Source organism: Citrobacter europaeus, from assembly GCA_020099315.1.
GTDB classification, from domain to species: domain Bacteria; phylum Pseudomonadota; class Gammaproteobacteria; order Enterobacterales; family Enterobacteriaceae; genus Citrobacter; species Citrobacter europaeus.
Genome location: CP083650.1, coordinates 4,665,702 through 4,723,372, shown reverse-complemented (window position 1 = coordinate 4,723,372; position 57,671 = coordinate 4,665,702). Strand labels below are relative to the sequence as shown.

The window sequence follows — 57,671 nt, the reverse complement described above, 5'->3', positions numbered from 1 at the left end:
TCCGCGACCGTCCTCCCGGGTTCGCTGCATCTGGCGCCGATTGCCATTGCCGATATGGACCAGTCGCAGTTGTCGAATCGGATTGTGAACAGCTTTTATCGCCCGTGGTTTTTACCGCCGGAGATGATTACTGCCGATGAGATGGATGCCGGGCTGGATGCCGGACGCTACACCTTCGCCGTGAACATTCCGCCTGATTTTCAGCGTGATGTTCTGGCCGGACGACAACCGGATATACAGGTGAACGTCGATGCCACTCGGATGAGCCAGGCCTTTACCGGCAACAGCTATATCCAGAATATCATCAGCGGCGAGGTGAACAGCTTTGTGGCACGTTACCGTGATAACAGCGAGCCGCCGGTGGCGCTGGAAATGCGCATGCGCTTTAACCCTAATCTGGAACCTGCTCGATTTGGCGCGGTAATGGCGATTATCAACAACATCACCATGCTGGCGATCGTGCTTACCGGGTCGGCGCTGATTCGCGAGCGCGAGCACGGAACCATTGAGCATCTGCTGGTGATGCCGGTGACGCCGTTTGAGATCATGATGGCAAAAATCTGGTCGATGGGGCTGGTGGTGCTGGTGGTTTCCGGTCTGTCGCTGATGCTGATGGTAAAAGGCGTGCTCGGGGTACCGATTGAAGGCTCAATACCGCTGTTTATGCTGGGCGTGGCGCTGAGCCTGTTCGCCACCACCTCGATCGGCATTTTTATGGGCACGCTGGCACGTTCTATGCCGCAACTGGGGCTGCTGATGATTCTGGTGCTGCTGCCGTTACAGATGCTCTCCGGCGGCTCCACTCCGCGTGAAAGTATGCCGCAGGCGGTGCAGGACATTATGTTGTCGATGCCGACTACCCATTTCGTCAGTCTCGCGCAGGCGATACTTTATCGCGGAGCTGGGTTTAGCATCGTCTGGCCGCAGTTTCTGACGCTGCTGGCGATCGGCAGCGCGTTTTTCCTGATAGCGCTACTACGCTTTCGAAAGACGATTGGTACGATGGCGTAATTGGTTGGCTTCATATCTTGACTGCATTGTGTGCTGTTATAATATGACTTCAAAGGATGAAGTCATAAGGACATGCGATGAAGGAAAAAGTGTTGTCTTTACGCAAAAAGCAAAAGAACACGCTGGATCAGCTTTTTAAAGCACCGACGCCGCAGGGAATCAAGTGGTCGGAAATTGAGTCACTGATCAAGGCGTTAGGTGGCGAAATCAAAGAAGGACGAGGCTCACGGTGTAAATTTCTTTTAAATAAGAGCATTGCGAGTTTTCATAGACCACATCCTTCTCCGGATACAGATAAAGGCGCGGTCGAAAACGTACGTGACTGGTTAACAAGTATAGGGGTAAAACCATGATCAAACCCAAAACGCCAAACTCAATGGAAATCGCCGGTCAACCTGCGGTGATTAATTATGTCCCTGAGCTTAATGCGTTTCGCGGTAAGTTCCTGGGATTGTCAGGCTATTGTGATTTTGTCTCTGACAGCATTCAGGGGCTGCAAAAAGAGGGAGAGATCTCCTTACGAGATTATCTTGATGATTGCTCTGCCGCAGGGATAGAACCTTACGCAAACCCGGAAAAGCTGAAGACATTTACTCTGCGCTATCCAGAGTCTTTCGGAGAACGTTTAAGTTTTGCGGCAGCGGAAGAACAGGTATCAGTCAATACATGGATCATCGAAACGCTCAGCAAAAGTCTCAAACAGGCATAGTTGCTAGCTGGTTTGCTCATCATTGCCGGGGGCGCTTCGCTTGCCCGACCTACAGACGGTAACGGACGTAGGCCGGATAAGGCGCAGCCGCCATCCGGCAACGAAACAGGCAATTACTCTTCTTTCGGCAGGCACTGCAAATGACCGTGGCGCACGCCGCGCTGGGAAATCACGTCATCGGCAAAATGTTGCACCTCGCCCATGTCGCCTTTCAGCACGGCGATTTCCAGGCAGTCGTCATGGTTGATGTGCACGTGCAGCGTGGCGACCGATAAATCGTGGTGGTGGTGTTGAGTAGAAACAATGCGGCTCGCCAGGTCACGTTTCTCATGCTCATAAACATACGAGAGCACCGCGAAGCCCTGAGTGCCATGCTCCTGAGTGGTTTCCTGCGCCAGTGCGCCGCGCAGAATATCGCGGATCGCTTCGGAACGGTTGTTGTAGCCACGGCGCTGGCTCAGGCCGTCGAGCGTTTCCAGTAAATCATCATCGAGGGTAATGGTGATACGTTGCATCCGATTTCAACCTTACGATATGGCGCGGTGGCGCACGGGAATGAGGGCGTTACAGACGCTGCACGGCGTCTGCGGTCAGGGTAAACGGCGTGGGGGTACAGACCGCCAGACTCAGGGCGTCGAGCTGGCACTGGCTGACAGAGAGTGAGGAGGTTAGTGCGGTGCTATCGACGCTGACAATTTGCCAGGCGCTGCCGCCACGCTGTTTCACAATAGCTTCTTTACGCGTCCAGATGCGCCAGAACGCCGCCAACTGTTGCTCCGGGCATTCGGCCTCAACTTCGGCATGTTCTCCGAGACTGAACACCGTGTTTGCCAGCGTCTGCCAGTTATCGCGTGGGCGCACGACTTCAATATCGCAGCCGACTTCCCCTTCGTCGCTGAGCAACAGGGCGATATCATCGCCGCTGTGGCTGAGATTGAACCACAGCAGCGTGTCGGCGGAAAAGGCCGGTTTTCCTTGTTCTCCGTAGACAATGTCCGGTAATGGCGAAAGCGCATGGGAAAGCAGCACGCGACCTGCCAGCCAGCGCGCACGGTGAGCACCTTGCGGGGCCTGATCACTCAGTGCGGCAGGCAACGCGCCAGTGCTTAAAACAGAAACTTTCCCAAGAACAATCCGGTACATATCACGGCTAACCTTTAGTAATAATGGGGTTGTGTACCATTCTTCACATGCCGTTTGCAAGTTTATCCCGGTAATCGGCTTTTGGGCCTGCCGGGCCCCAGCAAAATTGCCAGCTTACTGCCGCCTGTGGTCGTTTCCATCCAGATTTTACACACGCTGGTTAACGGCACGGAGAGCAACATACCAACCGGACCAAGCAGCCATCCCCACACTAACAAAGAGAGAAAGACGATAAGCGTCGATAATCCCAGCCGGTGCCCCATCATGCGGGGTTCGAGGATATTGCCAATCACCATATGCACCACCAGAAACAGCGCGCCGACCAGCACGCATTCGTAAACGCCGTTGAACAGCAGCGCCTGGATCATGGGCGGGACGGCGGAAATGACCGAGCCAATATTGGGCACGTAGTTTAGCAGGAATGCCAGCACGCCCCACATCAGAGCAAACTGAATACCCATCAGCGCCAGCCCCAGCCAGACAATAGCGCCGGTCCATAGGCTGAGCAACGTTTTCAGCGCCAGATAGTGAGATACACCCTTTAACGCCCGATGCAGTCCTGCAATATGGATTTGTGGGTTGTTCAGCGCAAAGCGCAGTTTATAGGGGACATGACGCACTTCAAACAGCATAAAGACCACCGTCATCACCAGCAGGACGACGCTGGCCATGGCGCCGGATAGACTTGTCATCAGCGTGGTTGTGAAGGTCATCAGCTTGTCGGAGTCCATGCGTTGCAGCATGCGTTCTGGGGACATATGCAGATTCAGAAAAGGCACCATCTCTTGCAAATACAGAACTTTGCGCGTCAGCTCCTTATTGTATTTTGGCAGCAGGTCCATGAATTCAGTGATTGACGACGCCAGAACGCCGACCAACGCCGTAAGAACGATCAGCATCACCACCACCACTAACGTAATGGCTACCGGGCGACGCACTCCCCGACGAATAAACCAGGTGACTAACGGATTCAATACAATGGCAAAAAAGAGGGCCAGCAGAAGTTGTACGATGATATCCGCCGCGGCATGGATACCTGCGAGGATCACCACCAGAGCGGCCAGTTTGAGCAAAATGTGCAAACCCGTTTTATCGGGCTGAGCGGTTGTCATGTTTTCTTCCTGTTTGCGTTTTTGCATTAAGTGTAGCGGTTGGCTTGCGTCTGTTATTCCTAAACTGGCTGCTGATTTATAGTCTGCAACATGGTAGAAATGAAACACTGTTGTGAAAATGTGGTGACCCTCCATGCCCGAACCCGTCGCTGAACCGACGCTTAGCGGTTTACGCCTGAATCTGCGTATTGTTTCTGTGGTGATGTTTAATTTCGCCAGCTACCTGACCATCGGCCTGCCGCTCGCGGTATTGCCTGGCTACGTCCATGACGTGATGGGATTTAGCGCTTTCTGGGCAGGTCTGGTCATCAGCCTGCAATATTTCGCTACGCTGCTGAGCCGTCCTCACGCAGGTCGCTATGCCGACCTGCTGGGACCAAAGAAGATTGTGGTATTCGGGCTGTGCGGCTGCTTTTTAAGTGGGCTGGGCTATTTACTGGCGGGCTCAACGAACGGCTGGCCGCTGGCCAGTCTGCTGCTGCTATGCCTGGGGCGCGTGATTCTTGGCATCGGGCAAAGCTTTGCCGGAACCGGCTCTACGCTGTGGGGCGTGGGGGTTGTTGGCTCAATGCACATCGGACGGGTGATTTCGTGGAACGGCATCGTGACTTATGGCGCGATGGCGATAGGCGCTCCGCTGGGCGTTCTGTTTTATGCCTGGGGAGGCTTACGGGGGCTGGCGCTGACCGTGATGGGCGTGGCGTTGCTGGCGATACTGCTGGCGCTCCCTCGTCCGGCGGTGAAAGCCAGTAAAGGCAAACCGTTGCCGTTTCGCGCGGTACTTGGGCGCGTCTGGTTGTACGGTATGGCGCTGGCCCTGGCCTCCGCTGGATTTGGGGTAATCGCTACCTTCATTACCCTGTTTTATGATGCCAAAGGCTGGGATGGCGCCGCATTCGCGCTGACGCTTTTTAGCTGCACGTTTGTGGGCACGCGTTTGTTGTTCCCAAACGGCATCAACCGCTTAGGCGGACTGAATGTGGCAATGATCTGCTTTAGCGTCGAGATTGTTGGGCTGCTGCTGGTCGGGATGGCTTCCATGCCGTGGATGGCGAAAATCGGTGTTCTGTTGGCCGGCGCTGGGTTCTCGCTAGTCTTCCCGGCGCTGGGCGTGGTGGCGGTAAAAGCCGTTCCGCAGCAAAATCAGGGCGCTGCGCTGGCGACCTACACGGTGTTTATGGATTTATCACTGGGGGTTACCGGGCCGCTGGCCGGGCTGGTCATGACGTGGGCGGGCGTGCCGGTTATCTATCTGGCGGCAGCCGGGCTGGTAGCGGTGGCGTTGTTGCTGACCTGGCGGTTAAAAAAACGGCCTCAGGTGGTGTCACCGGAGGCCGCGTCATCGTCTTAACCGTTACTGGATAACCAGCGTGTTAATGATATTTTCTGCGGTCGTCTGCGCTTTTTGCTGATCGTCAGCAGGCAGCGTGATTTGCAGAGTCAGCAGTTGGTTGTCCACTTTACCCAGCACTACGGAAGAGTAAGCGGTCTGGCCTTTGGCCGAGATGATGCTGTCTAACTGCTGCAGCGTGTGGCCTTTCAGCTCAATAGATTTATTGGTGACGACCTGCAGTTGCGGGTCGCGGCTACGCTGCTGATCTTCCAGGCGCTTTGCCAGTACGGCAAGATCTTCGTTGGTATTGTCGCCAACAATCACAATCACCGCTTTCTGGCCGGTTGCGTCAGAATATACGTGCATATTGTTCGCCTGAGTGCCCAGCTTGCCGCTCTGATCGGTCATATCCGCAGGCAGGGAAAAACTGAGTTTGCCGTCCAGCAGGCTGACCGGTTGTCCGGTGGCGCTACTCTCCGCGGCAGCACCCTCTGCTGGCGCTTTTGTATCGCTATTATCACAGGCCGCAAGCCCCATAACCAGCAGGCCAATACCGACATATTTAACCAGATTGCGCATTGACTTCTTCCTTTCGATAAACGGCCATAACGGCTCATTCGTTCATCTTATCACAACTCGGAAAATGAACCTTTAACTCGTCTGCAATGCAGAGATTTCGGATTTATCTGCCAGCCTTTTCAGTAACATATTCAGCAGTACGCCATACATTGGCAGGAAGAAAATAATGCTGATCAGCACTTTGAAGCAGTAATCGACCAGCGCGATTTCCATCCAGTGCTCGGCCATAAAGGCGTCCGGGCTGCGCCAGAAGGCGATAAAGAAGAAGGCCAATGTATCGCTGATGTTGCCAAACAGCGTGGAAGCCGTCGGCGCCAACCACCAGCGCCGGTTCTGACGCAGGCGGTTGAAGACATGCACATCCAGAATTTGTCCCAGCGCGTAAGCCATAAAGCTGGCGGCGGCGATACGGGCGACAAACAGATTAAAGTGCAGCAACGCGCCGAAGCCCTGCCACGATCCCATATAGAACAGGGATGAAACGACATAGGAGATCAGCAGCGCAGGGATCATGACCGCAAAGATGATACGTCGTGCCAACGGCGCGCCAAAAATACGCACGGTCAGGTCGGTCGCGAGGAATATAAACGGAAAGCTAAAAGCGCCCCATGTGGTATGGAAACCAAAAATGGAGATCGGGAGCTGCACCAGATAGTTGCTGGAGGTGATCACCAGCAGATGAAATAGCGATAGCCAAAACAACGCTTTTACGCGCTGAGATTGTGTAAACGGAGTCATATTGTGACCTTTTTGTTGGATGGGGTGAGGGAACCCAATAAAAAACCGTCGCATGATACTGCTTTAAGAGCACATTGCAATGGTTGTTTTTCACGCAATCGTTAACCTGATTGGCTTACGCCACAACAGAGCGTAAAATAACGCCGTTTTTGAATGAACGAGACTACGATGAGCGATCTGTTTACCTCTCCCGACCATACTCTTGATGCCCAGGGGTTGCGCTGCCCGGAACCCGTAATGATGGTACGTAAAACCGTGCGCGGCATGCAGGCGGGTGAAACGCTGCTGATTGTCGCCGACGATCCGGCAACAACCCGTGACATTCCCGGCTTTTGTACCTTTATGGAACATGAGCTGGTGGCCAAAGAGACTGACTCTCTGCCGTACCGCTATCTGGTGCGCAAAGGCCAGTAATCTTGTTATGCCGGATGGCGCTAACGCTTATCCGGCCTACAAAGACGGTGTAACCTCCAGGACGGATAAGGCAACGCCGCACCCGGCGCACACATTATCCTTTACGCAATAACCGCAGCGCGTTAGCGGTCACCAGTACCGTCGCCCCCGTATCGGCCAGCACCGCCAGCCACAGCCCGGTTATCCCGAGCAGCGTGGTAACGAGAAAAATCCCCTTCAGGCCCAGCGCAATCGCAATGTTCTGGCGAATATTGGCGTGGGTGGCGCGCGCCAGCTGAATCATTTGCACCAGACCACGCAGACGGTTGTGGGTCAGGGCGGCATCGGCGGTCTCCAGCGCGACGTCGGTCCCGCTTCCCATCGCAATACCCATTGTGGCCGCTTTCATTGCCGGAGCGTCGTTGATGCCGTCGCCGACCATCGCCAGCGGCGACTGTTGGTTAAGATGGGTAACGGCCTGTACCTTATCTTCCGGCAAAAGACCCGCTTTGAATTCGAGGCCCAGTTCACCGGCAATGGCGGCGGCCGCACGTGGGTTATCACCGGTCAGGATCACCCCTTTCACGCCAATCTGATTAAGCTCGCTGATGGCGCTGCGAGCGTCGTCTCGCAGCGTGTCCTGTAGGGCCAGCACGCCGAGAACGGTATCGTTACGCAGCACCAGCACTACCGTTTGGCCCGCGCTTTCCAGCTCGCTTATCTGTCCGGCAAAGGCATCGGCAGGCTGCTTACCGGCCGCGCAAATCAGCACGCGTTCGCCGTTGACCAGCGCTTCAATTCCAGAGCCAACCAGCGCCCGTTGCTCTTTTGCGACAGGAATAGTCAGCTCGCGCGTTTGTGCTTCCCGAACAATCGCTTGTGCCAGCGGGTGCGTCGCGCCCTGCTCTACAGCCGCTGCCAACGCCAGCAGTTCAGCCTCACCAATACCGCTTGCCGGATGAATCGCCGTGACGCGTGGTTTACCGACGGTCAGGGTGCCGGTTTTATCAAACGCCACCTGCGTGACTTTACCCAACTGTTCCAGCGCGGCCCCGCCTTTGATTAACGCGCCACGACGCGCCGCGGCGGCAAGACCAGAAGTAATGGCTGCGGGTGTTGAAATCACCAGAGCGCAAGGACAGCCAATCAGCAGCAGCGTCAGTCCTTTGTAAATCCACTCCTGCCAGGATGCGGCAAATAGCAGCGGCGGTACGAGGGTGACCAGCAGCGCAACCGCCATAATGGCCGGGGTGTAAATCCGGCTGAAACGGTCAATAAAGCGCTCAATGGGGGCACGGCGTTCTTCCGCTTCTTCAATCAGCTTCAGAATACGATCAATGGCGCTGGCACCCGGCTCGGAGAGTACTTCCAGCGTTACAAGACGGTCCACGCTGGTGGCGCCGGCCGGGACTTTCTCGCCGGTGGCGCGTTCAACGGGGATCGATTCGCCGGTCAGGGCGCTTTCATCAAAGCTGGCAAAACCAGAGACCAGTTTGCCGTCGGCAGGTAAACGTCCACCTGCGGCAACTTCAATAACATCGCCAGGCCGGAGAGTATTGATAGCCACCTCTTCGCGCTCGCCGTTACGCAAGCGTGTGGCGGTTTCCGGTTTGAGCGCCATCAGCGCGCTGACCCCTTTGCGGGCGCGGCTGGCGGCCCATCCTTCCAGGCGTTCGCCAATTAAAAACAGCAACAGCACCATGGCGGCTTCCGCCGTAGCGCCGATAAACAGTGCGCCAATGGCGGCCACGCTCATCAACGTTTCAATGGCAAAGTAGCTGCCGGTTTTCATCAGGCGCAGAGCCTGAAGGGCAATGGGATACAGACCAACCAGCGTGGTGGCGATAAACGCTATCTGACCAAAGGGGTGATTGAACTGCTCCAGCCCCCAACTAATCGCCATCATGATAATCAGCGAAATCAGCGGCAGGTTCTCTTTAAAGCGTGACTCGGGAGCGGCGTCCGACGCGTGCTCATCGCGCAGGGTATAGCCTGCCTTCTGCACCGCGTTTTCAACTTGCTGACGGATATCGGAACCGGCATCGACTACCAGTTTTTCAGTGGCGAACAGAACCTGGACCTGGTTGACGCCGCTGACCTGGCGGACCGCATTCTCTACTTTTCGGGCGCAGGCCGCACAGTCCATGCCCGCCACTTTCCAGGAATAGCGGGTACCTTGTACGGTATCGGATACGGGCGGTGGGGTAGAGCAGCTTCCTTCGCAGCAGCAGTCATCCACCTTTTGTGGCGCAGGCACTGGCTTGAAAGAAGAGAATTGTGGGACCTTTTTGCCACGGATATCGGGTGTCGACATGGCATCCTCCGGTTGATAATCATTTCGTATTAACCGGAGGATACACTCTGGAGTCGACTCCAGAGTCAAGCGTTTTAAAGATACAACGAACGAACAATCAGGAAATGTCCGGCGAAGTAGCAGGCGGCGGCAATTGCGTTATCGGCGCGGAAGCGGCGACGATAATGGCTACCCAGCCAGACAATGTTGCCGATGAACAGGAGCGATGCGCCCATAAATGCCGACAGCGCCGGCGCGGTCGGGCGGAAGAACCACAGCTCTCCGGCCATCCAGACCATCATCAGCGTGATGCCGATAAAGGTGCAGATAGCGACACGCAGCTCTTCCAGACGCGTCCAGATCACGGCAATCAGCAACGCCCCCATTACGACCAGCACCAACGGCAGAGGCCAGAAAAACGACAGCGTCATTTGGCTGGCGAAGTAGATGGTATACAGCAGATGCGACAGGAAGAATGCTCCCACGGCGTACAGCAGGCGTTGGCGCGGTAACAGCGTAAGCGCATCACCCAGCAGTGAGGCAAGCAGGCCAGCCAGTACCAGATAGCTGATAGCGTTAAACATTGGCGCCTGCCAGGCCAGCAGCGCCAGGAGCAGCAATGTCAGGGGCTTAAAGACCCAGCGTTGCCATGCAGGCCCACGATAGGAAGCATCCACGAACAACCATGCGGAAAGACAGACAGCGATAAACGACCAAAGCATCTTAGTTCCTTGAATTCGTTATTTTTTCGTAAGCGGGGTGCTCACGGCTCTACTGTCCAGTGTAGAGGCCGACACAGCCAGATGACAACACCATAACAGGCAATGTATGCTTATTTCCGCATTTTCTGATGGGTTAATAACATGAGCAAACCACCACTTTTTTTCATTATTATCATTATCTTAATCGTTGTCGCCGCGTCGTTTCGTTTTGTCCAGCAGCGGCGTGAAAAAGCCGATAATGATGCGGCGCCGCTGGTGCAAAAGCAGGTGGTGGTGAGTAACAAACGGGAAAAACCGCTTAACGATCGGCGATCCCGTCAGCAGGAAGTGAGCCCGGCAGGAACCAGCATGCGCTATGAAGCCAGCTTTAAGCCACAAAGCGGCGGCCTCGAGCAAACCTTTCGTTTGGACGCCCGCCAGTACCATGCGTTAACGGTTGGGGATAAAGGCACGCTGAGTTACAAAGGTTCGCGTTTTATTGATTTTACGGCTGAACGCTAAGATTTCATCTGACTGATGCCGGATGGCTGCTTACGCCTTATCCGGCCTACAAATTTTGTCGCCCCGGCTCGCAACGCGCCGCTGGGCGAAAAGAGCGCAGTTACTTCTTCAACTGATCTTTAATCTTCTTCTGCCACACCAGCAGTTCAAAAACGCCGAACAGAAAAATACGGATTTTCTCTCCACCGGTCATCTGCGGGCCATCTTTGGGCATGGTGCTTTTTAGCAGCGCCAGTTGCATGCCATGCATTAGCACCATAAATATCAGTGCGACGTTAACGAAGATGTTAAGCGGGCGTGGAAAGGGTTGAAAAATATTCAGTAGTAAAAATGCCCAGACGCACAGCATCAGCAGGCGTCCCAGGTTAATCAGCATCGTATTCTCCTCGTGCTTCACGTTGGTACAGGCGATAGGCGACCTGTCCGGCGACTTTTTCACGGTATAGCGACCAGTTTACCGGAACCGGCGGCAAACCGTTTTCTACTTCGCTTTCAACGTAAATATACGCTTCATTTGCCAGCCAGCCATGAGTTTCCAGAAGAGTTAATGTTTCTTCCAGTAATCCTTTGCGGAACGGCGGGTCAACAAATACCACGTTATGCGGCGTACCCGTCTGGGCCAAAAATGTCAGCGTATTGGTATTGACGACGCGGGCATGGGGGGCTTTCAGCGTGGCGAGATTCTTTTGTAGCTGCTGAGATACCGCGCGATCCATCTCCAGAAGCGTCGCATTTGCCGCATAGCGAGAGAGAGCTTCCAGACCCAGCGCGCCGCTGCCGGCGAAGCAGTCCAGGCAGTGGGCATCGACCATTACCGGGGCCAGCCAGTTAAACAACGTTTCGCGTACACGGTCAGTGGTCGGACGCAGGCCAGGGCTGTCCGGAACCGGGAGTTTACGGCCACGCCATTGCCCGCCAATAATGCGAATCTGGCCGCTACCAGAGTGATTCGGTTTTTTCATTTCTATTATTGCTCAATCCGCCTATAGCATGTCATTCCAGGCGGTGATGTGAGTTAAGTTAAGTGATAGACTATTTCATCATTTTTTTAGCTGCTATGTACATAGCGTTGACGCTGTGCCATGAAGCAACAGCGGGGGAGTGTAGTCGCAAATGGCGAAAGAGAAAAAACGTGGCTTTTTTTCCTGGCTGGGCTTTGGTCAAAAAGAGCAGGCACCGGAAAACGAGACAGAAGTAAAAAACGAAGAACAACAACCGGTTGCTGAAGAAACTACCGTCGTTGACGAACAACCGCACGTCGAGGAAACCCGTAGCGAGGCTGAAACGCAAGCCTTTGCAGCTGAAGTCGTTGAAGTAACTGAACAGGTTGCGGAAATCGAAAAACTGCAGCCGGAAGACGAACCTGTCGCCGAACAAGCGCAACTGGAGATTGAGCCGGTTGCTGAAACTGTAGTGGAAACGCCAGCAGCGGTGGTCATCGAACGCGAAGAATTGCCGCTGCCGGAAGAGGTTAAAACCGAAGATGTTTCTGCCGAAGAGTGGCAGGCCGAAGCGGAAACCGTGGAAATCGTTGAGGCGGCTGAAGAAGAAGCTGAAAACGAACCGCAACTGACCGACGAAGAGCTGGAAGCACAAGCGCTGGCCGCTGAGGCTGCTGAAGAAGCCGTCATAGTGGTGCCGGTAGAAGAACCAGCCGTTGAAGAACCGGTAAAAGAAGAGGCAGTCCAGGAGCAGGAAAAACCAACTAAAGAAGGTTTCTTTGCGCGCCTGAAACGCAGCCTGCTGAAAACAAAAGAAAACCTCGGTTCCGGATTTATCAGTCTGTTCCGTGGTAAAAAGATCGACGATGATCTGTTTGAAGAGCTGGAAGAGCAGTTGCTCATCGCCGACGTGGGCGTAGAAACGACCCGCAAGATCATTGCGAATCTGACGGAAGGCGCCAGTCGCAAGCAGCTTAAAGACGCGGAAGCGCTGTACGGTTTGCTGAAAGACGAGATGGGCGAGATTCTGGCGAAGGTTGACGAACCGCTGAATGTTGATGGCAAAACACCCTTTGTTATCTTAATGGTTGGCGTCAACGGCGTGGGCAAAACCACCACTATCGGTAAGCTGGCGCGTCAGTTTGAGCAACAGGGTAAATCGGTCATGCTGGCGGCGGGCGATACTTTCCGTGCGGCGGCGGTAGAACAGCTGCAGGTCTGGGGTCAGCGTAACAATATCCCGGTGATTGCTCAGCATACCGGTGCGGATTCTGCGTCCGTTATCTTTGATGCCATCCAGGCGGCGAAGGCGCGTAACGTAGACGTGCTGATCGCTGATACCGCAGGGCGTTTGCAGAATAAATCGCACCTGATGGAAGAATTGAAAAAAATCGTTCGCGTCATGAAGAAGCTGGACGAAGATGCGCCGCATGAAGTTATGCTGACTATCGACGCCAGCACCGGGCAGAATGCGATAAGCCAGGCCAAACTGTTCCATGAAGCGGTGGGCTTAACCGGTATCACCCTGACCAAGCTGGACGGTACGGCGAAGGGCGGGGTCATCTTCTCGGTTGCCGATCAGTTTGGCATCCCTATCCGTTATATCGGTGTGGGCGAACGTATCGAGGATTTACGTCCGTTTAAAGCGGACGATTTTATAGAGGCACTTTTTGCCCGAGAGGATTAACAATGATTCGCTTTGAACATGTCAGCAAGGCCTATCTCGGTGGGAGACAAGCGCTGCAGGGAGTGACCTTCCATATGCAGCCTGGCGAGATGGCGTTTCTGACCGGCCACTCCGGCGCGGGGAAAAGTACCCTGCTGAAGCTGATTTGTGGAATTGAACGGCCCAGCGCCGGGAAAATCTACTTCAGCGGGCATGACATCAGCCGTTTGAAAAACCGTGAAGTGCCGTTTCTGCGTCGTCAGATTGGCATGATTTTTCAGGATCACCACCTGTTGATGGACCGAACCGTGTTTGACAACGTGGCAATCCCGCTGATCATCGCGGGCGCCAGCGGGGACGATATTCGTCGTCGCGTGTCAGCGGCGCTGGATAAAGTCGGGCTACTGGACAAAGCGAAAAACTTCCCGATTCAGCTCTCCGGCGGTGAACAACAGCGCGTGGGCATCGCTCGTGCGGTGGTGAACAAACCTGCGGTACTGCTGGCGGACGAACCAACGGGGAACCTGGATGACGCGCTGTCAGAAGGGATCCTTCGCCTGTTCGAAGAGTTTAACCGCGTCGGGGTCACGGTATTAATGGCCACGCACGATATTGGCCTGATCTCCCGTCGCTCCTATCGCCAAATGGTTCTGAGCGATGGACATCTGCATGGAGGCCTGGCGCATGAATAGACGTGACGCTATTAATCAAATCAAGCAGTTCGGTGGCCGACTGGATCGCTTTCGTAAATCGGGCGGTGCGCCGGGTGACGGCGGTCGCAACGCGCCAAAGCGGGCGAAAGCTGCGCCAAAGCCGAACTCGCGTAAAACCAATGTCTTTAACGAGCAGGTACGTTATGCGTTCCAGGGCGCGTTGCAGGACCTGAAAAGCAAGCCGCTGGCGACGTTTCTGACGGTGATGGTTATTGCCATCTCCCTGACGCTGCCAAGCGTGTGCTACATGGTTTATAAGAACGTAGACCATGCGGCAAGCCAGTATTATCCGTCCCCGCAGATCACCGTTTACCTGCAAAAAACGCTGGATGATGATGCGGCGGCGCGGGTGGTGGGTCAGTTGCAGGCCGAGCAGGGCGTTGAGAAAGTGAATTATCTTTCCCGTGACGACGCGCTGGGTGAATTCCGTAACTGGTCTGGTTTTGGCGGCGCGCTGGATATGCTGGAAGAGAACCCGCTGCCGGCCGTGGCGGTGGTTATCCCTAAACTGGACTTCCAGGGGACGGAGTCGCTGAACACGCTGCGTGACCGCATCGCACAAATCAACGGTATTGATGAAGTGCGGATGGATGACAGCTGGTTCGCTCGCCTGGCGGCGCTGACGGGCCTTGTTGGACGCGTTTCCGCGATGATTGGCGTGCTGATGGTGGCGGCGGTCTTCCTCGTCATTGGTAACAGCGTACGTCTGAGTATTTTTGCGCGTCGCGATACCATTAACGTGCAGAAACTGATTGGCGCGACGGATGGATTTATCCTGCGTCCGTTCCTTTATGGTGGTGCACTGCTCGGTTTTTCCGGCGCATTTCTTTCACTGATTTTGTCAGAAATTTTGGTGATGCGTCTGTCGTCAGCGGTAACTGAAGTGGCGCAGGTTTTTGGAACCAAGTTTGATATCAACGGCTTATCATTCGACGAATGCCTGTTATTGCTGCTGGTGTGCTCGATGATTGGCTGGGTGGCAGCCTGGCTTGCCACGGTTCAACATTTACGCCACTTTACCCCCGATTAAAAAATCTCTGGTATAATCTTTCCCTGCACTGAGTAGTTCGCTCTGCAGGGAAAGAGTCCCTGTTGTCTCTTCCCGGCGTATTCATTGTGATGTCACATTTTGTGCGTAATCTATACACATTACGACATGGAACTTGTGGATAAAATCACTGTCTGATAAAAGATTGAATGATATTCTCGTTGCTCATAAGCTCTGGCATGGTTGTTGCTACTGGTTTTTGTTAATTAGTTTTTAGCCAATGCGCCAGATGAAAAGATTGAGAGGATTTGAATGACCAAAGAAATGCAAAATTTAGCTTTAGCCCCTGTTGGTAACCTGGAATCTTACATCCGGGCTGCGAACGCGTGGCCGATGTTGTCGGCTGACGAGGAGCGGGCACTGGCTGAAAAGCTGCATTACCAGGGCGATCTGGAAGCAGCTAAAACGCTGATCCTGTCTCACCTGCGCTTTGTTGTTCATGTTGCTCGTAATTATGCGGGCTATGGCCTGCCGCAGGCGGATCTGATTCAGGAAGGTAATATCGGCCTGATGAAAGCCGTGCGCCGTTTCAACCCGGAAGTGGGTGTGCGCCTGGTTTCTTTCGCCGTGCACTGGATCAAAGCTGAGATCCACGAATACGTCCTGCGTAACTGGCGTATCGTTAAAGTCGCGACCACCAAAGCGCAGCGTAAACTGTTCTTTAACCTGCGTAAAACCAAGCAGCGTCTGGGCTGGTTTAACCAGGATGAAGTCGAAATGGTTGCTCGCGAACTGGGTGTTTCCAGCAAAGACGTGCGCGAAATGGAATCCCGTATGGCGGCGCAGGACATGACGTTTGACATGTCTTCAGACGATGAGTCTGACAGCCAGCCGATGGCTCCGGTGCTGTATCTGCAGGATAAATCTTCTAACTTTGCCGACGGCATTGAAGAAGATAACTGGGAAGATCAGGCCGCGAACAAACTGACCCACGCAATGGAAGGCCTGGACGAGCGTAGCCAGGACATCATTCGTGCCCGTTGGCTGGACGAAGACAACAAATCGACGTTACAGGAGCTGGCCGATCGCTACGGCGTTTCCGCTGAACGTGTTCGTCAGCTTGAAAAGAACGCCATGAAAAAACTGCGTGCGGCGATCGAAGCGTAATCTTCGCGCATTGCCAATGTACCCTCGAATGTGAATTCGGGGGTTTTGTTTTTTGTAGGCCGGATAAGGCGTTTACGCTGCCATCCGGCAACACCTTTGCCCGATGGCGCTTTGCTTATCGGGCCTATGACCTTTCCTCCCCTCCACAGACACGAATTTGTTATCTGGATGTAAATTTAGCTATTCCAAAATAATAAAAATCGGGTATGTTTTAGCAGAGTATGCTGCTAAAGCACGGGTGGCTATCCAATAATCGAAATAAAGTGCTGAACAACAACATCACAACACACGTAATAACCACAATAATGGGGATTGTCAGGATGAATATGAAGGGTAAAGCGTTATTGGCAGGATGTATCGCCCTGTCTTTGAGCAATATGGCGTTTGCTAAGGATATTAAAGTGGCCGTTGTCGGCGCGATGTCCGGTCCGGTAGCGCAGTATGGCGATCAGGAATTTACTGGCGCAGAGCAGGCGATCGCAGATATCAACGCCAAGGGCGGCGTGAAGGGTGACAAACTGGTCATGGTGAAATATGACGATGCCTGTGACCCGAAACAAGCGGTAGCGGTTGCTAACAAAGTGGTCAACGACGGGATTAAATACGTTATTGGTCACCTGTGCTCTTCTTCCACTCAGCCTGCATCAGACATCTATGAAGACGAAGGTATTCTGATGATCACCCCAGCGGCAACGGCGCCAGAACTGACCGCGCGCGGCTATAATCTGGTGTTGCGTACCACCGGTCTCGATTCCGATCAGGGCCCAACTGCGGCGAAATATATCGTCGATAAAGTGAAACCGAAGCGCATTGCCATCGTTCACGACAAACAGCAGTACGGCGAAGGCCTGGCGCGCTCCGTGCAGGACAACCTCAAGAAAGCCAACGCTGATGTGGTGTTCTTCGACGGTATCACCGCCGGCGAAAAAGATTTCTCTACGCTGGTGGCGCGTCTGAAGAAAGAAAATATTGATTTCGTTTACTACGGTGGTTACCACCCGGAAATGGGGCAGATTCTGCGTCAGGCGCGCGCTGCTGGCCTGAAAACCCAGTTTATGGGACCGGAAGGGGTAGCGAACGTATCGCTGTCTAACATCGCGGGCGAGTCTGCGGAAGGTTTACTGGTGACGAAACCGAAGAACTACGATCAGGTTCCGGCGAACAAACCCATCGTAGATGCTATTAAAGCCAAGAAACAGGATCCGAGCGGCGCATTCGTCTGGACCACCTACGCCGCGCTGCAATCCTTGCAGGCCGGCCTGAACCAGTCTGACGATCCGGCTGAAATTGCCAAATACCTGAAAGCAAACTCAGTGGAAACCGTAATGGGGCCGCTGTCATGGGATGCGAAGGGCGATCTGAAAGGCTTCGAGTTCGGCGTGTTTGACTGGCACGCAAACGGGACGGCGACAGACGCCAAGTAATTGAGTGCCGGGTGGCGGCTTCGCCTTACCCGGCCTACATACTTACCAGGTCTACAACGAGCACTTCGTAGGCCGGATAAGCGTCAGCGCCATCCGGCTTTCTTTTAGCGCTTCTCCCAGCCATTCTCCTGGGCTGTAAACCCTAACGCCTGCATAAACGTGGCCATCACGCTGCGGTCTTCAACGCCGACGTCGGCCATCCACCATGAACTCACGTCAGGGTTTTCCTGGATCACTTCTTCGATCAAATACTGCCCGACGCCGCGACGGCGGGTGATATCGCGCACGCGCAATGAATCCAGCGCGCCTTGTGTGCCGCTCAGGGTTACGCGAACTGCGCCTAACAGACGCTCGTTAAAGCGCGCGGCGTAAATCCGGTGCGTTTCATCTACGCTTAACGATGAGGCGGAATATTCCGGCCAGATTTTACCCAGATCAATCTGGTCCTGGTCGCTAAAGTTATCTAAACGAACGATGGTCAGCTTCATTAACAGCATGTCCAAATCACAAAAGATGGAATCAGTGTACCGAAATAATTCGCCCGGATGCTTTCTCTTTTTTACGTGATTCACCAGGTTAATAGTTTTGTAACAACGGTAATGACAGATTGAAACAGTAGAGATTGAAAAACAGGCAGGATAATCCCCTGGAATGCAGCATTTTATTCCGCTCTTTGTGCCATTATTTTATGCTGACAAACGCGCTTTTTTTTGTTTATCTATAGTGAAAAGCAGAATATTATCTTTTCTTAATCGACTGAAAAATAGAGCTTTTAGCCGTAATTTGCTTAAAAAACTGTGCTAAGCCATTAATGAGACTGGTAAAAATAGCACAGCGCAAAAAAAGCACAGTCTGCTTTTTAACCACATAAATACAAAATATTAATTACGTCACGAATGGGGATTCAGAAATGAAACGGAATGCGAAAACAATCATCGCAGGGGTGATAGCACTGGCAATGTCGCATGCGGTCATGGCGGAAGATATCAAGGTCGCTGTTGTTGGCGCGATGTCAGGTCCGGTCGCGCAGTGGGGTGATATGGAATTTAATGGCGCACGTCAGGCCATAAAAGATATCAATGCCAAAGGTGGAGTCAAAGGCGACAAACTGGTCGCTGTGGAATATGACGACGCTTGCGATCCAAAACAAGCCGTTGCGGTAGCGAACAAAATCGTCAATGACGGCATTCAGTACGTTATTGGTCATCTGTGCTCATCTTCTACGCAGCCTGCATCAGATATCTATGAAGATGAAGGCATTCTGATGATTTCTCCTGGCGCAACCAATCCAGAACTGACCCAGCGCGGTTATGCACACATTATGCGTACAGCGGGCCTGGACTCCTCTCAGGGGCCGACCGCCGCGAAATACATCCTGGAGAAAGTGAAGCCGCAGCGCATCGCCATCATTCACGATAAACAGCAATACGGTGAAGGCCTGGCGCGTTCAGTTCAGGACAGCCTGAAAGCGGGCAAAGGCAACATCGTCTTCTTCGATGGGATCACCGCCGGGGAAAAAGATTTTTCTGCGCTGATCGCCCGCCTGAAAAAAGAAAATATCGACTTTGTTTATTACGGCGGCTACTACCCGGAAATGGGGCAAATGCTGCGCCAGGCGCGTTCTGTCGGGCTGAAAACCCAGTTTATGGGACCAGAGGGCGTCGGCAATGCGTCGCTGTCTAACATCGCCGGTGATGCCGCTGAAGGCATGCTGGTGACCATGCCAAAACGCTATGACCAGGATCCGGCGAATAAAGCTATCGTCGATGCGCTCAAAGCTGACAAGAAAGATCCAACCGGTCCGTACGTGTGGATCACTTATGCAGCAGTCCAGTCATTGGCAACTGCAATGGATCGCAGCAGTAGCAAAGAGCCGTTGGACCTGGTGAAAGATCTGAAAGCACACGGGGCTGATACCGTGATTGGGCCGCTGAAATGGGACGAAAAAGGCGATTTGAAGGGATTTGAGTTTGGTGTCTTCCAGTGGCACGCGGACGGATCATCGACCGTCGCGAAGTAATCGCTGAAGACGAGTTATCCCACCGCCCGTACAAAACGGGCGGGTTAAGAAAGGTTACCTTATGTCCGAGCAGTTCCTCTATTTCTTGCAGCAGATGTTTAACGGCGTCACGCTGGGAAGCACCTACGCGCTGATCGCTATCGGTTACACGATGGTGTACGGCATTATCGGCATGATCAACTTCGCCCACGGCGAGGTGTATATGATCGGCAGCTATGTTTCCTTTATGATCATCGCTGCGCTAATGATGATGGGTATTGATTCCAGTTGGCTACTGGTCGCGGCGGGTTTCGTCGGCGCGATTGTGATTGCCAGCGCCTACGGTTGGAGTATTGAACGCGTGGCGTATCGGCCCGTGCGCAGCTCCAAGCGCCTGATTGCGCTGATTTCCGCCATCGGGATGTCTATCTTCCTGCAAAACTACGTCAGCCTCACCGAAGGTTCGCGTGATGTGGCGCTGCCCAGCCTGTTCAACGGCCAGTGGACTATCGGCAGTAGCGAAAACTTCTCTGCGTCTATCACCACCATGCAGTTGGTTATCTGGATTGTAACCTTCCTGGCGATGCTGGCGCTGACGATTTTCATCCGCTATTCGCGTATGGGTCGCGCCTGTCGTGCCTGCGCGGAAGATCTGAAGATGGCCAGCCTGCTCGGTATTAACACCGATCGCGTGATTGCGCTGACCTTTGTGATTGGCGCGGCAATGGCGGCGGTAGCGGGCGTACTGCTCGGTCAGTTCTACGGGGTAATTAACCCGTACATCGGCTTTATGGCCGGGATGAAGGCCTTTACCGCGGCGGTACTGGGCGGTATTGGCAGTATTCCTGGCGCGATGATCGGCGGCCTGATTCTGGGCGTCGCCGAAGCGCTCTCCTCTGCTTATCTGAGTACCGAATACAAAGACGTGGTGTCGTTCGCGCTGCTGATTCTGGTGCTGCTGGTGATGCCGACCGGTATTCTGGGTCGCCCGGAGGTAGAGAAAGTATGAAACCGATGCATTTTGCAATGGCGCTGCTTTCCGCCGCTATGTTCTTCATTCTGGCGGGCGTCTTTATGGGCGTTCAACTGGAACTTGACGGCACCAAACTGGTGGTGGATACCGCTGCGGATATCCGCTGGCAGTGGGTATTTATCGGCACTGGCGTGGTCTTTCTCTTTCAACTGTTGCGTCCTGCTTTCCAGAAGGGGCTGAAGAGCGTCTCCGGACCGAAGTTTATTCTGCCGGCGATTGATGGCTCCACCGTTAAACAGAAGCTGTTCCTGGTGGCGCTGCTGGTGATTGCCGTGGCGTGGCCGTTTATGGTGTCGCGCGGAACGGTGGATATCGCCACGCTGACGATGATTTATATCATCCTCGGCCTCGGCTTAAACGTGGTAGTGGGGCTTTCCGGCCTGCTGGTGCTGGGCTACGGCGGCTTCTATGCCATCGGCGCTTACACCTTCGCACTGCTGAACCATTATTACGGACTCGGCTTCTGGACCTGTCTGCCGCTGGCAGGGCTGGTTTCCGCTGCTGCGGGCTTCCTGCTCGGCTTCCCGGTACTGCGCCTGCGCGGTGATTATCTGGCTATTGTGACGTTAGGCTTCGGCGAAATCGTCCGTATCCTGCTGCTCAACAACACCGAAGTGACCGGTGGCCCAAATGGTATCAGCCAGATCCCGAAACCCACCTTTTTCGGTCTGGAGTTCAGCCGTACCGCCCGTGAAGGCGGCTGGGATACTTTCAGCAACTTCTTTAATGTGAAGTACGATCCGTCTGACCGCGTCATTTTCCTCTATCTGGTGGCGCTGCTGCTGGTGGTCTTCTCGCTGTTTGTCATCAACCGTCTACTGCGTATGCCGTTGGGCCGTGCGTGGGAAGCGCTGCGTGAAGATGAAATTGCCTGTCGCTCGCTGGGCTTAAACCCTACGCGCATCAAGCTGACCGCCTTTACCATCAGCGCTGCGTTCGCGGGTTTTGCCGGTACGCTGTTTGCTGCGCGCCAGGGTTTTGTCAGCCCGGAATCGTTCACCTTTGCCGAGTCGGCCTTTGTGCTGGCGATTGTGGTACTGGGCGGAATGGGCTCACAGTTTGCGGTGATCCTCGCGGCTATCCTGCTGGTGGTGTCACGTGAGCTAATGCGTGATTTCAACGAATACAGCATGTTAATGCTGGGTGGTTTAATGGTACTGATGATGATCTGGCGTCCGCAGGGCTTGTTGCCGATGACCCGTCCGCAGTTGAAGCTGAAAAACGGGGAAGCGAAAGGAGAGCAGGCATGAGTCAGCCATTATTATCCGTTAACGGCCTGATGATGCGCTTCGGCGGTCTGCTGGCGGTAAACAACGTTGAGCTGGAACTGCGTCCGCAGGAAATCGTCTCGTTAATCGGGCCAAACGGCGCGGGGAAAACCACGGTCTTTAACTGTCTGACCGGTTTTTATAAACCGACAGGCGGCACGATTAAGCTGCGCGACCAGCATCTGGAAGGGCTGCCGGGCCAGCAAATTGCGCGTATGGGCGTGGTGCGTACTTTCCAGCACGTGCGTCTGTTTCGCGAAATGACGGTGATTGAAAACCTGCTGGTGGCGCAACATCAGCAGCTGAAAACCGGTGTCTTCTCCGGTCTGTTGAAAACTCCGTCGTTCCGTCGCGCGCAGAGTGAAGCGTTGGATCGCGCCGCCACCTGGCTTGCGCGTATTGGTTTGCTGGAGCATGCCAACCGGCAGGCCAGTAACCTGGCCTACGGCGATCAGCGCCGTCTGGAGATTGCCCGCTGCATGGTGACCCAGCCGGAAATCCTGATGCTCGACGAACCCGCCGCAGGCCTCAATCCGAAAGAGACCAAAGAATTGGACGAGCTGATTGCTGAACTGCGTAACCATCACAACACTACCATTTTGTTGATTGAGCACGATATGAAGCTGGTGATGGGGATTTCCGACCGTATTTACGTGGTGAACCAGGGCACGCCGCTGGCGAACGGGACGCCGGAACAGATTCGTAATAACCCGGATGTTATCCGCGCCTATTTAGGAGAAGCATAATGGGGGCGAGGCATAATATGGATAACGTGATGTTATCGTTCGACAAAGTCAGCGCCCACTACGGCAAGATACAGGCGCTGCACGATGTCAGCTTGTATATCAACCAGGGTGAAATCGTTACCCTGATTGGCGCCAACGGCGCGGGAAAAACCACGCTGCTCGGTACGTTATGCGGCGATCCGCGTGCGACCAGCGGGCGAATTGTCTTTGATGGTAAAGACATTACCGACTGGCAGACGGCGAAAATCATGCGCGAAGCGGTCGCGATTGTTCCGGAAGGGCGTCGCGTGTTTTCCCGCATGACGGTCGAAGAGAACCTGGCGATGGGCGGCTTCTTTGCCGAAAAGGACCAGTTTCAGGAACGCATCAAATGGGTGTATGACCTGTTTCCTCGCCTGCATGAGCGTCGAATTCAGCGTGCGGGAACGATGTCCGGCGGTGAACAACAGATGCTGGCGATAGGTCGTGCGCTGATGAGCCAGCCGAGGCTGCTACTGCTTGATGAACCGTCGCTGGGTCTGGCACCGATTATCATCCAGCAGATTTTTAACACCATCGAGCAGTTGCGCGAGCAGGGGATGACCATCTTCCTCGTTGAACAGAACGCTAACCAGGCACTGAAGCTCGCCGATCGCGGCTACGTGCTGGAAAACGGTCATGTGGTGCTGGAAGACACCGGTGATGCGTTACTGGCTAACGAAGCGGTGCGCAGCGCGTATCTGGGCGGTTAACCATTCTCTGAATAGACAAGGGGCCCGCTGTGGCCCCTTTTTATTGCTCTATGTTATTATTGAGAATAGTTATCAATAATAAAAATGAACATGGAGAAAGGATGATTCGTTCAGGTACCTGCATGATGATTGGTAGTTTGTTTTTGACGCTTTCATTAAATACCCTGGCCTCAGCGCCGCCAGCGTTCGACCCGCGCGACCCATCAATCTGGGAAGAGAAACCGGACAACCCGTTAGCGCAGTCCAACTCGCCCTGCGAAGTCTTCACCAGCTCAGTATGTCCGGGCTGGGAAGATGAGAAATCGGATATCCAGCGCGAACGCGAGCGGCGTGAACAGCAGCGTTTACAGAATGAATATGAACGACGCGGGCGTAAAGATTAATGTTCCTTGCTGGCAGTAACAGATAACATCATCCTGGTCGGGTAAGACATAGCGCTATCCGGCTTTGTTGTGCACCACCCCGCATTTTCCTGTCACTACGCTTTCACCGCCTTGCCATCTGTTTGTCGCCTTACTATCTTTTTTTTGTAATAAAAAAGTTATTTTTCTGTCATTCGAGCATGTCATGTTACCCCCGCGAGCATAAAACGCGTGATATCGCGCATCCGGCACAACAAGAGAGATAACCGATGATATCGTTACGACATACAGCTTTAGGACTGGCACTTAGCCTGGCATTTGCAGGTCAGGCACTGGCGGTCACCACTATCCCGTTCTGGCACTCAATGGAAGGCGAACTGGGTAAAGAAGTTGACTCACTGGCGCAACGTTTTAATGCCGCCAATCCCGACTACAAAATTGTTCCGCAGTACAAAGGCAACTACGAGCAAAGCCTGAGCGCAGGTATTGCCGCCTTCCGTACCGGAAACGCGCCTGCGCTGCTGCAGGTTTATGAAGTGGGTACGGCAACAATGATGGCCTCGAAAGCCATTAAACCGGTCTATGAAGTCTTCAAAGAGGCCGGCATTAACTTCGATGAGTCTCAGTTCGTACCGACCGTTTCCGGTTACTACACCGACTCTAAAAGTGGGCACTTGCTCTCCCAGCCGTTTAACAGCTCCACTCCGGTGCTGTACTACAACAAAGATGCCTTCAAAAAAGCCGGTTTAGACCCGGAGCAGCCGCCGAAAACCTGGCAGGATCTGGCGGAATACACCGCGAAGCTGAAAGCCGCAGGAATGAAGTGCGGTTACGCCAGCGGCTGGCAGGGATGGATTCAGATTGAAAACTTCAGCGCCTGGAACGGTCTGCCGGTAGCAACCAAAAACAACGGTTTTGACGGTACTGACGCGGTGCTGGAGTTCAATAAACCGGAACAGGTGAAACATATCGCCCTGCTGGAAGAGCTGAACAAAAAAGGGGATTTCAGCTACTTTGGGCGTAAAGATGAGTCCACCGAGAAGTTCTATAACGGGGATTGTGCCATTACCACCGCCTCTTCTGGTTCTCTGGCTGACATCCGTCACTACGCTAAATTCAACTATGGCGTCGGAATGATGCCGTACGATGCCGACGTGAAGGGCGCACCGCAGAATGCGATTATCGGTGGGGCCAGCCTGTGGGTTATGCAGGGTAAAGACAAAGCAACTTACGAAGGCGTGGCGCAGTTCCTCAACTTCCTGGCGAAGCCTGAAATTGCTGCCGAATGGCACCAGAAGACCGGCTATCTGCCCATCACCACTGCTGCCTACGACCTGACCCGCGAGCAGGGCTTCTATGATAAGAACCCAGGGGCTGATATCGCCACTCGCCAGATGCTGAACAAGCCGCCGTTGCCGTTCACCAAAGGGCTGCGTCTGGGCAACATGCCGCAGATCCGCACTATCGTGGATGAAGAGCTGGAAAGCGTCTGGACCGGGAAGAAAACCCCGCAGCAGGCGTTGGATACCGCCGTTGAACGTGGCAATCAGTTACTGCGTCGTTTTGAGCAATCGACCAAGTCTTAAGTGTATAAGTGCCTGATGGCGCTGCGCTTATCAGGCCTACAGCGTTTGTAGGCCGGATAAGGTGCCTGCACCGCCATCCGGCACCTTCCAGGAAAAGTCTACATGTCTTCATCCCGTCCGGTATTCCGCTCGCGTTGGCTTCCCTATTTGCTGGTGGCTCCGCAGCTGGTTATCACCGTTATTTTCTTTATCTGGCCCGCCGGTGAAGCGCTGTGGTATTCGTTGCAATCCGTTGATCCGTTTGGTCTTTCCAGCCAGTTTGTCGGACTGGAGAACTTTGTCGCGCTGTTTCATGACCCGTACTACCTTGATTCGTTCTGGACCACCATTAAGTTCAGTACGTTCGTCACGGTAAGCGGTCTGCTGGTGTCGTTGTTTTTTGCGGCGCTGGTGAATTACGTGGTGCGTGGCAGTCGTTTTTACCAGACGCTGATGCTGTTGCCTTATGCCGTCGCGCCCGCCGTCGCCGCCGTATTGTGGATCTTCCTGTTTAACCCAGGACGCGGACTGATTACCCATTTTCTCGGTGAGTTTGGCTATGACTGGAACCATGCGCAAAACAGCGGTCAGGCGATGTTCCTGGTGGTGTTTGCGTCGGTCTGGAAGCAGATTAGTTACAACTTCCTGTTCTTCTTTGCCGCACTGCAGTCTATTCCGCGGTCGCTGATTGAGGCCGCCGCGATTGATGGCGCAGGGCCGGTTCGCCGCTTCTTTAAGCTGGCGTTGCCGCTGATAGCCCCGGTCAGCTTCTTTCTGCTGGTGGTGAATCTGGTTTATGCCTTCTTTGATACTTTCCCGGTGATCGATGCCGCCACGGCGGGTGGCCCGGTACAGGCGACCACTACGTTGATTTATAAGATCTATCGCGAAGGGTTTGTTGGGCTGGATCTCTCCGCTTCGGCCGCGCAATCGGTGGTGCTGATGTTCCTGGTCATTATTTTGACGGTGGTGCAGTTCCGCTATGTGGAAAGTAAGGTGCGTTACCAATGATTGAGAACCGTCGTGGGCTGACAATATTCAGCCATGCCATGTTGATTATGGGGATCATGGTGATCCTGTTTCCGCTGTACGTTGCGTTTGTCGCGGCGACGCTGGACAACAAAGCGGTGTTTGAAACGCCGATGACGCTGGTGCCCGGCACACAGCTACTGGAAAACATGAAATACATCTGGGTCAACGGCGTGGGCGTCAATAGCGCGCCGTTCTGGCTGATGATGCTCAACAGTTTCATTATGGCGTTCAGTATTACGGTAGGCAAAATCACCGTTTCTATGCTCTCCGCATTCGCCATCGTCTGGTTCCGTTTTCCGCTGCGCAACCTGTTCTTCTGGATGATTTTTATCACCCTGATGCTGCCGGTTGAGGTGCGTATTTTCCCGACGGTGGAGGTTATTGCCAACCTGAAAATGCTCGACAGCTATGCGGGTCTGACGCTGCCGTTGATGGCATCGGCTACTGCGACCTTCTTGTTTCGGCAGTTCTTTATGACCCTGTCGGATGAACTGGTTGAGGCGGCGCGTATTGACGGTGCGTCACCGATGCGTTTTTTCCGCGATATCGTACTACCGCTGTCAAAAACCAACCTGGCGGCGCTGTTCGTTATCACCTTTATCTACGGCTGGAACCAGTATCTGTGGCCGTTGTTAATTATTACCGACGTCAATTTGGGCACTGCAGTGGCGGGTATCAAAGGCATGATTGCCACCGGTGAAGGCACCACCCAATGGAATCAGGTAATGGCAGCCATGCTGCTAACGCTTATCCCTCCGGTAATCATCGTGTTAGCCATGCAGCGCGCGTTTGTACGTGGTTTAGTGGACAGTGAGAAATAAAATGGCAGGACTCAAACTACAGGCGGTAACCAAAAGCTGGGACGGCAAAACCCAGGTGATTAAACCGCTGACGCTGGACGTCGCGGACGGGGAATTTATCGTCATGGTCGGGCCATCTGGCTGCGGCAAATCTACGCTACTGCGGATGGTGGCCGGGCTTGAGCGGGTGAGCGGCGGCGATATCTGGATTGATAATAAGCGCGTTACCGAGATGGAGCCGAAGGATCGCGGCATTGCGATGGTCTTTCAGAACTACGCGCTCTACCCGCATATGAGCGTGGAAGAAAACATGGCCTGGGGGCTGAAAATCCGCGGGATGGGTAAGGAGCATATTGCCGAACGGGTGAAAGAGGCGGCGCGTATTCTTGAGCTGGGTGAACTGCTCAAGCGTCGTCCGCGCGAGCTTTCCGGCGGACAGCGCCAGCGCGTGGCGATGGGGCGGGCGATTGTCCGCGACCCGGCGGTATTCCTGTTTGATGAACCGCTTTCCAATCTCGATGCCAAGCTGCGCGTACAGATGCGTCTCGAGTTACAACATCTGCATCGCCGCCTGAAAACCACTTCGCTGTACGTGACGCACGATCAGGTTGAAGCGATGACGCTCGCCCAGCGGGTGATGGTGATGAACAAAGGCATTGCCGAGCAGGTAGGTACGCCGGTTGAGGTGTATGAAAAACCAGCCAGCCGCTTTGTGGCGAGTTTTATCGGCAGCCCGGCGATGAACCTGCTGGACGGGCGCATCAGCGCCGCGGGTACCCATTTTGAGCTTGACGACGGTATGACGTTGCCGATCGGCAGAAGCACCAGAGTGTCTGGTGGGCGTAATATGACGCTGGGTATCCGCCCGGAGCATATTGCGCTAAGCTCGCAGGCCGAAGGCGGCGTGCCGCTGGTTGTCGACACGCTGGAAATGCTGGGAGCGGATAACCTGGCACATGGACGTTGGGGTGAGCAAAAGCTGGTGGTGCGACTGGCGCATCAGCATCGCCCGACGGCAGGCAGCACGCTGTGGCTGCATCTGCCAGAAAATCATCTGCATCTTTTTGATGGCGAAACAGGACAACGCGTATGAGTTACTGGCCTTACCCCCATATTGTCGCCCATCGTGGCGGCGGTAAGCTGGCACCGGAAAACACCCTGGCGGCGATCGACGTGGGGGCGCGATACGGGCATACCATGATCGAGTTTGACGCTAAATTGTCGAAAGACGGTGAGATCTTCTTGCTGCATGACGACAACCTGGAGCGAACCAGTAACGGCTGGGGCGTGGCAGGCGAGCTGAACTGGCAGGATTTATTGCGCGTGGACGCCGGCGGCTGGTTTAGCGGTGAGTTTAAAGGTGAACCGCTGCCGCTGCTCTCGCAAGTGGCCGAGCGCTGCCGTCAGCACGGTATGATGGCGAATATTGAAATTAAACCCACAACCGGCACCGGAACCTTAACCGGCAAAGTCGTGGCGCTGGCCGCGCGGGAACTGTGGGCGGAAATGACGCCACCACTGTTGTCATCCTTTGAAATTGATGCGCTTGAAGCGGCGCAGCAGGCGGCGCCTGAACTGCCGAGAGGTTTGCTGCTGGATGAATGGCGCGAAGACTGGCGTGAGCTGACAACGCGGCTTGGCTGCGTCTCTATTCATCTTAATCACAAGCTGCTGGATGAAGCTCGCGTGGATGCGCTGCGCGACGCGGGGCTACGGATACTGGTGTATACCGTCAACCGACCCCAGCGCGCGGCGGAACTGCTACGCTGGGGAGTGGACTGTATCTGTACCGATGCTATTGATACGATTGGTCCGGATTTCCAGCCCTGTTAAGGTCCAATCGTTTTTAACGGAACATTAGGCTGCGGCGTGCTGGAGGGCTTCAGCATGTCGCCGTTCTTTTTCTCTGACAGCATATGTTGCTTATTCAGCGAGCTGTCCGGGTTACGGGTTCCACTCAACATCCCACCGTTGCTGTTGGAAAGCATCTGCTGCTGACCGGAATTCAGCTCGCCAGGCTGAGACTGAAGGACTCGCTGGGAGTTGGTGTTGATTTGGTTTTCCATATGCTGTTGCTGCATACGCGTCTGCGTTTGCAACTGCTGGTTGAGCATCCCTTTCTGTTGAATCTGCTGCGATTGCATTTGCGTCTGCATACGCTGCTGACTCGGGATCTGATAACCCGGTTGATTCGGGTTATTCATGGTGTTGATAGGCTGTGCAAAGCCTGCAAACGGCAACAGCATGGCTAAAAGTAAGAGTCGTTTCATCGCTTTTCTCCTCTCGGGGATCGTTTAAGTTTACTCCTTTCTCGCCGTTACGATGATTATTTCAGAGTTATGCACCAGGCTTATTGGGGGCCGACCCCCATACATCTGGAGAATAACGATGATAAAACCGACGTTTTTACGCCGGGTAGCCATTGCTGCTCTGCTCTCAGGAAGTTGTTTTAGCGTTGCTGCCGCGCCGGCTGCGCCACCACCGGTATCCTACGGTGTTGAGGAAGATGTGTTCCATCCTGTGCGCGCGCAACAGGGGATGGTGGCCTCCGTGGATGCGCTGGCCACCCAGGTTGGGGTGGACATTCTGAAACAGGGGGGGAATGCCGTCGATGCCGCCGTGGCCGTTGGCTACGCGCTGGCGGTAACGCATCCTCAGGCGGGCAATCTGGGCGGTGGTGGTTTTATGCTGCTGCGTACCAAAGACGGTAACACCACCGCGATCGATTTTCGTGAAATGGCGCCTGCTGGCGCGACCCGTGACATGTTCCTCGATGAGCAGGGCAACGCCGATGCGAAAAAGTCGCTGACGTCGCATCTGGCATCCGGTACGCCGGGTACCGTGGCGGGTTTCTCGCTGGCGCTGGAGAAATACGGCACGATGCCGCTGAACAAAGTGGTGCGCCCGGCAATGAAGCTGGCGGAAGATGGCTTTGTGGTTAACGATGCGCTGGCCGACGATCTGAAAACCTATGGCAGCGAAGTGCTCCCTAATCACGAGAACAGCAAAGCCATTTTCTGGAAAGACGGCGAGCCGCTGAAAAAGGGCGACAAGCTGGTGCAAAAGAATCTGGCGAAAAGCCTCGAGATGATTGCCGAGAACGGTCCGGACGCGTTTTATAAAGGGGCTATTGCCGATCAGATTGCCGGGGAAATGCAGAAGAACGGCGGGCTGATGACCAAAGAGGATTTAGCCAGCTATAAAGCCGTGGAGCGTACGCCGATTAGCGGTGACTATCGCGGGTATCAGGTCTTCTCCATGCCGCCGCCGTCCTCTGGCGGTATTCACATCGTGCAGATCCTCAATATTCTCGAAAACTTCGACATGAAGAAGTACGGGTTTGGCAGCGCCGACGCCATGCAGGTCATGGCTGAAGCGGAGAAATATGCTTACGCCGACCGTTCAGAGTATCTGGGCGACCCGGATTTTGTGAAAGTGCCGTGGCAGGCACTGACCAACAAAGCCTATGCTAAAACGCTTGCGGATCAAATTGATATCAACAAGGCTAAGCCTTCCAGCCAGATCAAACCAGGCAAGCTCGCCCCGTATGAAAGCAACCAGACCACTCACTTCTCGGTGGTGGATAAAGACGGCAATGCCGTGGCGGTGACCTATACCCTGAATACCACCTTCGGGACCGGCATCGTGGCGGGTAACACCGGTATCCTGCTCAATAATGAAATGGATGATTTCTCCGCTAAGCCGGGCGTGCCAAACGTTTATGGACTGGTGGGCGGCGATGCTAACGCGGTTGGGCCGAAAAAGCGCCCGCTGTCGTCGATGTCACCGACTATCGTGGTAAAAGACGGGAAAACCTGGCTGGTTACCGGCAGCCCTGGCGGGAGTCGAATTATCACAACCGTGCTGCAAATGGTAGTCAACAGCATTGATTTCGGGATGAACGTCGCCGAAGCGACCAACGCGCCGCGCTTCCATCATCAGTGGTTACCGGATGAACTGCGCATCGAGAAGGGCTTCAGCCCGGATACAATCAAGTTGCTGGAGCAAAAAGGACAGAAAGTCGCGCTGAAAGAGGCGATGGGCAGCACGCAGAGCATTATGGTTGGACCGGATGGCGCACTGTATGGCGCGTCTGACCCGCGTTCCGTGGATGATTTAACGGCGGGATACTAAGAATAATGGCCTACAGCGTTCTAAGTGGTGTAGGCCTGACTGGTTGGTTATGGCGCATATCCCTGCAGTGACTCAGACCAGCGGAATATTTGGCTGCTTTTATCCTGCAGGTTAACGCGTTCTAAATCATAAAATCCGTGCGTCTTTGCCGAGCGCATTTTGAGAATGTACTTGCTTTCGCTGATGTCGTGCTGCCTTGTGCCGTCTTTATTCCAGTCTCCGGCGATGTCCGTATATTGATAAACAAGGTCGGAATACACGTTGATTATCCTGTTGTCTTTGATCGTATAGAGCTCCAGCACTTCGTAAAATGCGCCGCCGCCGGAATACGCATCAGAGTATCCACCACGCACCCCGAACGCCAGGGTATCGGGGGCGATCCGGTACGGTGCCAGATCCAGTTTTGTATAATAAGCCAGCGGTCTGACGGACTCATCATCGCTCTCTTTTTCGGCGGCTTTATTCCACTCCGAGAGTTGGTTTAACGGTTTTTCCGAACGTGCAATCGGCGTTAGCCGTTGGTTCTGCCAGGAAAAAACGCCGAGATATAATTTATTAGCGCGCCCGTTGCTGTAGTTTTCAGGACAGGTGTTATCCGCGTATTTCTTTGCCTGCCCGGCATCCGCCTGATTGTCAGCGAAACAAGCGACGCCAATATATTTGCCGTCTTTGCCCCAGGCTTTGGCACCCGTGAGGATCAGGTTGTCAGGATCCTCATTCGGCGCAACCCAGGCAATCCACTGGTCCTCGGATAATCCCTGCGGAAGCTCGCCAAATCCTTTCGCGGGTGTTGCTCCCGCCATTTGCTCAGCGAAAATCTGTTTGCCTTCCGGGTGTTGAATGGCGCTGGGTACGGAATCGAGATTTTGTACGGTAGTGGCAAAAGCAGGGGAGAGCGTTGCCAGCAACACCAGGGGAAGGTACTTTTTCACTATTGCGTCCTTTCAATAAGCAGGGCGATACGACTCGCCCTTAAATTTATTTCACGCGTGCCATAAAGTAGGCATCAACATACTCACCGTTGCGCAGGCCGTATTTCTTACCGGTGCCTTCGATTTCAAAGCCGTATTTCTTATACACCGCCACGGCAGGCTCATTATCAACAAATACCGTTAGCTCAATACGCTCGACGCGCAGCCAGTTGTCGCACATGTCGATCATCGTGCGGATCAGCGCGCTGGCAACGCCGCGATTGTGCCACCGGGCATCCACGCAGATACCAAAATCGGCCACGTGGCTGCGGCGTGGGCGCTGCGCAACCTCAATACAGAGATGCCCCACGACGATATCGTCAATGCAGGCAACCAGTTGTTTAACCCCGGCTTGCTCGGTTAGCCGCGCCTGCCACATCTCGAGGGAAGGATGAGGAACCTGTAGCGTGTTGTGGTACACCTCCGGCTGAGCGTGGATCTGACGAATTGCGTCGTAATCTTTTGGTTCAGCGTGGCGTATCACTATTTCACTCATTCCTTATCTCCTGCAGGGTTAATTGTGTATTTACACTCGCTGAGAAAGAAAATCCCGTCAACTGCATTTTTTTGCAAAAAGAAGTAGACAAGTGCGAATGAGAATGATTATTATTGCTCTGCGTTCAGGGGAACCCCTACGGAGAACCTGAAAGCACGACATTGCTCACATTGCTTCCAGTATTACTTTAGCCAGCCTTGCGCTGGCTTTTTTTTTGGTTTTGTTTCTGCCTGGCTTACTTGTCATTTTGTCCCCGGGATGATGCCGGATGGCGCTTGCGCTTATCCGGCCTACAGCTGAGACCTGGGTTTTGTAGGCCGGATAAGGCTCCGCCGCCATCCGGCAAAGAATCCAACATTCAGTCTCCAGCCGCTTTGCGCTATGGTGTAGACAATCACTTTCAAAAGGATCGTCTCATGACCTTACACTGCGCATTTATTGGTTTTGGTAAAAGCACCACTCGCTACCATTTGCCGTACGTCCTCAATCGCAAAAATAGCTGGCACGTTGCGCACATTTTCCGCCGCAACGCCAAGCCGGAAGAGCAGGCGCCGCAGTATTCCCATATTCACTTCACCAGTGACCTCGACGAGATCTTAAACGATCCGCAGGTGAAGCTGGTGATCGTCTGTACCCATGCTGACAGCCATTTTGAATACGCCAAACGCGCGCTGGAAGCGGGTAAAAATGTGCTGGTTGAGAAACCCTTCACCCCAACGCTTGCGCAAGCAAAAGAGTTGTTTGAGCTGGCGCAAAGCAAAGGACTGACCGTTACGCCGTATCAGAATCGTCGTTTTGACTCCTGTTTCCTCACCGCTAAAAAAGCGATTGAGAGCGGCAAGCTCGGCAAGATTGTTGAAGTTGAAAGCCATTTCGATTACTACCGTCCCGAAGCAGAGACCAAGCCGGGGCTGCCGCAGGACGGCGCGTTTTATGGTCTGGGCGTACACACCATGGATCAGATTATCTCGCTGTTCGGACGTCCCGATCATGTGGCCTATGACATCCGCAGCCTACGCAACAAAGCGAACCAGGACGATACCTTTGAAGCGCAGCTGTTTTACGGCGACCTGAAAGCCATTGTTAAAACCAGTCATCTGGTGAAAATCGACTATCCGAAGTTTATCGTCCATGGCACCAAAGGCTCGTTTGTGAAGTACGGCATCGACCAGCAGGAAACCAGCCTGAAGGCTAATATCATGCCAGGTGAGCCAGGTTTCGCTGCCGATGATTCCATTGGAATGCTGGAATATGTCAACGATGACGGCATCACGGTGAAAGAAGAGGTGAAGCCGGAAGTGGGAGACTACGGTCGCGTCTATGATGCGCTGTACCAGACGCTGACGGCCGGTACGCCTAATTACGTCAAGGAATCTGAAGTTCTTACCAACCTGGAAATCCTCGAACGCGCCTTTGAACAGGCAATGCCTGCCACGATAACCCTCGCCAAATAGCCTGCACAGACTCCTCTGGGCTTGTTCATATTTTTTGAACAGAGGAGTCAATTTTCACCCTCTATGATCCCAGACGGATTGAGTCCACACTTACTCCATCGAAAACATCTGGGGGTGAACACAATGATCTATTTACGCAAAGCTAATGACCGTGGCCACGCTAATCATGGCTGGCTCGATTCCTGGCATACCTTCTCTTTTGCCAACTACTATGACCCGAACTTTATGGGGTTCTCGGCACTGCGCGTGATTAACGATGATGTAATCGACGCAGGCCAGGGCTTTGGCACTCACCCCCATAAAGACATGGAAATCCTGACCTATGTGCTGGAAGGTGCAGTGGAGCATCAGGACAGCATGGGCAACAAAGAGCAGGTTCCGGCCGGTGAGTTTCAGATTATGAGCGCCGGGACGGGGATCCGTCATTCGGAGTATAACCCGAGCAATACTGAGAAACTGCATCTGTATCAGATCTGGATCATGCCGCAGGAAAACGGTATTAAGCCGCGCTATGAACAGCGCCGTTTCGATGCCGCCCAGGGTAAACAACTGGTGCTGTCGCCGGATGCCCGTGATGGTTCGCTGAAAGTTTACCAGGATATGGAGTTGTACCGTTGGGCGCTGGTCAAAGATGAGCAGTCGGTGCATCAAATTGCCGCTGAACGCCGCGTCTGGATCCAGGTGGTAAAAGGCAATGTCACCATTAATGGCACCAAAGCGACCACCAGCGACGGTCTGGCCATCTGGGATGAACAGGCAATTTCGATTCATGCCGACAGCGACAGTGAAGTGTTACTGTTTGACCTGCCGCCAGTCTAAAAATACACGGCATCCTTCAAGCTACATCTGTGTTGGCTTTCCTCGCTCACCCCGGTCGCGTACTTAATGTACGCTCCCGGGGATTTACTGCGTCGCCGCCTTGATGCAACTCGAATGATTTTGTGTATTTCTCACAATAAAAAACTCCTTTTTTTCTCTGCGAAGGTTCACGCACGTCCGTGGTAAACTGGGGGAATCTATCCCTTTTTAACGCTTCAGGACGATGAAAAAGAAAAGACCCGTACTTCAGGATGTAGCCGACCGCGTGGGCGTGACCAAAATGACGGTCAGTCGCTTTTTGCGTAACCCGGAGCAGGTCTCCGTGGCGCTGCGGGGCAAAATTGCCGCTGCACTTGATGAGCTGGGTTATATTCCCAATCGCGCTCCTGATATCCTTTCTAACGCCACCAGCCGCGCGATCGGCGTGCTGTTACCCTCTCTTACTAACCAGGTTTTTGCTGAAGTGCTACGCGGCATTGAGGCCGTCACCGACGCCCATGGTTATCAAACTATGCTCGCGCACTACGGCTATAAGCCTGAGATGGAACAAGAGCGCCTGGAGTCGATGCTGTCGTGGAATATTGATGGCCTGATCCTCACCGAACGTAGCCATACGCCCCGTACGCTGAAAATGATTGAGGTTGCGGGTATCCCGGTGGTTGAACTGATGGACAGCCAGTCACCGTGTCTGGATATTGCCGTCGGCTTCGACAACTTCGAGGCCGCGCGCCAGATGACCGCCGCTATTATCGCGCGTGGGCACCGTCATGTTGCCTATCTTGGCGCACGTCTTGATGAACGTACTATCATCAAACAGAGAGGCTACGAGCAGGCAATGCGCGATGCTGACCTGGTGCCGTATAGCGTGATGGTGGAGCAGTCTTCTTCCTACTCATCCGGTATTGAACTCATTCGTCAGGCGCGACGTGAATACCCGCAGCTTGATGGCGTCTTCTGTACCAACGATGACCTGGCGGTAGGGGCGGCTTTCGAATGTCAGCGTTTAGGGCTGAAAATCCCTGATGATATGGCGATTGCCGGATTCCACGGTCACGACATTGGACAGGTGATGGAGCCGCGTCTGGCGAGCGTGCTCACGCCGCGTGAGCGAATGGGCAGCATTGGCGCAGAGCGCCTGCTGGCGCGCATTCGTGGTGAAGCAGTCACACCTAAAATGTTAGATTTAGGTTTCACCTTGTCACCGGGCGGATCTATTTAAGCCAACAACTTTGAAGTAGCTCACACTTATACACTTCGAGCACGAATGGATATTGCTTCTCTATTTATCCGGCTGGACAATGTTACCGATAACAGTTACCCGTAACAATTTCCTGATTCTTGTACCAGTGGGGGCAACGCTTTGAGCACGACTAATCATGATCACCACGTTTACGTTCTGATGGGCGTATCGGGCAGCGGTAAATCTGCTGTCGCCAGCGAAGTGGCGCATCAACTGCAGGCCGCGTTTCTTGATGGCGATTTTCTCCATCCGCGCAGCAACATCATGAAAATGGCTTCCGGTGAGCCACTTAACGATGACGACCGTAAACCGTGGTTACAGGCGCTGAATGACGCCGCCTTCGCGATGCAGCGGACCAATAAAGTTTCGCTGATCGTCTGTTCCGCCCTGAAAAAAGTCTACCGCGACCAGCTGCGCGACGGTAATCCAAACCTCTCTTTCATCTATCTGAAAGGGGATTTTGACGTTATCGAAAGCCGCCTGAAGGCGCGTAAAGGCCACTTCTTCAAAACGCAGATGCTGGTGACCCAGTTTGAAGCGCTGGAAGAACCGGGTGCCAATGAAAACGATGTACTGGTGGTCGATATCGATCAACCACTGGACGGTGTGGTCGCCAGCACCATTGAGGTTATTAACCAGGGCAGTAAGTAGTGAGTACATTAACGCTTGTTTTAACAGCAGTAGGGTCCGTTTTATTACTGCTGTTTTTAGTGATGAAGGCGCGTATGCACGCTTTCGTTGCTTTGATGGTGGTATCCATTGGTGCAGGTCTCTTTTCCGGTATGCCGCTCGATAAAATCGCTGCGACCATGGAAAAAGGGATGGGAGGCACGCTCGGTTTTCTGGCGATTGTTGTGGCGCTGGGGGCGATGTTCGGCAAGATTTTGCATGAGACGGGGGCGGTCGATCAGATTGCCGTCAAAATGCTGAAATCTTTCGGTCACAGCCGCGCGCATTACGCGATTGGCCTGGCCGGTCTGATTTGCGCGCTGCCGCTGTTCTTTGAGGTGGCAATTGTGCTGCTGATTAGCGTGGCGTTCTCAATGGCGCGCCACACCGGTACTAACCTTGTAAAGCTGGTCATTCCGCTGTTTGCGGGCGTGGCGGCTGCCGCAGCATTCCTGCTGCCAGGGCCTGCGCCAATGCTGCTGGCCTCTCAGATGCACGCCGACTTTGGCTGGATGATCCTGATTGGTCTGTGCGCCGCGATTCCGGGCATGATTATCGCCGGGCCGCTGTGGGGTAACTTCATCAGCCGTTATGTTGAGCTGCACGTACCGGAAGACATTACCGAGCCGCATCTGGGTGAAGGCAAAATGCCATCCTTTGGCTTCAGTTTATCGCTTATCCTGCTGCCGCTGGTGCTGGTTGGCCTGAAAACTATCGCCGCACGCTTTGTGCCGGTCGGTTCTTCAACCTACGAATGGTTCGAGTTTATCGGTCACCCGTTTACCGCGATTCTGGTGGCGTGTCTGGTGGCGATTTACGGTCTGGCGATTCGCCAGGGCATGCCAAAAGACCGCGTGATGGAGATCTGCGGGCATGCGCTGCAGCCGGCGGGAATTATTCTGCTGGTGATTGGTGCGGGCGGTGTGTTCAAACAGGTACTGGTGGATTCCGGCGTGGGTCCGGCACTGGGTGAAGCATTAACCGGCATGGGCCTGCCGATTGCCATCACCTGCTTCGTGCTGGCGGCGGCGGTGCGTATCATTCAGGGTTCCGCGACCGTGGCCTGCTTAACGGCGGTCGGTCTGGTGATGCCGGTGATTGAGCAACTGAACTACTCCGGGGCCCAGATGGCAGCGCTGTCTATCTGTATCGCGGGTGGCTCTATCGTCGTCAGTCACGTTAACGACGCGGGCTTCTGGTTGTTCGGTAAATTTACCGGCGCGACCGAAGCGCAAACCCTGAAGACCTGGACGATGATGGAAACCATCCTCGGCACGGTCGGTGCGATTGTCGGTATGATTGCCTTCCAGCTGTTGAGCTGATGGTATTGCCCGGTGGCGCTTGCGCTTACCGGGCCTGGAATTGAGCACATATCCACACCGTAGGCCGGGTAAGCGCAAGCGCTACCCGGCTTTTTTACAGCACCATCACACCATCCTCGGTTTTCAACCAACGCGGCGCTTTTAGCGTATCGGCGAAATAGCCCACTAAATCCTGCAGTAAATCACCCGCCACGCGTTCCATCTCGTCAGACAGCGTTTTACTCATCAGTAAATGCGTCAAAAGTTGGCAGTAACGCCCCATCTGATCTGGTTCGGGTTCAAAGAGGGGAGAGCGGGTCGGTAAGGTTTCTACCGTCAGGCTGGCCTGTAGATGCTGCGGTACAGGTTCCGTTAAGGTTGGTTGCAGTAGTGCCAGACAGGCCGACAGGCGCGCACAAATCGCCAGTTTTTCAACAGGGTCATGACATTCAACAAGCCCTTCGACAAAACGCTCACAGTTATCCGCCAACTCGGTGAAGTCCGTGGCATGGCTAAAGGGCAGGGTAAATAAAGAGTGTGAAAAGAGAGGGGTCGTTGCCATAGGGCAGCCTCCGATGAGTGATTTTCATCCACCACTGGAGAGGCTAATCTCACTGGAGGTGGAGCCGAACAGGGTTAGCCTTACCGGCCTCATCGGATACCGGCGCGTCTTGCGACGCCCCCGCCCGGTCCACCATTGGAGTGTACCTAAGCGTGCGACACAAAAATACTTGCGTCACCGATGAAGGAGTTCAGAAGGCTAATTCTGGCACCTGATTTTGCAGGTGCAGCGAGAAGATAATGCTTATCCGTGATGCTGACAAGAGGGCATTCCGGAAGGCGCTTCGCAGAAATGAAAATACGCTTTTTCAGAGACTTAAATGATTGAGGTGTTTCTCATAAACACATTCACGGCGCTGATTGCCCGGTGGCGCTAGCGCTTACCGGGCCTACAAACGAGCAACATATCAACACCGTAGGCCGGGTAAGGCGAAGCCGCCACCCGGCGTAAAGTGAGTGCGTTACCCCTTCATCCACATCCGCACGCCGTCGAGGAACATCTGGGTTGCCATCATCACCAGAATCAATCCCATCAGGCGCTCCAGCGCGTTAACCCCTTTCTCCCCCAGCAGGCGTAAAAACAGCGAAGACTGCAGCAAAATCACGAATGTCCCGCCCCAGGCGATCAGCAGCGCAATCACCAGATGCCCCATCTGATTTGGGTACTGATGTGACAACAGCATTAATGACGCCAGGATTGTCGGACCGGCGACCAGCGGAATCGCCAGCGGTACGATAAACGGCTCTTCGCCTGCTGGAAGTCCGGTGCTATTCCCGGTGGCGCTGGGGAAAATCATCTTGATGGCGATCAGGAATAAAATAATGCCCCCGGAAATCGACACGGTCTCCGCGCGCAGGTTCAGAAATGCCAGAATTTTCTCGCCCGCAAACAGGAATATCAGCATCACCAACAGCGCAATGAACAGCTCGCGAATCATAATCGCGCGACGGCGTTTTGGTTCGGTATGTTTCAATACGGACATGAAAATGGGCAGATTTCCGAGCGGATCCATAATCAGGATCAATAAAACTGCCGCTGAAATGATTTCATTCATAACTCAAATTCCCTGATAATTACCGCGGACTTTCTGCTTGCTTGCGCAGCGGGATAAGTCGCATTACTGATGGCTTCGCTATCATTGATTAATTTCACTTGCGACTTTGGCTGCTTTTTGTATGGTGAAGGATAGGCCAGTAGGATACTGGTTAGCATACACAGCACACATCTCTGCAGGAAAAAACGCTATGAAAAATGTTGGTTTTATCGGCTGGCGCGGTATGGTCGGCTCTGTACTCATGCAACGCATGGTTGAGGAGCGTGACTTCGACGCCATTCGCCCTGTTTTCTTTTCTACTTCCCAGCTCGGGCAGGCGGCACCGACGTTCGGTGGAACCGCGACCGGCACGCTTCAGGACGCTTTTGATCTGGACGCGCTGAAGGCGCTCGATATCATCGTGACCTGTCAGGGCGGCGATTATACCAACGAAATCTATCCAAAGCTTCGTGAAAGCGGTTGGCAGGGTTACTGGATTGACGCGGCCTCTTCGCTGCGTATGAAAGACGATGCCATCATCATTCTCGATCCGGTTAACCAGGATGTCATTACTGACGGCCTGAATAAAGGAATTAAGACCTTTGTCGGCGGAAACTGTACCGTTAGCCTGATGCTGATGTCCCTTGGTGGCCTGTTTGCCAATGACCTGGTTGACTGGGTTTCCGTGGCGACCTATCAGGCGGCTTCCGGCGGCGGCGCGCGTCATATGCGCGAACTGTTGTCCCAGATGGGTCATCTGTATGGCCATGTGGCCGATGAACTGGCGACCCCTTCCTCTGCTATTCTCGATATCGAACGCAAAGTGACGGCCCTGTCCCGCAGCGGTGAACTGCCGGTTGATAACTTTGGCGTACCGCTGGCCGGTAGCCTGATTCCGTGGATCGACAAACAGCTTGATAACGGTCAGAGCCGTGAAGAGTGGAAGGGACAGGCCGAAACCAACAAAATTCTTGATACGTCTTCTGTGATCCCGGTCGATGGTCTGTGCGTGCGCGTCGGCGCGCTGCGCTGCCACAGCCAGGCGTTCACCATTAAACTGAAAAAAGATGTGTCTATTCCGACCGTGGAAGAACTGCTGGCGGCGCACAATCCGTGGGCCAAAGTCGTGCCAAACGATCGGGATATCACTATGCGTGAGTTAACCCCGGCGGCCGTTACCGGCACGCTGACCACGCCAGTAGGCCGTCTGCGTAAGCTGAATATGGGGCCAGAGTTCCTGTCAGCCTTTACCGTAGGCGACCAGTTGCTGTGGGGGGCTGCGGAGCCATTGCGCCGTATGCTGCGCCAATTGGCGTAATAGTTTGTTAACGATCAAGGGGTGAGGAATCACCCCTTTTTTTGCGTAATACAGGAGTAAGCGCAGATGTTTCATTTTTTACCAGGAGTAAGATAAAGCATTGGCTATTCTTTAAGGGTGACTTAGTACCGGAGGTATTAAGTTGTTGCCTGAAGGTGGGACGACGCAGAGAGGATGCACAATTGTGCTGCGCCGTTCAGGTCAAAAAAAGTGTCACTACCTGATGTCGAAAATCAGTTGGAAGGGGTGACACCATAAAACAGGATGACAACCATGTCCGTTCGTATCGATAGAGACGTGATTAATGCGCTAATTGCAGGCCATTTTGCGGATCCTTTTTCCGTACTCGGTATGCACCAAACTGATGCTGGACTTGAAGTCCGCGCCCTATTACCTGACGCCACCGAAGTGTGGGTGATCGAACCCAAAACCGGACGTAAAGTCGGCAAGCTGGATTGCCTCGACTCTCGCGGTTTTTTCTGTGCTGTACTTCCCCGCCGTAAAAATTTCTTTCGCTATCAGTTGGCCGTTGTCTGGCATGGACAACAGAATCTGATTGATGACCCTTATCGTTTTGGCCCGCTGATCCAGGATATGGATGCCTGGCTGTTATCTGAAGGTACGCACCTGCGACCTTACGAAACGCTGGGCGCGCATGCGGATACCATGGATGGCGTAACCGGTACACGCTTCTCCGTCTGGGCGCCTAACGCTCAACGTGTGTCAGTGGTTGGGCAGTTCAACTACTGGGATGGCCGTCGCCATCCGATGCGCCTGCGCAAAGAAAGCGGTATCTGGGAGCTGTTTATCCCCGGTGCGCAACAGGGTCAGCTGTATAAATACGAGATGATCGATGCGAACGGTAAGCTGCGAATCAAAGCGGATCCTTACGCCTTCGAAGCGCAAATGCGCCCGGAAACCGCGTCGCTTATCTGCGGCCTGCCGGAAAAAGTGGTGCAAAGCGAGGAGCGCAAAAAAGCCAACCAGTTTGATGCGCCGATCTCTATCTATGAAGTGCACCTGGGTTCATGGCGTCGTCATACCGATAACAACTTCTGGCTAAGCTACCGTGAGCTGGCGGATCAACTGGTGCCTTACGCCAAGTGGATGGGCTTTACTCATCTCGAACTGTTGCCGATTAACGAGCATCCGTTCGACGGTAGCTGGGGCTACCAGCCTACCGGCATGTATGCGCCGACCCGTCGCTTTGGGACGCGTGATGATTTCCGCTATTTTGTGAATGCCGCGCATCAGGCCGGACTGAACGTCATTCTCGACTGGGTGCCGGGCCATTTCCCGTCGGACGACTTTGGTCTGGCAGAGTTTGATGGCACCAACCTGTATGAGCACAGCGACCCGCGAGAAGGGTATCACCAGGACTGGAACACGCTGATCTACAACTATGGTCGCCGTGAAGTCAGCAACTACCTGGTGGGCAACGCCCTGTACTGGATTGAACGCTTTGGTATCGATGCGCTACGCGTGGATGCCGTGGCGTCGATGATTTATCGCGACTACAGCCGTAAAGAAGGGGAATGGGTCCCGAACGAATTTGGCGGTCGTGAAAACCTCGAAGCCATTGAGTTTTTACGCAATACCAACCGAATTCTTGGCGAGCAGGTGCCAGGTGCGGTGAGCATGGCGGAAGAGTCCACCGACTTTGCCGGCGTCTCAAGGCCGCAGGACATGGGCGGTTTAGGGTTCTGGTATAAGTGGAACCTCGGCTGGATGCACGACACGCTGGACTACATGAAGCTGGATCCGATTCATCGTCAGTACCATCACGACAAGCTGACCTTCGGCATGCTGTACAACTACACCGAAAACTTCGTCCTGCCGCTGTCGCACGATGAAGTGGTACACGGTAAAAAATCCATTCTCGACCGCATGCCGGGAGACGCATGGCAGAAGTTCGCCAACCTGCGCGCCTATTACGGCTGGATGTGGGCCTTCCCGGGCAAGAAACTGCTGTTTATGGGCAATGAGTTCGCTCAGGGGCGTGAGTGGAACCATGACGCCAGCCTCGACTGGCATCTGCTGGAGGGCGGTGATAACTGGCACCACGGCGTACAGCGTCTGGTACGCGATCTGAACCTTACCTATCGCCACCACAAAGCGCTGCACGAGCTCGACTTTGATGCCTATGGCTTTGAATGGCTGGTGGTGGATGACAAAGAACGTTCGGTGCTGGCTTTCGTTCGTCGTGACAAAGTTGGTAATGAAATCATCGTTATCAGCAACTTTACGCCAGTGCCTCGCCACGGCTATCGCTTCGGTATCAACCAGCCGGGCAAATGGCGCGAGATCCTCAATACCGACTCGACGCATTACCACGGCAGTAATACCGGCAACGGCGGCGCGGTGCACAGCGATGAAATCGCCAGTCATGGTCGTCAGAACTCACTGAGCCTCACGTTGCCGCCGCTGGCAACGGTCTGGCTGGTTCGGGAGGGGTAATGACGCAACTGGCAACCGGCAACGCCACCCCCCATGGTGCAACGTATGACGGCCATGGCGTCAATTTCACACTCTTCTCGGCCCACGCTGAACGCGTTGAATTATGCGTATTCGATGAGCAAGGCTGCGAACTCCGCTATGACCTGCCGGGGCGTAGCGGCGATGTCTGGCACGGCTATCTGGCCAACGCCCGTCCAGGTCTGCGCTATGGTTATCGTGTACATGGTCCATGGCAGCCGCAGCAGGGCCACCGGTTTAATCCGGCGAAGCTGCTGCTTGACCCTTGCGCGCGTCGGGTGGATGGCGAGTTAAAAGATAACCCGCTGCTGCACGGCGGGTTAAATGAACCGGATAATCATGATAACGCCGCCATTGCGCTGAAGGGCGTTGTGGTGTCCGACCGTTATGACTGGGAGGATGACGCCCCGCCGCGCACGCCGTGGGGCAATACCGTGATTTACGAAGCGCATGTTAAAGGGCTGACGTATTTGCATCCTGACCTGCCGGAAGAGATTCGCGGAACCTACAAGGCGCTGGGCCACCCGGTGATGATCGACTATTTCAAGCGCCTCGGCATTACCGCCCTGGAGCTGCTTCCGGTGGCGCATTTTGCCAGCGAACCGCGGCTTCAGCGGCTGGGCCTGTCGAACTACTGGGGCTACAACCCGGTGGCGATGTTCGCGTTGCATCCGGCTTATGCCTGCTCACCGGAGAGTGCGCTTGATGAGTTTCGCGATGCGGTAAAAGCGCTGCACAAAGCGGGGATTGAGGTCATTCTCGACATCGTTTTGAACCACAGCGCCGAGCTTGATCTCGAAGGGCCCGTCTTCTCGCTGCGCGGAATTGATAACCGTAGCTATTATTGGATCAGGGACGATGGTGATTACTACAACTGGACCGGTTGTGGGAACACCCTCAACCTGAGCCATCCAGGCGTTGTGGAATACGCATGCGAATGCCTGCGCTACTGGGTTGAAACCTGTCATGTGGATGGTTTTCGTTTTGATTTGGCTTCCGTCATGGGGCGTACACCTACGTTTCGTCAGGATGCGCCGCTGTTTACCGCGATCCAAAACTGTCCGCTGCTCTCACGCGTTAAGCTGATTGCGGAACCGTGGGATATTGGTGAAGGCGGGTATCAGGTGGGGAATTTCCCCCCGCCGTTTGCCGAGTGGAATGATCATTTCCGTGATGCGACGCGACGCTTCTGGCTCCAACGTAACCTCTCGTTGGGCGAGTTTGCCGGCCGTTTTGCCGCATCCAGCGACGTGTTTAAACGCCAGGGCCGCAAACCCAGCGCTACGGTCAATCTGGTGACCGCGCACGACGGTTTTACGCTACGCGACTGTGTTTGCTTCACAAATAAGCACAATGAAGCGAATGGTGAGGAAAATCGCGACGGCACTAGCAATAACTACAGCGACAATCATGGTAAAGAAGGATTAGGCGGCACGCTGGACCTGATTGAGCGGCGGCGTGACAGCATTCATGCGCTGTTAACCACGCTGTTGCTCTCACAGGGGACGCCGATGTTGCTGGCGGGCGATGAGCATGGTCATAGCCAGCACGGCAACAATAACGCTTACTGCCAGGATAACGCCTTAACCTGGCTGGACTGGCAGCAGGCAAACAGTGGGCTAACCACATTTACCGCCGCGCTGATTCATCTGCGCCGACAAATACCTGCATTAACAGGTGATTGCTGGTGGGAAGAGGGCGACGGCAATGTGCATTGGCTGAATAAGTACGCACAACCCTTAAGTGCGGATGAGTGGCAAAACGGCCCGAGGCAGATGCAAATTCTGCTTTCAGACCGTTTCCTGATTGCAATAAACGCCACGCTTGAGGTGACAGATATCGTTTTACCTGAAGGGGAATGGCACGCCATTCCCCCATTTGCCGGAGAGGATAATCCGGTGCTTACGGCTGTCTGGCAGGGACCTGCGCACGGACTGTGTGTGTTCCAGAGAAGATAAAAAGGAGTTAGTCATGGTGAGTTTAGAGAAGAACGATCGTGTAATGTTGGCGCGCCAGCTGCCATTAAAATCTGTTGCCCTGATCCTGGCCGGTGGCCGCGGCACCCGCCTGAAAGATTTAACCAACAAACGTGCCAAACCCGCCGTGCACTTTGGCGGAAAGTTCCGCATTATCGATTTTGCTTTATCCAACTGTATTAACTCCGGGATCCGTCGCATTGGCGTGATCACCCAGTACCAGTCCCACACGCTGGTGCAGCACATTCAGCGCGGCTGGTCATTCTTTAGCGAAGAGATGAATGAGTTTGTCGATTTGCTGCCTGCCCAGCAGAGAATGCAGGGTGAAAACTGGTATCGCGGCACGGCGGATGCGGTGACCCAAAACCTGGACATCATTCGACGCTATAAAGCGGAATATGTGGTGATCCTCGCGGGCGATCATATCTACAAGCAGGACTACTCACGCATGCTGATCGACCACGTCGAGAAAGGCGCGCGTTGCACCGTGGCCTGTATGCCAGTGCCTATTGAAGAGGCCAGCGCGTTTGGCGTGATGGACGTGGACGACACTGATAAAATTATCGAGTTCGTTGAAAAACCTGCCAACCCGCCAGCTATGCCAGGCGATCCGACCAAATCCCTTGCCAGTATGGGGATCTACATTTTTAACGCCGACTACCTGTATGAATTGCTGGCGGAAGATGACCTCGATGAAAACTCCAGTCACGATTTCGGCAAAGACATTATCCCGAAAATCACTGAAGCTGGCATGGCGTATGCACATCCATTCCCGCTGTCCTGCGTGCAGTCTGACCCGGAATCCGAGCCGTACTGGCGCGATGTGGGAACGCTGGAAGCCTACTGGAAAGCGAACCTCGATCTGGCTTCGGTGACCCCTGAACTGGATATGTACGACCAGGACTGGCCAATCCGTACGCATATGGAGTCTCTGCCACCGGCGAAATTTGTGCAGGACCGTTCCGGTAGCCACGGTATGACGCTGAACTCGCTGGTTTCCGGCGGCTGTATTATTTCTGGTTCGGTGGTGGTGCAGTCCGTTTTGTTCCCGCGAGTGCGGGTGAATTCATTCTGTAACATTGATTCGGCAGTGTTGTTACCTGAAGTGTGGGTGGGACGTTCGTGCCGCTTACGTCGTTGCATTATCGACCGTGCCTGCGTTATTCCTGAAGGCATGATCATTGGTGAAAACGCGGAAGAAGATGCACGTCGTTTCTACCGTTCAGAGGAAGGTATTGTGCTGGTCACGCGTGAAATGCTGCGCAAACTGCAGATCAAACAGGAGCGATAATGCAGGTTTTACACGTTTGTTCAGAGATGTTCCCCCTGTTAAAAACCGGGGGACTGGCGGATGTTATTGGGGCGTTACCCGCAGCGCAAATAGCGGACGGCGTGGATGCCCGCGTGTTGCTCCCGGCGTTTCCTGATATTCGTCGCGGCATTCCCGATGCGCAGGTCGTGACGCGTCGGGATACCTTCGCCGGACGTATCACGCTGCTTTTCGGGCATTTCAACGGCGTGGGTATTTACCTGATTGACGCGCCGCATCTCTATGACCGTCCCGGTAGCCCGTATCACGACACTAACCTGTTTGCCTATACGGATAACGTACTGCGTTTTGCGCTGCTGGGTTGGGTCGGCTGTGAAATGGCCTGCGGCTTTGACCCATTCTGGCGCCCGGATGTGGTGCATGCGCACGACTGGCATGCCGGACTGGCCCCGGCGTATCTGGCGGCGCGCGGCCATCCGGCGAAATCGGTGTTTACCGTACACAACCTGGCGTATCAAGGCATGTTTTATGCAAAGCATATGGATGACATCCAATTGCCATGGTCGTTCTTTAATGTGCACGGACTGGAGTTTAACGGACAGATTTCGTTCCTGAAGGCCGGATTGTACTACGCCGACCACATTACGGCAGTCAGCCCGACCTACGCGCGGGAAATTACCGAGCCGCAATTCGCCTACGGCATGGAAGGTCTGTTGCAGCAACGTCATCGTGAAGGACGTCTTTCCGGCGTGCTGAACGGCGTTGATGAAAAAATCTGGAGCCCGGAAACCGATCTGCTGTTGGCATCGCGATATACGCGCGACACGCTGGAGGAGAAGGCGGAGAACAAACGTCAGCTACAGATAGCGATGGGACTTAAGGTTAACGATAAAGTGCCGCTGTTTGCTGTCGTCAGCCGCCTGACCAGTCAGAAAGGGCTGGATCTGGTGCTGGAAGCGCTGCCGGGGTTGTTAGAGCAGGGTGGGCAACTGGCATTGCTTGGCGCGGGCGATCCGGTTTTACAGGAAGGTTTCCTCGCCGCGGCGGCGGAACATCCAGGGCAAGTGGGCGTGCAGATTGGCTATCACGAAGCCTTCTCGCACCGCATTATGGGGGGGGCCGATGTCATATTGGTTCCCAGCCGTTTCGAGCCGTGTGGCTTAACGCAGTTGTATGGACTGAAGTACGGTACGCTGCCGCTGGTGCGGCGCACCGGTGGGCTGGCTGATACGGTCTCTGACAGTTCGCTGGAAAACCTGGCGGACGGTATCGCCAGTGGGTTTGTATTTGAAGATAGTAATGCCTGGTCGCTGCTACGTGCGATCCGGCGTGCTTTCGTATTGTGGTCCCGGCCTTCGCTGTGGCGGTTTGTACAACGTCAGGCCATGACCATGGATTTTAGCTGGCAAGTCGCGGCGAAGTCATACCGTGAGCTTTACTATCGCTTGAAATAGATATCCAGGAATCACCTATATGAATGCTCCATTTACTTATGCATCGCCCACACTCAGCGTAGAGGCACTTAAGCATTCTATCGCCTATAAGCTGATGTTTACGATTGGTAAGGACCCGGTCATTGCCAATAAACATGAGTGGCTGAACGCCACGTTGTTCGCGGTGCGCGATCGTCTCGTGGAGCGCTGGCTGCGTTCTAACCGTGCGCAATTATCTCAGGAAACTCGCCAGGTCTATTACCTGTCCATGGAGTTTTTGATTGGCCGCACGCTTTCCAATGCACTGTTATCGTTGGGTATTTATGACGATGTCAAAAATGCGCTGGAAGGTATGGGGTTGGATCTTGAAGATCTGATCGACGAAGAAAACGACCCGGGTCTTGGCAACGGCGGTCTCGGGCGCCTGGCGGCCTGTTTCCTGGACTCACTGGCAACGCTGGGCCTGCCGGGACGCGGCTACGGTATTCGTTATGACTACGGCATGTTCAAGCAGAACATTGTTGATGGCCGACAGAAAGAGTCGCCGGACTACTGGCTGGAATACGGTAACCCGTGGGAATTCAAACGCCACAATACGCGCTACAAAGTGCGCTTTGGCGGGCGTATTCAGCAGGAAGGCAAGAAAACGCGCTGGATAGAAACCGAAGAGATCCTCGCGGTTGCTTACGACCAGATTATCCCTGGTTACGACACTGACGCCACCAACACGCTGCGCCTGTGGAATGCCCAGGCCAGTAGCGAGATCAATCTCGGTAAATTTAACCAGGGCGACTACTTTGCGGCGGTGGAAGATAAAAACCACTCCGAGAACGTCTCCCGCGTACTGTACCCGGACGACTCCACCTATTCGGGACGCGAACTGCGTTTGCGCCAAGAGTATTTCCTGGTCTCCTCCACGGTGCAGGACATCCTGAGCCGTCATTACCAGTTGCACAAAACCTACGACAACCTGGCGGATAAAATCGCCATTCACCTCAATGACACCCATCCGGTGCTGTCGATCCCTGAGCTGATGCGCCTGCTGATCGATGAGCACAAGTTCAGTTGGGACGATGCGTTTGAGGTCTGTTGCCAGGTCTTCTCGTACACCAACCACACCTTGATGAGCGAAGCGCTGGAGACCTGGCCCGTCGATATGCTGGGCAAAATTCTGCCGCGCCATCTGCAAATTATCTTCGAGATCAACGACTACTTCCTTAAGACCTTGCAGGAACAGTACCCGAACGATACCAGCCTGCTGGGGCGGACGTCGATTATCGATGAATCTAACGGTCGCCGCGTACGTATGGCATGGCTGGCGGTGGTAGTGAGCCACAAGGTTAACGGTGTTTCCGAGCTGCACTCCAACCTGATGGTGCAGTCGCTGTTTGCTGATTTTGCGAAGATTTTCCCGACTCGTTTTTGCAACGTCACCAACGGCGTGACGCCGCGTCGCTGGCTGGCGCTGGCTAACCCGTCGCTCTCTGAAGTGCTGGATGAGAATATTGGCCGCACCTGGCGAACCGATCTCAGCCAGCTCAGCGAGCTTGAGCAGCATTGCGATTATCCGCTGGTAAATCAGGCGGTGCGCCGTGCGAAGCTGGAGAATAAAAAGCGTCTGGCCACGCTCATTGCCCAGCAGCTTAACGTGGTGGTGAACCCGAAATCGCTGTTTGATGTGCAGATCAAGCGTATTCACGAATACAAACGCCAGTTGATGAACGTGCTGCATGTAATCACCCGCTACAACCGCATTAAGGCCGATCCTGACGCCGAGTGGGTGCCGCGTGTGAATATCTTCGCCGGTAAAGCGGCTTCGGCCTATTATATGGCGAAGCACATCATTCACCTGATCAACGACGTCGCGAAGGTGATCAACAACGATCCGCAAATTGGCGACAAGCTGAAAGTGGTGTTTATCCCCAACTACAGCGTCAGCCTGGCGCAGGTGATTATTCCTGCTGCCGACCTGTCTGAGCAGATTTCTCTGGCCGGGACCGAAGCCTCTGGTACCAGTAATATGAAATTTGCCCTCAACGGCGCGCTGACCATCGGGACGCTGGACGGCGCCAACGTAGAGATGCTGGAGCACGTGGGCGCAGAGAATATCTTTATCTTTGGTAATACGGCGGAAGAGGTCGAGGCTTTACGCAGCCAGGGTTACAAGCCGCGTGAGTATTACGAGAAAGATGAAGAGCTACACCAGGTGCTGACGCAGATCGGCAGCGGTGTATTCAGCCCTGAGGAGCCGGGACGCTATCGTGACCTGGTGGACTCGCTGATCAACTTTGGCGACCACTATCAGGTTCTGGCGGATTATCGCAGCTACGTTGACTGCCAGGATAAGGTTGATGAACTGTATCGTCACCCGGAAGAGTGGACCACCAAGTCGATGATTAATATCGCCAACATGGGCTACTTCTCGTCGGACAGGACGATTAAAGAGTACGCCGAAAACATCTGGCATATTGATTCGGTGCGGTTGTAACAAGGGATAGGGTTAACTGTAGGCCGGATAAGGCGCTAGCCGCCATCCGGCAAAAAGCCCGGTGGCGCTGACGCTTACCGGGCCTACAGGGCGCTCGTTGCCGGGGGCGCTTCGCTTGCCCGGCCTACGTTCGTGTACTTGCTTACGACGCCAGCGACAGCTGGTGCTTCTCAATATACTCCGTCAGCCACTGGGTCATGCGCGACTGCTGCTCAGCGTTCAGCCACATACCCTCTTTCGTGCGACGCCACAGCGCATCTTCCGCGCGACGAACCCATTCGTGATCGACCAGATATTTCAGCTCGGCCTCATAGAACTCATGGCCGAAGTCTTCACCTAACTCGGCAAGCGAGGTGGCTTCGCCGATAATCCATTCGGTGTTGCTGCCGTAGGTGCGGGAATAATGGCGTGCCAGCGACTCGGTCAGGAACGGGTAGCGACGGCGCAGTTTGGCCGCGTAATCTTCGCGATCGCCGCCAATGTCACCACCTGGCAGAATGCACTCTTTCGTCCACGCCGGACCAATGCCCTGATAGTACGACGCCAGTTTTTCCATCGCGTGTTCAGCCAGCTTACGGTAGGTCGTCAGCTTACCGCCAAAGACCGACAGCAGCGGCGCTTTGCCATTTTCGTCGTGGATATCCAGCGTGTAATCACGGGTGATAGCCTGCGGCGAGTCGGACTCGTCATCGCACAGCGGACGCACGCCCGAGTAGGTCCAGACGATATCGTCACGGCCAAGCTGTTTCTTAAAGTGCGCGTTGTAGACCTTCAGCAGGTAATTGATTTCGCTCTCATCAATTTTCACCGCTTTCGGGTCGCCTTTGTATTCAACGTCGGTCGTCCCGATGATCGAGAATTCGTCCATCCATGGGATAACAAACACAATGCGTTTATCTTCGTTTTGCAGAATATAAGCCTGCTTCTGGGTATGTACGCGCGGAACCACAATGTGGCTGCCTTTAATCAGGCGAATGCCGTACGGCGATGGCAGATGCATGCCGTCGTCGAAGAACTCTTTCACCCACGGGCCGGTGGCGTTGACCAGCCCACGTGCCTGCCAGGTGTGCTTTTTGCCAGTATCAATATCTTCAGCTTCAACAATCCACAAACCGTTTTCACGGCGAGCAGAGGTGGCACGCGTGCGGGTTAATACTTCCCCGCCTTTGCGTACGACCATTTGGGCGTTTGCCAAAACCAGTCGCGCATCGTCTACCCAGCAGTCAGAATATTCGAAACCGCGCACAATCTCAGGTTTCAGTACGGAGTCTGCGCCAAAACGCAAACCGGTAGAACTCGGCAAACTGGTGCGTTTGCCCAGATGATCGTACATAAACAGACCAATGCGGATCATCCAGGCCGGGCGCAGGTGCGGGCGATGGGGTAGACGAAAGCGCATAGGAAAGGCGATATGCGGTGCCATTTTCAACAGCACTTCACGTTCGGCCAGCGCTTCGCTCACCAGGCGAAATTCGTAATGCTCCAGGTAGCGCAGGCCACCGTGAATGAGTTTGGAGCTAGCGGAGGAGGTTGCGCAGGCTAAATCCTGCGCTTCCAGCATCAGCACGGATAAACCGCGTCCAGCGGCATCTGCCGCGATACCGGCACCGTTGATGCCTCCACCTATCACAATCAGATCTTTGGTTTCCATGCTGGCCTCTCGCACTTTCGTTATAGCTCATTAATGTTCGTTATCGAGCATAATAGCAAAGATTCGCGCCATTGGTAACATCGGATAAACAATTTACAGTGATACATATAACATTATGGCGTTTAACTGCCGTCGGGACGTACACTAAGAAGTAACATGTCCGAAAAGCGTCACCTGCCATATAAAGAAGAGAGAGCAATGGATCAGTTTGAATGTATTAATGTCGAAGAAGCGCATCAGAAGCTGCATCAGGGGAGCGCGGTGTTGGTGGATATCCGCGATCCGCAAAGCTATGCGATGGGTCATGCCCCGCAGGCGTTTCATCTGACGAACGACACGCTGGGGTCGTTTATGCGCGAGCATGATTTCGACACCGCCGTATTGGTGATGTGTTATCACGGCAACAGCAGTAAAGGTGCGGCGCAATATCTTCTTCAACAAGGCTATGACGCGGTTTACAGCGTTGATGGCGGCTTCGACGCCTGGCATCGACATTTTCCGGCAGAAGTGGCATACGGTTCGTAAGGCTATACCCAAATTAATTCGAGTTGCATCGCGACGGCGACGCAGCGAATCTCCGGGAGCGTACGAACAGTACGTGACCGGAGTGAGCGAGGAAAGCCAACAAAGATGCAGCTCGAAGTAAGAAGGGTATATATACTGTCCTCTTTTGTGTGGATGAAGCGACAGCAACCATGTTGATGATTACCTCTTTTGCTAACCCCCGCGTGGCGCAGGCATTTGTTGATTATATGGCGACACAGGGCGTTATCCTGACGATTCAACAACATCAGCAAACGGATGTCTGGCTGGCGGATGAGTCCCAGGCCGAGCGCGTGCGTGCTGAACTGGCGCGATTTCTGGAGAATCCGGGCGACCCGCGTTACCTCGCGGCAAGCTGGCAGTCAGGCCAGACCGATAGCGGTCTGCGCTACCAACGTTATCCGTTCCTGGCCACATTGCGCGAACGCGCAGGCCCGGTAACGTGGGCGGTGATGGCCGCATGTGTGGTGGTGTTTATCGCCATGAACGTGCTGGGCGACCAGGCGGTGATGCTCTGGCTGGCATGGCCGTTTGACCCTACGCTGAAATTTGAATTCTGGCGTTATTTTACCCACGCTTTTATGCACTTCTCGCTGATGCATATTCTGTTCAACCTGCTGTGGTGGTGGTATCTCGGCGGTGCGGTTGAAAAGCGTTTGGGCAGCGGAAAACTGATAGTCATTACCGTGATCAGCGCCCTGCTGAGCGGTTATGTTCAGCAGAAATTTAGCGGTCCGTGGTTTGGTGGACTGTCTGGCGTGGTATATGCGCTGATGGGCTATGTGTGGTTGCGCGGCGAGCGCGATCCGCAGAGCGGTATTTTCCTGCAGCGTGGTTTGATTATTTTTGCTTTGATCTGGATTGTTGCCGGCTGGTTTGATCTGTTTGGCATGTCGATGGCGAATGGCGCACATATCGCCGGGCTGGCCGTGGGTCTGGCAATGGCGTTTGCCGATACTATTCATGTGCGAAAACGAACGTAATTTCAGGGAACCATAATGAAGCAAACACAACGACATGACGCGATCATTGAACTGGTAAAAAAACAGGGATACGTCAGTACTGAGGAGCTGGTGGAGCATTTCTCCGTTAGCCCGCAGACGATTCGCCGCGATCTTAACGATCTGGCCGATCAGAACATGATTTTGCGCCATCACGGCGGCGCGGCGCTGCCATCCAGCTCGGTCAACACCCCGTGGCATGACCGTAAAGCGACGCAGACGGCGGAAAAAGAGCGCATTGCACGCAAAGTTGCCACGCAGATCCCGAATGGCTCTACGCTGTTTATTGATATCGGCACTACGCCGGAAGCGGTGGCTCACGCGCTGCTCAATCACAGCAATTTACGTATCGTGACCAACAACCTCAATGTGGCGAATACGCTGATGGCGAAAGAGGATTTCCGCATAATCCTCGCCGGTGGCGAACTGCGTAGCCGCGACGGCGGTATTATGGGCGAAGCGACCCTCGACTTCATTTCTCAGTTCCGACTGGACTTCGGCATCTTAGGGATCAGCGGCATCGACAGCGATGGTTCTCTGCTGGAGTTTGATTATCACGAAGTTCGCACCAAACGCGCGATTATTGAGAATTCACGGCATGTGATGCTGGTGGTGGATCACTCGAAATTTGGGCGTAACGCGATGGTGAATATGGGCAGTATCAGCATGGTGGATGCGGTGTATACCGACACGCTGCCGCCCGCTGGCGTGATGCAGGTTATCGCGGACCATCATATTCAGTTAGAGCTGTGCTGAGATAATTGCCTGATAAGCGTAGCGCATCAGGCATTAACTAAACCCCATATCCCATCATCTTCAGCAGCTTCTGCGCATGTTGCACCGCATCCTGACGATGTGCGACGCCAAGTTTTTGGTACAAATTGCGGATGTGCGTCTTGATGGTCGTTGCCGCGACGGCCAGCTCTCCGGCGATCTGCTCGTTGCTGTAGCCCGAATAAATCAGTCCCAGAACCTGCCATTCGCGCTGGGTCAGCGGACTGGTGCGGATAAGCTCCGGCACTTCCGGATGAGTAAGCAGACGCTCAACGAATCCTTCATCGAAGTGGGCGAATTTATGGCGGTGGTGCTGGTTAATCTCGCGCAAAATGCGCTGGGCGCGGTGTTGATCGAGCTCCGGTAAGGTATTGAGCTGAATCAGCTGGCGCAGTTGTTGCGCCATGGCCTCGCCTTCAATAACAAAGTGACTGATAAACCCGGTGCGGTTCGCCAGCTGCAGCGCATCGAGTAATACGCGCTGGGCGTCATTTTTGCGCCCTGCCTGCCAGTACAACTGATTAAGCAGCAGCAGGTTACGGTTCAGATCGCTCATCAGACGCAGATTGCGCGCATTTTCATTCAACTCTTCCAGCACAATTTCAGCCGGTTCAAACTCGCCGAGCAGGATCTGCGCGCGGGCGATGTTGCGCCACTGGCTTTGCAGGAAGTGGTTATTGGCGAATTCCGGTTTCGGCGTGTGGCGCAGCCAGTTGGCGGCCGAGTTTTTGTCGCCTACCATTTGCCAGTAAATCACCCGCACCTTATCGGCGTTTGAGATCCAGTCGCTGTGATAGTGGCCGTTGCCCAGCAGGTTTTCCAGACGGTTAAGCAGGCTACGCGCATTGTCCAGATCGCCCCGCGCCAGCGAACACTGAATCAGCAATGCCAGGCACTGTAGCTGTTGCTGCGGCTGGAAAGTGGAAAGCAGTTCAATACCCGAGCGGGCAGACGCTTCGGACTCGTCCAGACGCGCCCATGCCCACAGTAGCTGCGCGCGAATGCGTACCAGGAACTCGTGCATCGGCAGTTGTTCCAGATGCTGCTCTTTGATCAGTTGAAACGCTTTTTCCTGAGTCTCCCAGGCGGCCTGTAAAAAGCCCTGGGCAAACAAAATCTCGCTTTGCTGGATAAGGCTCCACAGCGCGTAATGCCAGACGTCATGATGGCGGGCCATTTGCTCGGTTTGCTGCATCAACGCCAGAGAGCGCGTGAGATCGCCCTTACAGTGCAGGACTTCGCCGTGCACCGAGGTGGCGACGATACGGCTATAGAACCAGGCGATGGGTAACTCATCCAGCGCCAGTTTCGCCAGACGCTCGGCTTCGTCAGGGTTTCCGTCGTTAATCGCTACCTGCGCCCGCAGGGCGTTGAATTCGGCGTGCAGCGTTGGTTCCATGTCGCCTTTTATTTCCTGCTCAGCGCGCGCCAGCAGAGTGTTAACCTCTCCGTAGCGGTGCTGGCTTTGCATCAGCCAGGCCTGGAGCAGAACCAGACGCGGGTTTTCCAGCAGGCTTTCCCACGGCAGAGCTTTCAGCGACTCTTCCAGCAGCGTCAGCTCGCTGTGGTTAAACAGTCCCCACGCATGATTAAGCAGGATGTCGCGGAGCATATGGGCGTCGCCTGCCGCCAGCGCGTGGTGGATAGCTTCGCTGGGGAAACCTTGCGCCATCCAGCTTTCCGCGGCAGCGCGGTGTATTTCGGGCAGTTCGCTCGCCAGCTCCCACTGACAGCGCTGGCGTAAAAAGCTGCCAAACAGCGGGTGATAACTGAACCACTCGCCAACGTCATCCATACGCTGCAGGAATAAGCCTTGGCGCTCAATCTCCTCCAGCCGCATCTGGCCGTTTTCTTCCCCGGTAACGCGGACGATCAGCGCATCGTTCATGGAGCGCAGAATGGCGCTTTTCAGCAGGAAGTGACGGGTGCCGAGGTCGACGCTGTCCAGCACTTCATCAACCAGGTAATCAGATAAATGGCTGGCGTTGATCCCGGCGAGGCGACGTGCCGACTGGTGAGCAGAGTTATTGTTCTGGCGGGCGGAAAGGGCAATCAGTTGTAACGCTGTGGCCCAGCCAGCAACGTCATCACACATCCGGCTGCTTTCAGCCGCTTCAATGGGGGAGGACAAACGTCGGTCGAAAAATTGTTTGGCTTCCTGATGGTTAAAGGCTAACTGTTGGCTGCCTATCTCCAGTAGTTGATCGCGTACCCGCAGGTTAGCAATGCCCAACTGCGGCAGGTTGCGCGACAGCACGACCAGCGTAAGGTTCTCAGGCTGGTGACGCAGGAAAAACCGCATCGCTTCGTGAATAGCCGGATTAGAGATCAGATGATAATCATCCACCACCAGGTAGAGCGGGCGGTGCCACTCGGCCAGTTCGATAAATAGCTGGGCAAACAGTGACGTCAGGCTGGCGTATTGGCGCTTTTGCACCATCGCTTCGCTGGTGGTGCAATGTCCACCGGTTGCCTGCTGGATGGCGGCGATCAGATAGCTCGCAAAACGTTCTTGCTGATTATCGCCTTCATCCAGAGAGTACCAGCCTAAGTCGTTCTTCCCCGCCGCCCATTGTGAAACCAGCGTCGTTTTTCCATACCCAGCAGGACTTGTTATCAGGGCGAGCCTGAAATTGTTCGCGCCGGAAAGTTTAGCCAACAGGCGCTCACGAACCACCGTATGGTCGAGTCGAACCGGACGACTTAATTTAGACGGAATCAACATAAGTTAGTCACTTCACTGTGTGAAAATGGGGAAGAGTGATTTTTTTTGCGCTTCGTAATTAATGGATATAAGGTCGGCCAGATTAGAGTTTTATGCAAGCTAAGCGGACTTTTTGTGTGTCTGATTTTGCACTATGTCACAAATCTATACATCTATTACATTAATTGGTTTAAAGAGTCGCAACAGGCGTGGCGACTGGATCCGTCGTTATTTTGACTGCGCCGAAAAATGCCTCATTTTTTATAAGGCTACTCAGTGAGTTAATGTAAAGCACCGAATCTTGTGGCCGACTTAAAAGTTTCATGTGAATTATCTTATCTGGCCCAGGTATTTCAGGTTAGAAACTATTTCTCTGTTTACACATTGTTT

General features: G+C 54.2%; 54 protein-coding genes (1 of these 54 only partly in view). 37 read left to right on the top strand and 17 right to left on the bottom strand.

Features of this window, described 5'->3' with window-relative positions:
* The 3 genes from LA337_22175 to LA337_22165 form a co-directional block, all read left to right on the top strand.
* A protein-coding gene (locus LA337_22175) for an ABC transporter permease (protein UBI15827.1) crosses the window boundary here: on the top strand, nt 1-1,011 show its 3' portion. It extends 114 nt beyond the left edge of the window; 1,011 of the gene's 1,125 nt are visible here — the last part of the coding sequence; its start codon lies beyond the left edge, outside the window; it ends in the stop codon at nt 1,009-1,011.
* A 77-nt stretch (nt 1,012-1,088) separates the two neighbouring features.
* A complete protein-coding gene (locus LA337_22170) occupies nt 1,089-1,364 on the top strand; it encodes a type II toxin-antitoxin system HicA family toxin (GenBank protein ID UBI15826.1) in 276 nt (91 codons plus the stop codon).
* Complete coding sequence (locus tag LA337_22165) at nt 1,361-1,720, top strand: type II toxin-antitoxin system HicB family antitoxin (protein UBI15825.1); 360 nt, start codon at nt 1,361-1,363, stop codon at nt 1,718-1,720. Before LA337_22170 ends, LA337_22165 begins: the two co-directional genes overlap by 4 nt.
* 113 nt (nt 1,721-1,833) lie before the next feature.
* Here LA337_22165 and nikR read toward each other — a convergent pair whose 3' ends face one another.
* From nikR to LA337_22150, 3 genes are all read right to left on the bottom strand, one after another.
* Nucleotides 1,834-2,235 carry a nickel-responsive transcriptional regulator NikR gene (gene nikR, locus LA337_22160; protein UBI15824.1) on the bottom strand — a complete coding sequence of 134 codons (402 nt, stop codon included), beginning with the start codon at nt 2,233-2,235 and terminating at the stop codon, nt 1,834-1,836.
* Nucleotides 2,236-2,284: 49 nt separating this feature from the next.
* Entirely contained in the window at nt 2,285-2,863 is a 579-nt protein-coding gene (acpT, locus tag LA337_22155) for a 4'-phosphopantetheinyl transferase AcpT (GenBank protein UBI15823.1), read from the bottom strand.
* Between the two features lie 62 nt (nt 2,864-2,925).
* Nucleotides 2,926-3,975: an AI-2E family transporter gene (locus LA337_22150; GenBank protein UBI15822.1), complete on the bottom strand. Its 1,050-nt coding sequence runs from the start codon at nt 3,973-3,975 to the stop codon at nt 2,926-2,928.
* A gap of 133 nt (nt 3,976-4,108) precedes the next feature.
* Here LA337_22150 and LA337_22145 point away from each other — a divergent pair, with 133 nt between their 5' ends.
* Entirely contained in the window at nt 4,109-5,326 is a 1,218-nt protein-coding gene (locus LA337_22145) for an MFS transporter (protein UBI15821.1), read from the top strand.
* 3 nt (nt 5,327-5,329) lie between these two features.
* Here the strand turns inward: LA337_22145 and LA337_22140 are convergent, their stop codons facing one another.
* Both LA337_22140 and LA337_22135 read right to left on the bottom strand, forming a co-directional pair.
* On the bottom strand, nt 5,330-5,887 hold the full coding sequence (locus tag LA337_22140; protein UBI15820.1) for a DcrB family lipoprotein: 558 nt from the start codon (nt 5,885-5,887) through the stop codon (nt 5,330-5,332).
* Nucleotides 5,888-5,959: 72 nt separating this feature from the next.
* Entirely contained in the window at nt 5,960-6,625 is a 666-nt protein-coding gene (locus LA337_22135) for a 7-cyano-7-deazaguanine/7-aminomethyl-7-deazaguanine transporter (GenBank protein UBI15819.1), read from the bottom strand.
* A 168-nt stretch (nt 6,626-6,793) separates the two neighbouring features.
* Here LA337_22135 and tusA point away from each other — a divergent pair, with 168 nt between their 5' ends.
* Nucleotides 6,794-7,039, top strand: a complete 246-nt coding sequence (gene tusA / locus LA337_22130; protein ID UBI15818.1) for a sulfurtransferase TusA — start codon at nt 6,794-6,796, stop codon at nt 7,037-7,039.
* 94 nt (nt 7,040-7,133) lie between these two features.
* Here tusA and zntA read toward each other — a convergent pair whose 3' ends face one another.
* Entirely contained in the window at nt 7,134-9,332 is a 2,199-nt protein-coding gene (gene zntA, locus LA337_22125; GenBank protein ID UBI15817.1) for a Zn(II)/Cd(II)/Pb(II) translocating P-type ATPase ZntA, read from the bottom strand.
* A gap of 74 nt (nt 9,333-9,406) precedes the next feature.
* Entirely contained in the window at nt 9,407-10,033 is a 627-nt protein-coding gene (locus LA337_22120; protein ID UBI15816.1) for a lysoplasmalogenase, read from the bottom strand.
* A 141-nt stretch (nt 10,034-10,174) separates the two neighbouring features.
* Here LA337_22120 and LA337_22115 point away from each other — a divergent pair, with 141 nt between their 5' ends.
* Nucleotides 10,175-10,534, top strand: coding sequence for a DUF2500 domain-containing protein (locus LA337_22115; protein ID UBI15815.1), 360 nt, complete (start codon nt 10,175-10,177; stop codon nt 10,532-10,534).
* A gap of 100 nt (nt 10,535-10,634) precedes the next feature.
* Here LA337_22115 and LA337_22110 read toward each other — a convergent pair whose 3' ends face one another.
* Nucleotides 10,635-10,910, bottom strand: coding sequence for a DUF1145 family protein (locus tag LA337_22110; GenBank protein UBI15814.1), 276 nt, complete (start codon nt 10,908-10,910; stop codon nt 10,635-10,637).
* Entirely contained in the window at nt 10,900-11,496 is a 597-nt protein-coding gene (gene rsmD, locus LA337_22105; GenBank protein UBI15813.1) for a 16S rRNA (guanine(966)-N(2))-methyltransferase, read from the bottom strand. The genes LA337_22110 and rsmD overlap by 11 nt, the downstream gene beginning before the upstream one ends.
* A gap of 151 nt (nt 11,497-11,647) precedes the next feature.
* Here rsmD and ftsY point away from each other — a divergent pair, with 151 nt between their 5' ends.
* From ftsY to livJ, 5 genes are all read left to right on the top strand, one after another.
* Nucleotides 11,648-13,162 (top strand): signal recognition particle-docking protein FtsY, encoded by a 1,515-nt coding sequence (gene ftsY / locus LA337_22100; GenBank protein ID UBI15812.1) that lies wholly within the window; start codon nt 11,648-11,650, stop codon nt 13,160-13,162.
* 2 nt (nt 13,163-13,164) lie between these two features.
* Nucleotides 13,165-13,833, top strand: coding sequence for a cell division ATP-binding protein FtsE (gene ftsE / locus LA337_22095; GenBank protein ID UBI15811.1), 669 nt, complete (start codon nt 13,165-13,167; stop codon nt 13,831-13,833).
* Complete coding sequence (ftsX, locus tag LA337_22090; GenBank protein ID UBI15810.1) at nt 13,826-14,884, top strand: permease-like cell division protein FtsX; 1,059 nt, start codon at nt 13,826-13,828, stop codon at nt 14,882-14,884. Before ftsE ends, ftsX begins: the two co-directional genes overlap by 8 nt.
* 270 nt (nt 14,885-15,154) lie before the next feature.
* The gene (gene rpoH / locus LA337_22085; protein UBI15809.1) at nt 15,155-16,009 is read left to right on the top strand and encodes an RNA polymerase sigma factor RpoH; all 855 of its coding nucleotides are present in this window, start codon (nt 15,155-15,157) and stop codon (nt 16,007-16,009) included.
* A 320-nt stretch (nt 16,010-16,329) separates the two neighbouring features.
* Nucleotides 16,330-17,433, top strand: a complete 1,104-nt coding sequence (gene livJ / locus LA337_22080; GenBank protein UBI15808.1) for a branched chain amino acid ABC transporter substrate-binding protein LivJ — start codon at nt 16,330-16,332, stop codon at nt 17,431-17,433.
* Nucleotides 17,434-17,537: 104 nt separating this feature from the next.
* On the opposite strand, the gene panM is transcribed toward livJ, so the two are convergent.
* The gene (panM, locus tag LA337_22075) at nt 17,538-17,921 is read right to left on the bottom strand and encodes an aspartate 1-decarboxylase autocleavage activator PanM (protein UBI18535.1); all 384 of its coding nucleotides are present in this window, start codon (nt 17,919-17,921) and stop codon (nt 17,538-17,540) included.
* Between the two features lie 422 nt (nt 17,922-18,343).
* Between panM and livK the strand changes: the two genes are divergently transcribed.
* From livK to ugpQ, 11 genes are all read left to right on the top strand, one after another.
* On the top strand, nt 18,344-19,453 hold the full coding sequence (gene livK / locus LA337_22070) for a high-affinity branched-chain amino acid ABC transporter substrate-binding protein LivK (GenBank protein ID UBI15807.1): 1,110 nt from the start codon (nt 18,344-18,346) through the stop codon (nt 19,451-19,453).
* Between the two features lie 61 nt (nt 19,454-19,514).
* On the top strand, nt 19,515-20,441 hold the full coding sequence (gene livH, locus LA337_22065) for a high-affinity branched-chain amino acid ABC transporter permease LivH (GenBank protein UBI15806.1): 927 nt from the start codon (nt 19,515-19,517) through the stop codon (nt 20,439-20,441).
* A complete protein-coding gene (livM, locus tag LA337_22060) occupies nt 20,438-21,715 on the top strand; it encodes a branched chain amino acid ABC transporter permease LivM (GenBank protein ID UBI15805.1) in 1,278 nt (425 codons plus the stop codon). The genes livH and livM overlap by 4 nt, the downstream gene beginning before the upstream one ends.
* The gene (gene livG, locus LA337_22055) at nt 21,712-22,479 is read left to right on the top strand and encodes a high-affinity branched-chain amino acid ABC transporter ATP-binding protein LivG (protein ID UBI15804.1); all 768 of its coding nucleotides are present in this window, start codon (nt 21,712-21,714) and stop codon (nt 22,477-22,479) included. The genes livM and livG overlap by 4 nt, the downstream gene beginning before the upstream one ends.
* Nucleotides 22,480-22,496: 17 nt before the next feature.
* Nucleotides 22,497-23,210, top strand: a complete 714-nt coding sequence (gene livF, locus LA337_22050; GenBank protein ID UBI18534.1) for a high-affinity branched-chain amino acid ABC transporter ATP-binding protein LivF — start codon at nt 22,497-22,499, stop codon at nt 23,208-23,210.
* Nucleotides 23,211-23,311: 101 nt separating this feature from the next.
* The gene (locus tag LA337_22045; GenBank protein UBI15803.1) at nt 23,312-23,593 is read left to right on the top strand and encodes a hypothetical protein; all 282 of its coding nucleotides are present in this window, start codon (nt 23,312-23,314) and stop codon (nt 23,591-23,593) included.
* 248 nt (nt 23,594-23,841) lie between these two features.
* Nucleotides 23,842-25,158 carry a sn-glycerol-3-phosphate ABC transporter substrate-binding protein UgpB gene (ugpB, locus tag LA337_22040; protein ID UBI15802.1) on the top strand — a complete coding sequence of 439 codons (1,317 nt, stop codon included), beginning with the start codon at nt 23,842-23,844 and terminating at the stop codon, nt 25,156-25,158.
* Nucleotides 25,159-25,260: 102 nt separating this feature from the next.
* A complete protein-coding gene (gene ugpA / locus LA337_22035) occupies nt 25,261-26,148 on the top strand; it encodes a sn-glycerol-3-phosphate ABC transporter permease UgpA (protein UBI15801.1) in 888 nt (295 codons plus the stop codon).
* Nucleotides 26,145-26,990 (top strand): sn-glycerol-3-phosphate ABC transporter permease UgpE, encoded by an 846-nt coding sequence (ugpE, locus tag LA337_22030; GenBank protein ID UBI15800.1) that lies wholly within the window; start codon nt 26,145-26,147, stop codon nt 26,988-26,990. The genes ugpA and ugpE overlap by 4 nt, the downstream gene beginning before the upstream one ends.
* A 1-nt stretch (nt 26,991) precedes the next feature.
* A complete protein-coding gene (locus LA337_22025) occupies nt 26,992-28,062 on the top strand; it encodes a sn-glycerol-3-phosphate import ATP-binding protein UgpC (protein UBI15799.1) in 1,071 nt (356 codons plus the stop codon).
* Nucleotides 28,059-28,802, top strand: coding sequence for a glycerophosphodiester phosphodiesterase (gene ugpQ, locus LA337_22020; GenBank protein UBI15798.1), 744 nt, complete (start codon nt 28,059-28,061; stop codon nt 28,800-28,802). Before LA337_22025 ends, ugpQ begins: the two co-directional genes overlap by 4 nt.
* On the opposite strand, the gene LA337_22015 is transcribed toward ugpQ, so the two are convergent.
* Nucleotides 28,799-29,239 carry a DUF2756 family protein gene (locus LA337_22015; protein ID UBI15797.1) on the bottom strand — a complete coding sequence of 147 codons (441 nt, stop codon included), beginning with the start codon at nt 29,237-29,239 and terminating at the stop codon, nt 28,799-28,801. The genes ugpQ and LA337_22015 overlap by 4 nt on opposite strands.
* Nucleotides 29,240-29,357: 118 nt before the next feature.
* Between LA337_22015 and ggt the strand changes: the two genes are divergently transcribed.
* Entirely contained in the window at nt 29,358-31,103 is a 1,746-nt protein-coding gene (ggt, locus tag LA337_22010; GenBank protein UBI15796.1) for a gamma-glutamyltransferase, read from the top strand.
* Nucleotides 31,104-31,150: 47 nt separating this feature from the next.
* Here the strand turns inward: ggt and LA337_22005 are convergent, their stop codons facing one another.
* Nucleotides 31,151-32,035: a hypothetical protein gene (locus tag LA337_22005; GenBank protein UBI15795.1), complete on the bottom strand. Its 885-nt coding sequence runs from the start codon at nt 32,033-32,035 to the stop codon at nt 31,151-31,153.
* A gap of 46 nt (nt 32,036-32,081) precedes the next feature.
* A complete protein-coding gene (yhhY, locus tag LA337_22000; GenBank protein UBI15794.1) occupies nt 32,082-32,570 on the bottom strand; it encodes an N-acetyltransferase in 489 nt (162 codons plus the stop codon).
* Nucleotides 32,571-32,986: 416 nt separating this feature from the next.
* On the opposite strand from yhhY, the gene LA337_21995 reads away from it, so the two are divergent.
* The 5 genes from LA337_21995 (at nt 32,987) to gntU (ending at nt 38,074) form a co-directional block, all read left to right on the top strand.
* The gene (locus tag LA337_21995; GenBank protein ID UBI15793.1) at nt 32,987-34,024 is read left to right on the top strand and encodes an oxidoreductase; all 1,038 of its coding nucleotides are present in this window, start codon (nt 32,987-32,989) and stop codon (nt 34,022-34,024) included.
* A 123-nt stretch (nt 34,025-34,147) separates the two neighbouring features.
* On the top strand, nt 34,148-34,843 hold the full coding sequence (gene yhhW / locus LA337_21990; GenBank protein UBI15792.1) for a quercetin 2,3-dioxygenase: 696 nt from the start codon (nt 34,148-34,150) through the stop codon (nt 34,841-34,843).
* Nucleotides 34,844-35,066: 223 nt separating this feature from the next.
* Nucleotides 35,067-36,062: a gluconate operon transcriptional repressor GntR gene (gene gntR / locus LA337_21985; protein UBI15791.1), complete on the top strand. Its 996-nt coding sequence runs from the start codon at nt 35,067-35,069 to the stop codon at nt 36,060-36,062.
* 141 nt (nt 36,063-36,203) lie between these two features.
* Nucleotides 36,204-36,734, top strand: a complete 531-nt coding sequence (gntK, locus tag LA337_21980; GenBank protein ID UBI15790.1) for a gluconokinase — start codon at nt 36,204-36,206, stop codon at nt 36,732-36,734.
* Nucleotides 36,734-38,074 carry a gluconate transporter gene (gntU, locus tag LA337_21975; protein ID UBI15789.1) on the top strand — a complete coding sequence of 447 codons (1,341 nt, stop codon included), beginning with the start codon at nt 36,734-36,736 and terminating at the stop codon, nt 38,072-38,074. Before gntK ends, gntU begins: the two co-directional genes overlap by 1 nt.
* Before the next feature lie 94 nt (nt 38,075-38,168).
* Here the strand turns inward: gntU and LA337_21970 are convergent, their stop codons facing one another.
* A complete protein-coding gene (locus LA337_21970) occupies nt 38,169-38,615 on the bottom strand; it encodes a hypothetical protein (GenBank protein UBI15788.1) in 447 nt (148 codons plus the stop codon).
* A gap of 460 nt (nt 38,616-39,075) precedes the next feature.
* Nucleotides 39,076-39,669 (bottom strand): NAAT family transporter YhgN, encoded by a 594-nt coding sequence (gene yhgN, locus LA337_21965; GenBank protein UBI15787.1) that lies wholly within the window; start codon nt 39,667-39,669, stop codon nt 39,076-39,078.
* Nucleotides 39,670-39,859: 190 nt separating this feature from the next.
* Between yhgN and asd the strand changes: the two genes are divergently transcribed.
* The 6 genes from asd (at nt 39,860) to glgP (ending at nt 50,608) form a co-directional block, all read left to right on the top strand.
* Nucleotides 39,860-40,966, top strand: coding sequence for an aspartate-semialdehyde dehydrogenase (gene asd / locus LA337_21960; protein UBI15786.1), 1,107 nt, complete (start codon nt 39,860-39,862; stop codon nt 40,964-40,966).
* Between the two features lie 273 nt (nt 40,967-41,239).
* Nucleotides 41,240-43,423, top strand: coding sequence for a 1,4-alpha-glucan branching enzyme (glgB, locus tag LA337_21955; GenBank protein ID UBI15785.1), 2,184 nt, complete (start codon nt 41,240-41,242; stop codon nt 43,421-43,423).
* A complete protein-coding gene (glgX, locus tag LA337_21950; protein ID UBI15784.1) occupies nt 43,423-45,399 on the top strand; it encodes a glycogen debranching protein GlgX in 1,977 nt (658 codons plus the stop codon). The genes glgB and glgX overlap by 1 nt, the downstream gene beginning before the upstream one ends.
* A 13-nt stretch (nt 45,400-45,412) precedes the next feature.
* Nucleotides 45,413-46,708, top strand: coding sequence for a glucose-1-phosphate adenylyltransferase (gene glgC, locus LA337_21945; protein UBI15783.1), 1,296 nt, complete (start codon nt 45,413-45,415; stop codon nt 46,706-46,708).
* Nucleotides 46,708-48,141: a glycogen synthase GlgA gene (glgA, locus tag LA337_21940; protein ID UBI15782.1), complete on the top strand. Its 1,434-nt coding sequence runs from the start codon at nt 46,708-46,710 to the stop codon at nt 48,139-48,141. Before glgC ends, glgA begins: the two co-directional genes overlap by 1 nt.
* Nucleotides 48,142-48,160: 19 nt before the next feature.
* Complete coding sequence (glgP, locus tag LA337_21935) at nt 48,161-50,608, top strand: glycogen phosphorylase (GenBank protein ID UBI15781.1); 2,448 nt, start codon at nt 48,161-48,163, stop codon at nt 50,606-50,608.
* 142 nt (nt 50,609-50,750) lie between these two features.
* Here the strand turns inward: glgP and glpD are convergent, their stop codons facing one another.
* Nucleotides 50,751-52,259, bottom strand: a complete 1,509-nt coding sequence (glpD, locus tag LA337_21930; protein UBI15780.1) for a glycerol-3-phosphate dehydrogenase — start codon at nt 52,257-52,259, stop codon at nt 50,751-50,753.
* 198 nt (nt 52,260-52,457) lie between these two features.
* Between glpD and glpE the strand changes: the two genes are divergently transcribed.
* The 3 genes from glpE (at nt 52,458) to LA337_21915 (ending at nt 54,559) form a co-directional block, all read left to right on the top strand.
* Complete coding sequence (glpE, locus tag LA337_21925) at nt 52,458-52,784, top strand: thiosulfate sulfurtransferase GlpE (GenBank protein UBI15779.1); 327 nt, start codon at nt 52,458-52,460, stop codon at nt 52,782-52,784.
* Between the two features lie 170 nt (nt 52,785-52,954).
* Entirely contained in the window at nt 52,955-53,785 is an 831-nt protein-coding gene (gene glpG, locus LA337_21920) for a rhomboid family intramembrane serine protease GlpG (GenBank protein UBI15778.1), read from the top strand.
* Between the two features lie 15 nt (nt 53,786-53,800).
* Entirely contained in the window at nt 53,801-54,559 is a 759-nt protein-coding gene (locus LA337_21915; protein ID UBI15777.1) for a DeoR/GlpR family transcriptional regulator, read from the top strand.
* Nucleotides 54,560-54,596: 37 nt separating this feature from the next.
* On the opposite strand, the gene malT is transcribed toward LA337_21915, so the two are convergent.
* Complete coding sequence (gene malT / locus LA337_21910; GenBank protein UBI15776.1) at nt 54,597-57,302, bottom strand: HTH-type transcriptional regulator MalT; 2,706 nt, start codon at nt 57,300-57,302, stop codon at nt 54,597-54,599.
* Nucleotides 57,303-57,671 lie beyond the last annotated feature (369 nt).

Excerpts from the sequence above, each read along its gene's own strand:
- LA337_22170 (UBI15826.1), top strand. The coding sequence starts at position 1,089 with ATGAAGGAAAAAGTGTTGTCTTTACGCAAAAAGCAAAAGAACACGCTG.
- LA337_22165 (UBI15825.1), top strand. The coding sequence starts at position 1,361 with ATGATCAAACCCAAAACGCCAAACTCAATGGAAATCGCCGGTCAACCT.
- nikR (UBI15824.1), bottom strand. The coding sequence starts at position 2,235 with ATGCAACGTATCACCATTACCCTCGATGATGATTTACTGGAAACGCTC.
- acpT (UBI15823.1), bottom strand. The coding sequence starts at position 2,863 with ATGTACCGGATTGTTCTTGGGAAAGTTTCTGTTTTAAGCACTGGCGCG.
- LA337_22150 (UBI15822.1), bottom strand. The coding sequence starts at position 3,975 with ATGACAACCGCTCAGCCCGATAAAACGGGTTTGCACATTTTGCTCAAA.
- LA337_22145 (UBI15821.1), top strand. The coding sequence starts at position 4,109 with ATGCCCGAACCCGTCGCTGAACCGACGCTTAGCGGTTTACGCCTGAAT.
- LA337_22140 (UBI15820.1), bottom strand. The coding sequence starts at position 5,887 with ATGCGCAATCTGGTTAAATATGTCGGTATTGGCCTGCTGGTTATGGGG.
- LA337_22135 (UBI15819.1), bottom strand. The coding sequence starts at position 6,625 with ATGACTCCGTTTACACAATCTCAGCGCGTAAAAGCGTTGTTTTGGCTA.
- tusA (UBI15818.1), top strand. The coding sequence starts at position 6,794 with ATGAGCGATCTGTTTACCTCTCCCGACCATACTCTTGATGCCCAGGGG.
- zntA (UBI15817.1), bottom strand. The coding sequence starts at position 9,332 with ATGTCGACACCCGATATCCGTGGCAAAAAGGTCCCACAATTCTCTTCT.
- LA337_22120 (UBI15816.1), bottom strand. The coding sequence starts at position 10,033 with ATGCTTTGGTCGTTTATCGCTGTCTGTCTTTCCGCATGGTTGTTCGTG.
- LA337_22115 (UBI15815.1), top strand. The coding sequence starts at position 10,175 with ATGAGCAAACCACCACTTTTTTTCATTATTATCATTATCTTAATCGTT.
- LA337_22110 (UBI15814.1), bottom strand. The coding sequence starts at position 10,910 with ATGCTGATTAACCTGGGACGCCTGCTGATGCTGTGCGTCTGGGCATTT.
- rsmD (UBI15813.1), bottom strand. The coding sequence starts at position 11,496 with ATGAAAAAACCGAATCACTCTGGTAGCGGCCAGATTCGCATTATTGGC.
- ftsY (UBI15812.1), top strand. The coding sequence starts at position 11,648 with ATGGCGAAAGAGAAAAAACGTGGCTTTTTTTCCTGGCTGGGCTTTGGT.
- ftsE (UBI15811.1), top strand. The coding sequence starts at position 13,165 with ATGATTCGCTTTGAACATGTCAGCAAGGCCTATCTCGGTGGGAGACAA.
- ftsX (UBI15810.1), top strand. The coding sequence starts at position 13,826 with ATGAATAGACGTGACGCTATTAATCAAATCAAGCAGTTCGGTGGCCGA.
- rpoH (UBI15809.1), top strand. The coding sequence starts at position 15,155 with ATGACCAAAGAAATGCAAAATTTAGCTTTAGCCCCTGTTGGTAACCTG.
- livJ (UBI15808.1), top strand. The coding sequence starts at position 16,330 with ATGAATATGAAGGGTAAAGCGTTATTGGCAGGATGTATCGCCCTGTCT.
- panM (UBI18535.1), bottom strand. The coding sequence starts at position 17,921 with ATGAAGCTGACCATCGTTCGTTTAGATAACTTTAGCGACCAGGACCAG.
- livK (UBI15807.1), top strand. The coding sequence starts at position 18,344 with ATGAAACGGAATGCGAAAACAATCATCGCAGGGGTGATAGCACTGGCA.
- livH (UBI15806.1), top strand. The coding sequence starts at position 19,515 with ATGTCCGAGCAGTTCCTCTATTTCTTGCAGCAGATGTTTAACGGCGTC.
- livM (UBI15805.1), top strand. The coding sequence starts at position 20,438 with ATGAAACCGATGCATTTTGCAATGGCGCTGCTTTCCGCCGCTATGTTC.
- livG (UBI15804.1), top strand. The coding sequence starts at position 21,712 with ATGAGTCAGCCATTATTATCCGTTAACGGCCTGATGATGCGCTTCGGC.
- livF (UBI18534.1), top strand. The coding sequence starts at position 22,497 with ATGGATAACGTGATGTTATCGTTCGACAAAGTCAGCGCCCACTACGGC.
- LA337_22045 (UBI15803.1), top strand. The coding sequence starts at position 23,312 with ATGATTCGTTCAGGTACCTGCATGATGATTGGTAGTTTGTTTTTGACG.
- ugpB (UBI15802.1), top strand. The coding sequence starts at position 23,842 with ATGATATCGTTACGACATACAGCTTTAGGACTGGCACTTAGCCTGGCA.
- ugpA (UBI15801.1), top strand. The coding sequence starts at position 25,261 with ATGTCTTCATCCCGTCCGGTATTCCGCTCGCGTTGGCTTCCCTATTTG.
- ugpE (UBI15800.1), top strand. The coding sequence starts at position 26,145 with ATGATTGAGAACCGTCGTGGGCTGACAATATTCAGCCATGCCATGTTG.
- LA337_22025 (UBI15799.1), top strand. The coding sequence starts at position 26,992 with ATGGCAGGACTCAAACTACAGGCGGTAACCAAAAGCTGGGACGGCAAA.
- ugpQ (UBI15798.1), top strand. The coding sequence starts at position 28,059 with ATGAGTTACTGGCCTTACCCCCATATTGTCGCCCATCGTGGCGGCGGT.
- LA337_22015 (UBI15797.1), bottom strand. The coding sequence starts at position 29,239 with ATGAAACGACTCTTACTTTTAGCCATGCTGTTGCCGTTTGCAGGCTTT.
- ggt (UBI15796.1), top strand. The coding sequence starts at position 29,358 with ATGATAAAACCGACGTTTTTACGCCGGGTAGCCATTGCTGCTCTGCTC.
- yhhY (UBI15794.1), bottom strand. The coding sequence starts at position 32,570 with ATGAGTGAAATAGTGATACGCCACGCTGAACCAAAAGATTACGACGCA.
- LA337_21995 (UBI15793.1), top strand. The coding sequence starts at position 32,987 with ATGACCTTACACTGCGCATTTATTGGTTTTGGTAAAAGCACCACTCGC.
- yhhW (UBI15792.1), top strand. The coding sequence starts at position 34,148 with ATGATCTATTTACGCAAAGCTAATGACCGTGGCCACGCTAATCATGGC.
- gntR (UBI15791.1), top strand. The coding sequence starts at position 35,067 with ATGAAAAAGAAAAGACCCGTACTTCAGGATGTAGCCGACCGCGTGGGC.
- LA337_21970 (UBI15788.1), bottom strand. The coding sequence starts at position 38,615 with ATGGCAACGACCCCTCTCTTTTCACACTCTTTATTTACCCTGCCCTTT.
- yhgN (UBI15787.1), bottom strand. The coding sequence starts at position 39,669 with ATGAATGAAATCATTTCAGCGGCAGTTTTATTGATCCTGATTATGGAT.
- asd (UBI15786.1), top strand. The coding sequence starts at position 39,860 with ATGAAAAATGTTGGTTTTATCGGCTGGCGCGGTATGGTCGGCTCTGTA.
- glgB (UBI15785.1), top strand. The coding sequence starts at position 41,240 with ATGTCCGTTCGTATCGATAGAGACGTGATTAATGCGCTAATTGCAGGC.
- glgX (UBI15784.1), top strand. The coding sequence starts at position 43,423 with ATGACGCAACTGGCAACCGGCAACGCCACCCCCCATGGTGCAACGTAT.
- glgC (UBI15783.1), top strand. The coding sequence starts at position 45,413 with ATGGTGAGTTTAGAGAAGAACGATCGTGTAATGTTGGCGCGCCAGCTG.
- glgA (UBI15782.1), top strand. The coding sequence starts at position 46,708 with ATGCAGGTTTTACACGTTTGTTCAGAGATGTTCCCCCTGTTAAAAACC.
- glgP (UBI15781.1), top strand. The coding sequence starts at position 48,161 with ATGAATGCTCCATTTACTTATGCATCGCCCACACTCAGCGTAGAGGCA.
- glpD (UBI15780.1), bottom strand. The coding sequence starts at position 52,259 with ATGGAAACCAAAGATCTGATTGTGATAGGTGGAGGCATCAACGGTGCC.
- glpE (UBI15779.1), top strand. The coding sequence starts at position 52,458 with ATGGATCAGTTTGAATGTATTAATGTCGAAGAAGCGCATCAGAAGCTG.
- glpG (UBI15778.1), top strand. The coding sequence starts at position 52,955 with ATGTTGATGATTACCTCTTTTGCTAACCCCCGCGTGGCGCAGGCATTT.
- LA337_21915 (UBI15777.1), top strand. The coding sequence starts at position 53,801 with ATGAAGCAAACACAACGACATGACGCGATCATTGAACTGGTAAAAAAA.
- malT (UBI15776.1), bottom strand. The coding sequence starts at position 57,302 with ATGTTGATTCCGTCTAAATTAAGTCGTCCGGTTCGACTCGACCATACG.